The 56,114-nt window shown below is 68.0% G+C and carries 54 protein-coding genes, 1 tRNA gene and 1 pseudogene (1 of these 56 cut by a window edge); 25 read left to right on the top strand and 31 right to left on the bottom strand.

What is annotated here, in order from left to right:
- Positions 1-85 precede the first annotated feature (85 nt).
- From ACLKOY_RS11210 to ACLKOY_RS11200, 3 genes are read left to right on the top strand one after another with little or no spacing between them, the layout of a single operon-like run.
- Positions 86-880 carry a class E sortase gene (locus ACLKOY_RS11210; RefSeq protein ID WP_436453690.1) on the top strand — a complete coding sequence of 265 codons (795 nt, stop codon included), beginning with the start codon at positions 86-88 and terminating at the stop codon, positions 878-880.
- Positions 881-901: 21 nt separating this feature from the next.
- Positions 902-1,057 (top strand): hypothetical protein, encoded by a 156-nt coding sequence (locus ACLKOY_RS11205; RefSeq protein ID WP_042541024.1) that lies wholly within the window; start codon positions 902-904, stop codon positions 1,055-1,057.
- Positions 1,054-1,689 carry an anthranilate synthase component II gene (locus tag ACLKOY_RS11200; protein WP_436453689.1) on the top strand — a complete coding sequence of 212 codons (636 nt, stop codon included), beginning with the start codon at positions 1,054-1,056 and terminating at the stop codon, positions 1,687-1,689. The genes ACLKOY_RS11205 and ACLKOY_RS11200 overlap by 4 nt, the downstream gene beginning before the upstream one ends.
- 79 nt (positions 1,690-1,768) lie before the next feature.
- On the opposite strand, the gene pknB is transcribed toward ACLKOY_RS11200, so the two are convergent.
- The 7 genes from pknB to ACLKOY_RS11165 are packed head-to-tail and all read right to left on the bottom strand — an operon-like array spanning position 1,769 to position 10,665.
- Positions 1,769-3,463, bottom strand: coding sequence for a Stk1 family PASTA domain-containing Ser/Thr kinase (gene pknB, locus ACLKOY_RS11195; RefSeq protein ID WP_140035656.1), 1,695 nt, complete (start codon positions 3,461-3,463; stop codon positions 1,769-1,771).
- Positions 3,464-3,517: 54 nt separating this feature from the next.
- Positions 3,518-5,272: a protein kinase domain-containing protein gene (locus tag ACLKOY_RS11190; RefSeq protein ID WP_436453688.1), complete on the bottom strand. Its 1,755-nt coding sequence runs from the start codon at positions 5,270-5,272 to the stop codon at positions 3,518-3,520.
- Entirely contained in the window at positions 5,269-6,723 is a 1,455-nt protein-coding gene (locus ACLKOY_RS11185) for a peptidoglycan D,D-transpeptidase FtsI family protein (RefSeq protein ID WP_436453687.1), read from the bottom strand. The genes ACLKOY_RS11190 and ACLKOY_RS11185 overlap by 4 nt, the downstream gene beginning before the upstream one ends.
- 1 nt (position 6,724) lies before the next feature.
- The gene (locus tag ACLKOY_RS11180; RefSeq protein ID WP_363573288.1) at positions 6,725-8,110 is read right to left on the bottom strand and encodes an FtsW/RodA/SpoVE family cell cycle protein; all 1,386 of its coding nucleotides are present in this window, start codon (positions 8,108-8,110) and stop codon (positions 6,725-6,727) included.
- On the bottom strand, positions 8,107-9,402 hold the full coding sequence (locus tag ACLKOY_RS11175; protein WP_363573286.1) for a PP2C family serine/threonine-protein phosphatase: 1,296 nt from the start codon (positions 9,400-9,402) through the stop codon (positions 8,107-8,109). Before ACLKOY_RS11175 ends, ACLKOY_RS11180 begins: the two co-directional genes overlap by 4 nt.
- Positions 9,403-9,409: 7 nt before the next feature.
- Positions 9,410-9,940, bottom strand: a complete 531-nt coding sequence (locus tag ACLKOY_RS11170; protein WP_140035661.1) for an FHA domain-containing protein FhaB/FipA — start codon at positions 9,938-9,940, stop codon at positions 9,410-9,412.
- Positions 9,937-10,665: an FhaA domain-containing protein gene (locus ACLKOY_RS11165; protein ID WP_436453686.1), complete on the bottom strand. Its 729-nt coding sequence runs from the start codon at positions 10,663-10,665 to the stop codon at positions 9,937-9,939. The genes ACLKOY_RS11170 and ACLKOY_RS11165 overlap by 4 nt, the downstream gene beginning before the upstream one ends.
- Before the next feature lie 316 nt (positions 10,666-10,981).
- Here ACLKOY_RS11165 and ACLKOY_RS11160 point away from each other — a divergent pair.
- Positions 10,982-11,064, top strand: a tRNA-Leu gene (locus tag ACLKOY_RS11160).
- A gap of 73 nt (positions 11,065-11,137) precedes the next feature.
- Here the strand turns inward: ACLKOY_RS11160 and ACLKOY_RS11155 are convergent.
- Entirely contained in the window at positions 11,138-11,548 is a 411-nt protein-coding gene (locus ACLKOY_RS11155; protein ID WP_436453685.1) for a hypothetical protein, read from the bottom strand.
- Positions 11,549-11,707: 159 nt separating this feature from the next.
- On the opposite strand from ACLKOY_RS11155, the gene ACLKOY_RS11150 reads away from it, so the two are divergent.
- The 4 genes from ACLKOY_RS11150 to ACLKOY_RS11135 all read left to right on the top strand — a co-directional run bounded on the left by ACLKOY_RS11150 (position 11,708) and on the right by ACLKOY_RS11135 (position 17,589).
- Positions 11,708-12,064, top strand: a complete 357-nt coding sequence (locus ACLKOY_RS11150) for a hypothetical protein (protein ID WP_436453684.1) — start codon at positions 11,708-11,710, stop codon at positions 12,062-12,064.
- Positions 12,065-12,207: 143 nt separating this feature from the next.
- Entirely contained in the window at positions 12,208-13,569 is a 1,362-nt protein-coding gene (locus ACLKOY_RS11145) for an LCP family protein (protein ID WP_436453683.1), read from the top strand.
- A 181-nt stretch (positions 13,570-13,750) separates the two neighbouring features.
- Positions 13,751-16,717, top strand: coding sequence for a hypothetical protein (locus ACLKOY_RS11140; RefSeq protein WP_436453682.1), 2,967 nt, complete (start codon positions 13,751-13,753; stop codon positions 16,715-16,717).
- A 74-nt stretch (positions 16,718-16,791) separates the two neighbouring features.
- Positions 16,792-17,589 (top strand): siderophore-interacting protein, encoded by a 798-nt coding sequence (locus tag ACLKOY_RS11135; RefSeq protein WP_436453681.1) that lies wholly within the window; start codon positions 16,792-16,794, stop codon positions 17,587-17,589.
- Positions 17,590-17,602: 13 nt separating this feature from the next.
- Here ACLKOY_RS11135 and ACLKOY_RS11130 read toward each other — a convergent pair whose 3' ends face one another.
- The 3 genes from ACLKOY_RS11130 to ACLKOY_RS11120 form a co-directional block, all read right to left on the bottom strand.
- Entirely contained in the window at positions 17,603-18,592 is a 990-nt protein-coding gene (locus ACLKOY_RS11130; protein ID WP_436453680.1) for an aldo/keto reductase, read from the bottom strand.
- A gap of 67 nt (positions 18,593-18,659) precedes the next feature.
- On the bottom strand, positions 18,660-18,986 hold the full coding sequence (locus ACLKOY_RS11125; RefSeq protein ID WP_436453679.1) for a hypothetical protein: 327 nt from the start codon (positions 18,984-18,986) through the stop codon (positions 18,660-18,662).
- 62 nt (positions 18,987-19,048) lie between these two features.
- The gene (locus tag ACLKOY_RS11120) at positions 19,049-19,369 is read right to left on the bottom strand and encodes a DUF952 domain-containing protein (protein WP_436453678.1); all 321 of its coding nucleotides are present in this window, start codon (positions 19,367-19,369) and stop codon (positions 19,049-19,051) included.
- A gap of 52 nt (positions 19,370-19,421) precedes the next feature.
- On the opposite strand from ACLKOY_RS11120, the gene ACLKOY_RS11115 reads away from it, so the two are divergent.
- The 4 genes from ACLKOY_RS11115 (at position 19,422) to arr (ending at position 21,205) form a co-directional block, all read left to right on the top strand.
- Positions 19,422-19,988 carry a TetR/AcrR family transcriptional regulator gene (locus tag ACLKOY_RS11115; protein ID WP_436453677.1) on the top strand — a complete coding sequence of 189 codons (567 nt, stop codon included), beginning with the start codon at positions 19,422-19,424 and terminating at the stop codon, positions 19,986-19,988.
- A gap of 111 nt (positions 19,989-20,099) precedes the next feature.
- Entirely contained in the window at positions 20,100-20,336 is a 237-nt protein-coding gene (locus ACLKOY_RS11110) for a hypothetical protein (protein WP_436453676.1), read from the top strand.
- Positions 20,337-20,362: 26 nt separating this feature from the next.
- Positions 20,363-20,593 (top strand): hypothetical protein, encoded by a 231-nt coding sequence (locus ACLKOY_RS11105; RefSeq protein WP_436453675.1) that lies wholly within the window; start codon positions 20,363-20,365, stop codon positions 20,591-20,593.
- Between the two features lie 201 nt (positions 20,594-20,794).
- A complete protein-coding gene (arr, locus tag ACLKOY_RS11100; protein ID WP_436453674.1) occupies positions 20,795-21,205 on the top strand; it encodes an NAD(+)--rifampin ADP-ribosyltransferase in 411 nt (136 codons plus the stop codon).
- Positions 21,206-21,463: 258 nt separating this feature from the next.
- Here arr and ACLKOY_RS11095 read toward each other — a convergent pair whose 3' ends face one another.
- The 7 genes from ACLKOY_RS11095 to ACLKOY_RS11065 form a co-directional block, all read right to left on the bottom strand.
- A complete protein-coding gene (locus ACLKOY_RS11095) occupies positions 21,464-22,225 on the bottom strand; it encodes a Pr6Pr family membrane protein (protein ID WP_436453673.1) in 762 nt (253 codons plus the stop codon).
- A 40-nt stretch (positions 22,226-22,265) separates the two neighbouring features.
- Complete coding sequence (locus ACLKOY_RS11090) at positions 22,266-23,225, bottom strand: sugar kinase (protein WP_436453672.1); 960 nt, start codon at positions 23,223-23,225, stop codon at positions 22,266-22,268.
- Positions 23,222-23,875, bottom strand: coding sequence for a bifunctional 4-hydroxy-2-oxoglutarate aldolase/2-dehydro-3-deoxy-phosphogluconate aldolase (locus ACLKOY_RS11085; RefSeq protein ID WP_436453671.1), 654 nt, complete (start codon positions 23,873-23,875; stop codon positions 23,222-23,224). Before ACLKOY_RS11085 ends, ACLKOY_RS11090 begins: the two co-directional genes overlap by 4 nt.
- On the bottom strand, positions 23,865-25,091 hold the full coding sequence (gene manD, locus ACLKOY_RS11080) for a D-mannonate dehydratase ManD (RefSeq protein WP_436453670.1): 1,227 nt from the start codon (positions 25,089-25,091) through the stop codon (positions 23,865-23,867). The genes ACLKOY_RS11085 and manD overlap by 11 nt, the downstream gene beginning before the upstream one ends.
- Before the next feature lie 82 nt (positions 25,092-25,173).
- Positions 25,174-26,565, bottom strand: coding sequence for an MFS transporter (locus ACLKOY_RS11075; protein WP_363573251.1), 1,392 nt, complete (start codon positions 26,563-26,565; stop codon positions 25,174-25,176).
- Positions 26,566-26,620: 55 nt separating this feature from the next.
- Positions 26,621-27,625: an L-idonate 5-dehydrogenase gene (locus ACLKOY_RS11070; RefSeq protein ID WP_436453669.1), complete on the bottom strand. Its 1,005-nt coding sequence runs from the start codon at positions 27,623-27,625 to the stop codon at positions 26,621-26,623.
- Complete coding sequence (locus ACLKOY_RS11065; RefSeq protein ID WP_436453668.1) at positions 27,622-29,154, bottom strand: mannitol dehydrogenase family protein; 1,533 nt, start codon at positions 29,152-29,154, stop codon at positions 27,622-27,624. The genes ACLKOY_RS11070 and ACLKOY_RS11065 overlap by 4 nt, the downstream gene beginning before the upstream one ends.
- Positions 29,155-29,306: 152 nt before the next feature.
- Here ACLKOY_RS11065 and ACLKOY_RS11060 point away from each other — a divergent pair, with 152 nt between their 5' ends.
- Positions 29,307-30,269 carry a LacI family DNA-binding transcriptional regulator gene (locus tag ACLKOY_RS11060; protein WP_436453667.1) on the top strand — a complete coding sequence of 321 codons (963 nt, stop codon included), beginning with the start codon at positions 29,307-29,309 and terminating at the stop codon, positions 30,267-30,269.
- A gap of 142 nt (positions 30,270-30,411) precedes the next feature.
- On the opposite strand, the gene ACLKOY_RS11055 is transcribed toward ACLKOY_RS11060, so the two are convergent.
- The gene (locus ACLKOY_RS11055) at positions 30,412-30,780 is read right to left on the bottom strand and encodes a hypothetical protein (RefSeq protein ID WP_436453666.1); all 369 of its coding nucleotides are present in this window, start codon (positions 30,778-30,780) and stop codon (positions 30,412-30,414) included.
- Between the two features lie 2 nt (positions 30,781-30,782).
- On the opposite strand from ACLKOY_RS11055, the pseudogene ACLKOY_RS11050 reads away from it, so the two are divergent.
- Positions 30,783-31,304, top strand: a pseudogene (locus ACLKOY_RS11050) (MOSC domain-containing protein); the annotation flags it as partial.
- 40 nt (positions 31,305-31,344) lie between these two features.
- Here ACLKOY_RS11050 and ACLKOY_RS11045 read toward each other — a convergent pair.
- Together ACLKOY_RS11045 and ACLKOY_RS11040 are read right to left on the bottom strand one after the other, a co-directional pair.
- Positions 31,345-31,971, bottom strand: a complete 627-nt coding sequence (locus ACLKOY_RS11045) for a response regulator transcription factor (protein WP_436453665.1) — start codon at positions 31,969-31,971, stop codon at positions 31,345-31,347.
- Positions 31,968-33,152 carry a sensor histidine kinase gene (locus tag ACLKOY_RS11040; protein ID WP_436453664.1) on the bottom strand — a complete coding sequence of 395 codons (1,185 nt, stop codon included), beginning with the start codon at positions 33,150-33,152 and terminating at the stop codon, positions 31,968-31,970. The genes ACLKOY_RS11045 and ACLKOY_RS11040 overlap by 4 nt, the downstream gene beginning before the upstream one ends.
- Positions 33,153-33,317: 165 nt before the next feature.
- Between ACLKOY_RS11040 and ACLKOY_RS11035 the strand changes: the two genes are divergently transcribed.
- Together ACLKOY_RS11035 and ACLKOY_RS11030 are read left to right on the top strand one after the other, a co-directional pair.
- The gene (locus ACLKOY_RS11035; RefSeq protein ID WP_436454115.1) at positions 33,318-34,388 is read left to right on the top strand and encodes an ABC transporter permease; all 1,071 of its coding nucleotides are present in this window, start codon (positions 33,318-33,320) and stop codon (positions 34,386-34,388) included.
- Positions 34,385-35,080, top strand: coding sequence for an ABC transporter ATP-binding protein (locus ACLKOY_RS11030; RefSeq protein WP_436453663.1), 696 nt, complete (start codon positions 34,385-34,387; stop codon positions 35,078-35,080). Before ACLKOY_RS11035 ends, ACLKOY_RS11030 begins: the two co-directional genes overlap by 4 nt.
- Positions 35,081-35,087: 7 nt before the next feature.
- On the opposite strand, the gene ACLKOY_RS11025 is transcribed toward ACLKOY_RS11030, so the two are convergent.
- Together ACLKOY_RS11025 and ACLKOY_RS11020 are read right to left on the bottom strand one after the other, a co-directional pair.
- Positions 35,088-36,086: a hypothetical protein gene (locus tag ACLKOY_RS11025; RefSeq protein ID WP_436453662.1), complete on the bottom strand. Its 999-nt coding sequence runs from the start codon at positions 36,084-36,086 to the stop codon at positions 35,088-35,090.
- 9 nt (positions 36,087-36,095) lie between these two features.
- Positions 36,096-37,922 carry a substrate-binding and vWA domain-containing protein gene (locus ACLKOY_RS11020; protein ID WP_436453661.1) on the bottom strand — a complete coding sequence of 609 codons (1,827 nt, stop codon included), beginning with the start codon at positions 37,920-37,922 and terminating at the stop codon, positions 36,096-36,098.
- Between the two features lie 77 nt (positions 37,923-37,999).
- Between ACLKOY_RS11020 and fdhD the strand changes: the two genes are divergently transcribed.
- On the top strand, positions 38,000-38,890 hold the full coding sequence (fdhD, locus tag ACLKOY_RS11015) for a formate dehydrogenase accessory sulfurtransferase FdhD (protein WP_436453660.1): 891 nt from the start codon (positions 38,000-38,002) through the stop codon (positions 38,888-38,890).
- Positions 38,880-41,243, top strand: a complete 2,364-nt coding sequence (locus ACLKOY_RS11010) for an FdhF/YdeP family oxidoreductase (protein WP_436453659.1) — start codon at positions 38,880-38,882, stop codon at positions 41,241-41,243. The genes fdhD and ACLKOY_RS11010 overlap by 11 nt, the downstream gene beginning before the upstream one ends.
- Positions 41,244-41,296: 53 nt before the next feature.
- Here the strand turns inward: ACLKOY_RS11010 and ACLKOY_RS11005 are convergent, their stop codons facing one another.
- From ACLKOY_RS11005 to ACLKOY_RS10995, 3 genes are all read right to left on the bottom strand, one after another.
- Positions 41,297-42,256, bottom strand: coding sequence for a glycoside hydrolase family 43 protein (locus tag ACLKOY_RS11005; protein ID WP_436453658.1), 960 nt, complete (start codon positions 42,254-42,256; stop codon positions 41,297-41,299).
- Positions 42,247-44,085: a glycoside hydrolase family 2 protein gene (locus tag ACLKOY_RS11000; protein WP_436453657.1), complete on the bottom strand. Its 1,839-nt coding sequence runs from the start codon at positions 44,083-44,085 to the stop codon at positions 42,247-42,249. The genes ACLKOY_RS11005 and ACLKOY_RS11000 overlap by 10 nt, the downstream gene beginning before the upstream one ends.
- A gap of 75 nt (positions 44,086-44,160) precedes the next feature.
- Positions 44,161-45,171, bottom strand: a complete 1,011-nt coding sequence (locus tag ACLKOY_RS10995; protein WP_436453656.1) for a LacI family DNA-binding transcriptional regulator — start codon at positions 45,169-45,171, stop codon at positions 44,161-44,163.
- Between the two features lie 141 nt (positions 45,172-45,312).
- On the opposite strand from ACLKOY_RS10995, the gene ACLKOY_RS10990 reads away from it, so the two are divergent.
- From ACLKOY_RS10990 to ACLKOY_RS10970, 5 genes are read left to right on the top strand one after another with little or no spacing between them, the layout of a single operon-like run.
- Complete coding sequence (locus tag ACLKOY_RS10990; RefSeq protein WP_436453655.1) at positions 45,313-46,623, top strand: ABC transporter substrate-binding protein; 1,311 nt, start codon at positions 45,313-45,315, stop codon at positions 46,621-46,623.
- Complete coding sequence (locus tag ACLKOY_RS10985) at positions 46,616-47,590, top strand: carbohydrate ABC transporter permease (RefSeq protein WP_436453654.1); 975 nt, start codon at positions 46,616-46,618, stop codon at positions 47,588-47,590. The genes ACLKOY_RS10990 and ACLKOY_RS10985 overlap by 8 nt, the downstream gene beginning before the upstream one ends.
- Complete coding sequence (locus tag ACLKOY_RS10980; RefSeq protein ID WP_436454114.1) at positions 47,584-48,441, top strand: carbohydrate ABC transporter permease; 858 nt, start codon at positions 47,584-47,586, stop codon at positions 48,439-48,441. The genes ACLKOY_RS10985 and ACLKOY_RS10980 overlap by 7 nt, the downstream gene beginning before the upstream one ends.
- Positions 48,438-49,430 carry a glycoside hydrolase family 43 protein gene (locus ACLKOY_RS10975; RefSeq protein WP_436453653.1) on the top strand — a complete coding sequence of 331 codons (993 nt, stop codon included), beginning with the start codon at positions 48,438-48,440 and terminating at the stop codon, positions 49,428-49,430. The genes ACLKOY_RS10980 and ACLKOY_RS10975 overlap by 4 nt, the downstream gene beginning before the upstream one ends.
- A gap of 17 nt (positions 49,431-49,447) precedes the next feature.
- The gene (locus tag ACLKOY_RS10970; protein ID WP_436453652.1) at positions 49,448-50,308 is read left to right on the top strand and encodes a phytanoyl-CoA dioxygenase family protein; all 861 of its coding nucleotides are present in this window, start codon (positions 49,448-49,450) and stop codon (positions 50,306-50,308) included.
- An 18-nt stretch (positions 50,309-50,326) separates the two neighbouring features.
- On the opposite strand, the gene ACLKOY_RS10965 is transcribed toward ACLKOY_RS10970, so the two are convergent.
- On the bottom strand, positions 50,327-50,776 hold the full coding sequence (locus ACLKOY_RS10965; protein ID WP_140035690.1) for a MarR family winged helix-turn-helix transcriptional regulator: 450 nt from the start codon (positions 50,774-50,776) through the stop codon (positions 50,327-50,329).
- Between the two features lie 113 nt (positions 50,777-50,889).
- Between ACLKOY_RS10965 and ACLKOY_RS10960 the strand changes: the two genes are divergently transcribed.
- Positions 50,890-52,077: an MFS transporter gene (locus ACLKOY_RS10960; RefSeq protein ID WP_436453651.1), complete on the top strand. Its 1,188-nt coding sequence runs from the start codon at positions 50,890-50,892 to the stop codon at positions 52,075-52,077.
- A 56-nt stretch (positions 52,078-52,133) separates the two neighbouring features.
- Here ACLKOY_RS10960 and ACLKOY_RS10955 read toward each other — a convergent pair whose 3' ends face one another.
- Positions 52,134-52,952 (bottom strand): shikimate 5-dehydrogenase, encoded by an 819-nt coding sequence (locus tag ACLKOY_RS10955; RefSeq protein WP_436453650.1) that lies wholly within the window; start codon positions 52,950-52,952, stop codon positions 52,134-52,136.
- 544 nt (positions 52,953-53,496) lie between these two features.
- On the opposite strand from ACLKOY_RS10955, the gene ACLKOY_RS10950 reads away from it, so the two are divergent.
- Positions 53,497-53,703: a cold-shock protein gene (locus ACLKOY_RS10950; RefSeq protein WP_042540947.1), complete on the top strand. Its 207-nt coding sequence runs from the start codon at positions 53,497-53,499 to the stop codon at positions 53,701-53,703.
- A 217-nt stretch (positions 53,704-53,920) separates the two neighbouring features.
- Here the strand turns inward: ACLKOY_RS10950 and ACLKOY_RS10945 are convergent, their stop codons facing one another.
- The 3 genes from ACLKOY_RS10945 to ACLKOY_RS10935 form a co-directional block, all read right to left on the bottom strand.
- A complete protein-coding gene (locus ACLKOY_RS10945) occupies positions 53,921-54,586 on the bottom strand; it encodes an HAD hydrolase-like protein (protein ID WP_436453649.1) in 666 nt (221 codons plus the stop codon).
- Positions 54,587-54,649: 63 nt separating this feature from the next.
- Positions 54,650-55,345 (bottom strand): endonuclease NucS, encoded by a 696-nt coding sequence (gene nucS / locus ACLKOY_RS10940; RefSeq protein WP_042540943.1) that lies wholly within the window; start codon positions 55,343-55,345, stop codon positions 54,650-54,652.
- 9 nt (positions 55,346-55,354) lie between these two features.
- Positions 55,355-56,114: the 3' portion of an MFS transporter gene (locus ACLKOY_RS10935; protein ID WP_436453648.1), read on the bottom strand. Its footprint extends 500 nt past the window's final position; only the last 760 of its 1,260 coding nucleotides appear in the window; the start codon falls outside the window, past its right edge; it ends in the stop codon at positions 55,355-55,357.

Here is a 56,114-nt window from a genome sequence, read left to right as displayed (position 1 = left end):
CCCACAGTGTACCCAAGAGTGTCATATCGCGCGGAAAAGCAAGGCCAGAGGGCTGGTGTCCAGGTCTGGCGGATAAGATCTGGCCATGACTGCATCCGTCGTCTCGGGGGAGCGACGCGCACGCCGCCGTCGCCCCCGATCGCGCGCGACCTTCACGAGCGTCCTCGGCGAGCTGTTGCTCACCGGCGGAGTGCTCGTGCTCCTCTTCGTCGCGTGGCAGATGTGGATCGGCGACATCATCATCGCCGCGCAGAAGAACGACGAGGGCGCGGCCATGTCTCAGACACTTGCTGAGGCCCCGGCACCCGAGCCGCCGCCGCTGGTCGAGGGGGAGGACGGCACGACCTACTACGAGCCCGTGATCCCTGCCGCACCCGCAGACGCGGAGTGGTTCGCACAGATGCAGGTCCCGCGCTTCGGGTCCGAGTACAACGTCGGCATCTACGGCGGCACGAGCCGTGCGCGCACTCTCGACGACCTCGGAATCGGCGTGTACACCGACTCGAAGATGCCCGGCGAGGTCGGCAACTTCGCCATGGCCGGGCACCGCACCACATGGGGCAAGCCCTTCAACCAGCTCGACAAGCTCCAGGTCGGCGATGCGATCGTCATCGAGACCCCCGACGGATGGTTCACCTACCGTTTCCGGACGCTGGAGTACGTGAAGCCCACCCAGACCGACGTGCTGCTCGATGTGCCGCAGATGCCCGGCGTCGAGACCGGCGAGAAGTACATCACACTGACCGCCTGCTCCCCGCTCTACTCACTGGCCGAACGCATCGTGGCCTACGGGCTGTTCGAGAGCTTCCAGCCGCGCTCCGAGGGCCCGCCCGCAGCCCTCACCGACCCACCGCCTCCGCCGGCTGCGCCGTCGATCTAGCCGAACGGAACGAGACACATCATGTATGCCGCCCTCTGGCGCCTGCTGCCCGGTCCGTGGTGGCTGAAGCTCTTCTTCCTGCTCGTGCTCATCGCAGCGGTGCTCTACGGGCTGTTCTGGTTCGTGTTCCCGTGGGTGAGCCCCCTGATCACCCCGGGTGAGGTCGATCTCGAATGACCCGCGTGCTGGTCGTGGACAACCACGACAGCTTCGTGCACACCCTCGTCGGTTATCTCCGTGAGCTCGGCGCCGACGTCACGCTCATCGAGGCGGATGCCACCGACGCCGTGCAGCTCGCGGGTATGCTGCCCGCGTTCGATGCGCTGCTGCTCTCGCCCGGACCGGGCGCTCCGGCCGATGCCGGGGTCTCGATCGACGCCGTGCACCTCGCTGCGCGCATGCGGATGCCGCTCCTCGGGGTCTGCCTCGGGCATCAGGTGATCGGCGCGGCGTTGGGCACCGCCGTGTCGGAGGCGCCCGAGCTGATGCATGGCATGGTGTCGCCGGTCACGCATGACGGTTCGGCGCTCTTCGCCGGGATCCCCTCGCCGTTCGATGCCGGCAGGTATCACTCCCTAGCCCTCGCGGAGTCGGCGCTGCCGTCTGACGTGGTCGTCACCGCACGCACCGACAGCGGCACCGTGATGGCCCTGGCACACACCCGGCTGCCGATTCTCGGGGTGCAGTTCCACCCCGAGAGCGTGCTCACCGAAGGCGGCTACCGTCTGCTCGCGAACTGGCTCGAACTCTGCGGCGACGCAGACGCCGTGGCGCTGTCATCGAACCTGCATCCGCTGTCGGGGGAGTGACGCGCCGCTGACGTGTCGTTCCAGACTCTGTGCGCTCACTCGACGACCGGTGTGCCGGCCCGCGGGAGAGCGAGACGGATCAGTCGGCGGCGACGCAGTAGCGCAGTTCGACGGTCGAGCCGATCGCGACATCGCCCGGCGCGGCCGACATCGACGACACGGTCGGAGGCTCGGTCGGCGTGCAGTCGATCAGCTCGACCGGGCTCGGCGTGAGCCCGATGCGTTCGAGCTCCGCCTGCGCGGCATCCATGGTCCATCCCGTGACGTCCGTGAGGGTCACCCGGCCGCTGGCGACCACGAGATTGACGACGGTCTGCGGCGCGACTTCGCTCTCGGCGGCCTCGCTCGCCTCCATCACCGTCTCTGCTGCCAGGCCCTTGTCGTTGCGCTGGATCACTGTGCCGAGTTCGAGACCCGCTGCCGCGAGAGCATCCTTTGCGGCCGTCAACGACAGACCCTCGAGAATCGGCACCATCACGGTCTCCTTGCCGGATGACACGTAGATGGTGACGGAATCACCCTCGCTGACGGCTGTGCCGCTCTCCGGATCGGTGCGGATCACGTTGCCCTCGACGATGTCGTTGCTCGACTCGAGCACGAGCTTCGACGTCAGATCGAGCTCGCCGAGATCGTCCTGGGCGCGCTCGGATGAGACGTTGACGAGATCAGGCACGACACGAGCGCTCGACGGCACGTCATCCGGGCGCATGCTGAGCGTCCACACCCAGAACAGCACGGATGCCAGGAGCACCGCGAGCAGCGCGACGCCTGCCCAGATCCACGCGACCGGCGGACCGGACTGCGTGCGAGCCATGGTCGTGTCGGTGCTCAGCTGGCGCAGCGATCGGGCGGTCTCCTGCGCGGCGCGCGGACTCGGACCGTACAGCTCGCTGGTGAGCGCGCCGAGTTCCTTGCGGCTGGGCGCGTGACCGGAGACCGCGGAGTCGAGCGCTGCGCGGAAGTGCGCAGCATCCGGGTACCGCTGGTATGGATCCTTAGCGAGTGCCCGCAGAACGATCGGGTCGAGTGCGCCGGGGGAGTCCTCGTTCACCTCGGTCGGAGGCACGGGGGTCTCGCTCACGTGCTGGTAGGCGACCGCGACCGGCGACTCGCCGCGGAACGGCTGACGACCGGTGAGCAGTTCGTAGAGCACCACGCCCGTGGAATACAGGTCTGCCCTGGCGTCGACCGGCTCTCCCTTGGCCTGCTCGGGCGAGAAGTATGCGGCGGTGCCGATGATCTGCGTGGTCTCGGCGACGGTCGACGACGAGTCGGACACGGCTCGGGCGATGCCGAAGTCCATGACCTTGACCTGGCCCTTGTCGGTGACCATGACGTTGCCCGGCTTGATGTCGCGATGCACCACGCCCGCGCGGTGCGAGTAGTCGAGTGCTTCGAGGATGCCGTCGACATAGCGCACGGCGTCTTCGACAGGCACCGGACCCTTGGCGATGATGTCCTTCAGCAGGGTTCCGCTGATCAGCTCCATGATGATGTACGGAGGCTCATCGGTGCTGCTGTCGGTGGTCGAGGGGTCGCCGGCGTCGTAGACGCGGACGATCGACGGGTGCGACATGCGCGACGCCGACTGCGCCTCGAGCCGGAAGCGCGTGCGGAACGCATTGTCACGCGCGAGCTCGGGGTCGAGGATCTTGATCGCCACCGCACGGCCCAGCGTCAGGTCGTACCCGCGGTACACCTTCGCCATGCCGCCGTGCCCGATGAGCTCGTCTACGCGGTAGCGTCCCGCGAGAACTCGTGGCTCTGTCGACACGTACTGACCCCCTGATACGACCTTATGGATGCTCTAGCCTACGGCGCGAGCGGTTTACTCGCCTGAGTCGCCGCCGTCTGTGTCGCCCTCACCGGGATCCGGTGCGGCAGGCAGGATGGGGACGCCCGGCATGGCATCCGACTGCTCGGACGGCATGTCGCTTCCGCAGAACACACGGAACGTGGCGGTGATCGTCTGTCCGGCCGTGCCGGGGATGATCTGCGTAGAGAGCACGCTCGGACCGAAGCTGCGGATGGACTCACCCGAGTTTCCGCCCGAGAAGGTCGCGTTGGTGAGCGTCACCTCGAAGGCCGATCGCGCCGGGGTGCCGGAGGGGCACTCGAAGCTGGGCCAGTTGAGCGTGACGGGCTCGCCCTCGGTGGCGGTGCCGGCGATGGTAGGGGTGCCCGAGGGCTTGCCCACCTTCACCTGCTCCTTGAAGGTCGTCAGCATGATGGTCGTACCCTCGGGGACGTTTCCACCCGGCTGGACCGATTCCACGGTTCCGACCTGATTCGCGCTCGGGGCGATGGTGTTGCCCACCGTGCACTCGGCCTGCAGCCCGGCGTTGACCGCCGCGGCCTGCGCCGCCTCGCACTGCATTCCGACGAGACCGAGAGCGTCGACGTCGACGAGTTCGGGCTCAGGCGTCTCGGTCTCGGTGGGCGTCGGCTTGGGCGTCTGCGAGGCCGTCTCGGACTGGGTCGGCGCGGGCTCCGGGTCACTCGGGTTCATCAGCGCGAACACGGTTCCGCCGAGCACGACCACCAGCAGGGCGATCAGAGCGACGAGCGGCCACGTCCACGGGCTGCGCTTCTTCTTCGTCTTCTCCGCGTCCTCATCGGCCTGCTCGCCGGTGGGCAGCTGAGCCGTGGTGGGGAGGATGCGAGTAGTGCCGTCGTCGCCCGATGCGGTGAGCAGTCGGGTGGCGTCGTCGGAGGCCACGCCACCGGTCGCGATGGCCGGCACCGCGATCGCCGCGGAGTTCAGGTCTCCTCGGCGCAGTGCCTGCGCGGCGCGTGCCACCGTCGCGGACGACGAAGGCCGGTCGGCCGGCTTCTTGGCGATCATCGCCATGACGAGGTTCTGCACCGGGATCGGCACGGTCGGCGGCAGCGGCGGAGGCTGCTCGTTGATCTGCGCCATCGCGATGGCGACCTGCGACTCACCCGTGAAGGGGCGCTTGCCTGCGAGGCACTCGTACGCGACGATGCCGAGCGAGTAGGTGTCGGTCGCCGGCGATGCCGGGTGCCCGGAGGCCTGCTCGGGCGAGAGGTACTGCACGGTGCCCATGACCTGACCGGTCGCCGTCAGCGGCACCTGGTCGGCGATGCGGGCGATGCCGAAGTCGGTGATCTTGACGCGGCCGTCGGGCGTGATCAGCAGGTTGCCCGGCTTGATGTCGCGGTGCACGAGACCGGCCGCATGGGCGGCCTGCAGAGCGGATGCCGTCTGCGCGACGATGTCGAGGGTCTTGTCGGCGCTCAGCGCGCCGTCGCGCTCGAGCACGGTCGAGAGAGCCTCGCCGGGCACGAGCTCCATGACGAGGTAGGCGCTGCCGTTCTCCTCGCCGTAGTCGAAGACGCTCGCGATGCCCTCGTGGTTGACGAGGGCGGCATGGCGCGCCTCAGCGCGGAACCGCTCGAGGAACCCGGGGTCCCCCATGTACTCGTCCTTGAGGATCTTGATGGCCACGGTGCGGCCGATGACGTGATCCGTCGCCTCCCACACCTCGCCCATGCCGCCGATCGCAATACGCGACTGCAGCTCGTAGCGACCACCGAACGACACACCCTGCGTCGGTCTCATCTGCCCAGCACCGCCTCTATGACCTTCTTTGCAATCGGAGCGGCGATGGTGTCGCCGGATCCTGACTGCCCTTGTCCGCCGCCGTCTTCGACGAGGACCGCTACTGCCACTTCCGGGTCGTCCGCCGGTGCGAAACCGGTGAACCACAACGTGTAGGGCTTGTTACCGTTCTCGGTCGTGCCTGTCTTTCCAGCCACATCGACCCCGTCTATTCTTGCACCCTGCGCAGCGCCGTTTGAGACGCTGGCGACCATCGAGGCCGCGACCTGCTCGGCGGTCGTCGCATCGGTGGCCTGGCCGAACTGGGTGTCGTCGTACGCACGGATGACCGAGAGGTCGTTGCCGATCACGGTGTCGACGAGACGGGGGTTCATCACGACGCCGTCGTTCGCGATCCCGGCCGCCACCATCGCGATCTGCAGCGGTGTGGAGGTGACCTGTCCCTGCCCGAATCCGGTGAGCGCGGTCTGCGCGTCGTCGAGCGCCCGCGGGTAGCTCGAGGGCGTGGATTCCAGCGGCGTCGAGAAGCTCTGGTTGAAGCCGAACTTCTCGGCCATCTCGCGGATCGCGTCGTCTCCGAGCTCGACCGCGAGCTCGGCCATCGGGATGTTGCAGCTCAGCCGGATTGCTTCGGCGATGGTGACGGTGTCACCGCTGCCGCACGTGCCGCCCCAGGCGTTGGCGACCGTGTTGCTCGAGCCCGGCAGCGTGTATCGAGCGGGGTTCGGGAGCGTCGAGTCGGGCGTCCAGTTGCCCGACTCATAGGCCGCGGCCGCCACGACGAGCTTGAACGTCGAGCCAGGGGGGTTGAGGTCGCCGGCGATAGCCCGGTTCGAGAGCGGCTTCGTCGGGTCTTCGTCGAGCTGATCGTAGGTCGCGTTCGCGGCATCCGCGTCGTGGGTCGCGAGCAGGTTGGTGTCGAAGCCGGGCGTCGACACCATGGCGAGAATCCGCCCGGTCTTCGGCTCGATGGCGACGACAGCGCCGTTGAGTCCCTGCAGGCCCTCGTAGGCCGCTCGCTGCGCAGCGGTGTCGAGAGTCAGCTCCACACTGAATCCGCTCTGCGGCTGGCCCGAGAGGATCCGCTCGATCTCGGCGAAGAACGCGCTCGAGCCGGTGCCGGAGAGATCGGCGTTCATCGCCCGCTCGATCCCGGTCGCCGACTGCAGAGCGGGGTTGAAGTACCCGGTGACGGGCGCCCACATCGCGGCATCCGTGTAGACGCGCTGGAACTGATAGCGGTCGTCCGAGGGCGTCGAGGAGGCGATCGCCACGTCGTCGACGATGATGGATCCGCGTTGGATCTCGTAGCTGTCGAGCAGCGTGCGCCTGTTGTTCGGGTTCTGCCCGAGGGAATCGGCCTCGACGACCTGGATCCAGCTGGTCGCCGCGAAGAGCGACAGGAACATGAACAGCATCACGATGCTGAGACGGCGGAGCTCTTTCGTCATGTCAACCGATCACCGCCCTGGGTTGGCTGCGGACACCGTCGGAGATGCGCAGCAGGATCGCGACGATGAGCCAGTTGGCCACGAGCGACGAGCCACCGGCGGCGAGGAACGGGGTGGTCAGACCGGTGAGCGGGATCAGCCGGGTCACACCGCCGACCATGATGAACACCTGCAGGGCGATGGTGAACGAGAGGCCGATGGCGAGCAGCTTGCCGAAGTCGTCCTGACCGGCGAGCCCGATGCGCACGCCGCGGCTGACGAACACCATGTAGAGGCAGAGGATGGCGAACAGCCCGATCAGGCCGATCTCCTCACCCAGGCTGGTGATGATGTAGTCGCTGTGCGCGAGGGGGGTCACCTCGGGGCGACCCTGACCCCAGCCGGTGCCGAGCAGGCCGCCGTGCGCGAGGCCGAACAGGCCCTGCATGGGCTGGAATCCCGCGACGTCCGGGTCGACCTTCTCGGAGTCGAAGAGGAACAGCCAGTTCGTGAAGCGGCCCTGCACGTAGCTGAGGATCTGCGTCGCGACCGCGACTCCCGCGGCGACCAGGCCGAGGCCGATCAGCACCCAGCTGGTCTTTCCGGTGGCGACGTAGAGCATCGCGACGAACATGCCGAAGATGAGGGTTCCGGTGCCGAGGTCGCGCTGGATCACGATGATTCCGAGCGAGATCGCCCACACGACGAGCACGGGGCCGAGCTCGCGCATGCGCGGCCAGGTGATGCCGAGGAACTTCGTGCCCACCGAGGTGAGGCTCTCGCGGGTGCGCACCAGGTAGCCGGCGAAGAAGATGGCGAGGCAGATCTTGGCCAGCTCGCCGGGCTGGAAGGCGAACATGCCGCCGAGCGACACCCACACCTGGGCGTTGGCGTCGGGGATGCGCAGGCCGGGCACGAACGGCAGCAGCAGCAGCAGGATGCCGGAGAGGCCGAAGATGTACGTGTAGCGGAACAGCACCCGGTAGTTGCGCAGCAGGATCACGACGGCGATCGCGCCGGCGAGCGAGATCGCGGTCCACGCGAGCTGCTTGGTCGAGTATGCGTTCCACCCGGTCAGCGACTCGGCGATGTCGATGCGGTAGATCATCGCGATGCCGAGTCCGGTGAGCAGGGTGGCGATCGGCAGGATGAAGGGATCGGCTGCGGAGGCCACGGCGCGCAGCACGAAGTGCACCGCGAACGCCAGGACGGCGAGTCCACCGCCGATCGCGAGGATCATCGGGTCGATGATGCCGAGGGCACCGAGCTGCACGAGGGTGAGGGAGGCGCCGCTGATCGCGACGGCGAACAGAAGCAGCCAGAACTCGCGGTTGCGCTGCGTCTGCGGCATCCGCATCTTCTTGAGGGCCTTGATGACGCTCGTGTCGGCCGTGACGTCGGCGGTCATCCGGCATCCTCCGTGGGCGTCGCGGTGGGCGCGGGAGTGGGCAGGGGAGTCTCGCCGGTCACGCGGTCTGCTCCGGCCTGCAGACGCGTGACGATCGCCTCGGCATCGGAGAAGGAACGGGCGGTGATCGTGCGCTCGACGGAATCGCGCTGGTACGGCGGCAGGTTCGCGAGCAGGATGTCGGTGTCGCGCAGTGGCGTCGACAGCGTGATCGGGCCGATGTTCTGCTGCACGCCCTGGTAGATCACGACACTGTCTTCGTCGGCGCCGACGAAGTAGCGGGTCTGGGTCCAGCTGTAGGCCGCGAAAGCGGCGAACGCGAGCATCGCGACGACCACCAGCATGCCGGCGATCCAGCCGAGTCGGCGGCGCTTGGCGCGACGGCGGTCTTCTTCGATGAGCTCCTCGAGGTACTCGGGGGCCGGCTCGAAGTGGCTGGGCTCGTTCGCCGCCTGCCGAACAGGGTGCAGCCAGTTGCCGCGCGGTGCGCGCACGGGCGGCACGGTGATGTTGGCGGGGTTCGACGCCGATCCGACGATCGTCGCGGTGCCCGAGTGCATGGCGTGCTGTCCGCCGACCTCGACGAGGACGATCGTCACGTTGTCGGGAGCACCGCCGTCGAGCGCCTGCTTCAGCAGGTTGTCGGCCGTGCGCCCCGGTGCCATGCCCATGCGCATCGCCTTGAGGATGTGCGCCTCGTCGACGACACCCGAGAGTCCGTCGGAGCACAGCAGCCAGCGGTCGCCCGGCTGGGTGTGCATGACGAACATGTCGAGCTCGGGGTCGGCGTCCATGTCGCTGAGCACGCGCATGAGCACCGAACGACGCGGGTGGTACCGCGCCTCTTCGGGGGTGATGCGACCCGAGTCGACGAGCCGCTGCACGAAGGTGTGGTCGGCCGTGATCTGGGTGACCGCATCGTCGCGGTAGAGGTAGATGCGCGAGTCGCCGATGTGGCCGATGACCGCGTAGTCGTCGACCATGATGATCGCGCTGAGCGTGGTGCCGAGGCCGGCGAGTTCGGGACGGTCCTTGGCGGCGCGGATCAGATCGCCGGCTGCCGTCGTCGCTGCGGCCTGAAGGGAGGCCTGCGCGTCTTCGACCGAGGTGTAGGGCTGGTCGAGCGGCTCGAGCCGGTGGATCGCGATGCTCGAGGCGACGTCGCCGCCCGCGTGGCCGCCCATGCCGTCGGCGACGACGAACAGGTTCGCCCCGGAGTATCCGGAGTCCTGGTTGTTGGAGCGGACCTTCCCGGTGTGGGAGATCGCGGCGCTCGAGCCTTCGAAGACCATGCCGGGGTCAGGCTCGCAGCTCGAAGGTCGTGGCGCCCACCTTGATCGGGGTGCCGAGGGAGAGGCCGACCGGACCGCCGGTCACCCGCTGGCCGGCGACGTACGTGCCGTTGGTCGAGTCGAGGTCCTGAATGGCCCAGCTGTCGCCTCGGAGCAGCAGGCGCGCGTGATGGCTGGAGGTGTAGTCGTCGCGGATCACGAGAGCAGACTCGCTCGAGCGGCCGATCGTCAGCGTCTCGGTGCCGAGGGGGAGTTCGAGTCCCGCCTTCGGTCCGGAGGTGATCACGAGGCGCTTGGCCGTCGCGACCGTCGCGGGGCCCGTGCTGGGCTTCGAAGAGGCGGGGCGAGATGCGGGGGCTGAGGCGGGTGCCTGCGTCGGGGCGGGCATCGCCGCTGCGGCCTCGGCCGGGAGCTTGCGTACCTTCATTCCGAACAGGTCGGCGCGCAGCGAGTAGACGACGCCGAACACGAAGAACCACAGGATCAGCAGGAAGCCGATGCGCAGCAGGAGCAGGACGAGCTCGCTGGGAGTGCTCACGAGATGGCTCCGAACGCGCGGGTCGCGTCGTCGTCGCGCGGCCGCGGCGGACGTGACGGAGTGGCGACGGGAACGATGCGGAACACCAGATCGGTGCGTCCGATGGTGATGGTGGTCTCGGAGGGCAGCGCCGCTTCGCGCACCTTCTGGCCGTCGACCTTGGTGCCGTTGGTCGAGCCGAGGTCACGCATCATGGCTCGCTCGCCGTCCCAGAGGACCTCGACGTGCTTGCGGCTGGATCCGGCATCGGAGATCGTGATGTCGGCATCTGTTCCGCGGCCGACCACTGTGCGCGCGCGGGTGAGCGAATGGCGACGCCCGTCGACGTCGATCACGGCCTGCCAGTTGACGCGGCCTTCGACCGTGCCCGAGCTGACGTTGATCGTGCCGGTGGCGATCTTGTCGTCGCCCTCGAGTGAGATCGAGAGCGGACCCGAGAAGCTGTAGCCCTGGGCCTTCGCGTGTTTCGTGAGAAGTGCATGCAGCTCATCGGTGAGAGCTCCGCCGAGCCCCTGCATCCGCTCGGCGTCGTCGGTGCTGAGGCGCACCACGAAGTTGTTGGGCGCGATGATGCGGTCCCTGCTCACCACAGCCGCTTTGGTGTCCGCCTCGCGCCGAAGGGCCGAAGCGATCTCCACGGGCTGGATGCCGCTGCGGAAGGTCTTCGCGAAGGCGCTGTTCACAGCGCGCTCGAGACCCTTCTCAAAGCTGTCAAGTAGTCCCACTGGGCTCCTCTGGCATACCGACCGGTACGGACATCGTAGCCAGGTGTGCTGGGTGAACGCCGTCCCGAGGCGGGAAAGCGCCGAGAATCCGGGGGAGTGGGGAGGGGAGCGCGGTCTTGAATGGTGTCTCGCGGCGGTCGTGGGTGCGCGGTTCGGGAGGAGAACTGCGCTTGGGGAGGAGGAAAGAGAGGAGATCCTCCTCCCCAAGGGCAGAAGTCCTCCCGAGGGCGCTGAGCCCGACGCGGCCTCGGTTTCTTGGACAGGCGAAACGCGTGATATCTTTGGGAAGTTGAGTTCTTCGGAGCCCGACATACTCGCGCGAGTGGCGGAATGGTAGACGCGCTGGCTTCAGGTGCCAGTGTCCTTATGGACGTGGGGGTTCAAGTCCCCCCTCGCGCACAGCGAGAAGCAGATGTGAAAAGGCCCGGTTCCTCTTGAGGATGCCGGGCCTTTCGCATGCGTCGGGGTTGTGTCAGCCGCGGATCGACCTGCGTGCCGCCTCGAAGCGCACCCAGTCGTGGTCGGATGCCGGTGTCAGCTCCCATTCTTCGACGGGGCCGCTCTCCCATGCGGTCGCGGCCACAGCACCGCCCGCCTCGGTGATGTCCGTCACGACGCCGGCGTCGAGCCGCCCGCCGGTGAGGAGCTTCTCCTGTGACTGCTTCTTCACTCGACCCCACCACTCGGGCTCGGCTGTTGCGGTGAGCACCTCGCCTTTCTTCAGGACGGCGGCGACAGCATCCGCATCCCCGGAGTCGTCGTCGACGACGAGAACGGGCGCCCGCCGCACGCCCAGCGCAGCGATCACCGCCTCGCCGAGGGAGTCGTAGCTGCCGGTGCTCGTGTGGCGGCCGTCGAGTGTGTGCTCGATGTGAAAGCCCATGGATGAAGGCTACTCACCGCCCGAGCAGGACGCGCGAAGCCACCGCTTTATTTTGAATGACTAAAAATAAGGTACGGTGGAGGGACGATGTGGTGCCGGGGTTGCAGCCCCGGCACCCCTGTCCGTGAGACACCACCATCCCTGACTGAGGAGGCTCGAATGAGTCACGAACACGCCCCAGAGTACAGATCTCTGCCCGCCCCGCTGCTGCGTTTCGCACAGCATGAGGCCGTGCAGCGCATCACCACCGCCGACCTGCTCGCCACCCCGCCTCGCGTGACCGAGTCGGGTCGCTTCGTCGGGCGCGTGGACTCGGGCGGCCTGGGCAGCCCGCGCTTCTTCGTCGGCGAGTACCGCGACGGGCGGATGCCGGCTGCGCTCGTGCTCGAATACGGTGCTTCGTCGGCCGACAAGACCGGCTCGGCGCGGGTGTGGAGCCTCGCCGACCACCGTGGAGCAAGCCCGGACTACCGCCTCGTCCACGACGATTCCTCCCGCGGCTACATCACGGCGTGACCCCGAGCTCACAGCACCCTCGCAGGACTCGCCGCCCCCACGTGTCGGTGGTGGCGGCCGAGTCGTGATGGTGTGAACAGGTGAGACCGCCAGCATCCTCCCGCAACGATGATCAGAGCGACGCATCGCCCGAGTCCGGACCCGTGACTCGACCCCGCCGACGGCGTGGTCGGGTGATCGGCTGGATCAGTGCCGCCGTCGTCGTGGCGCTGGTCGCCGTGGGCGCGATCGCCTACGCGCAGCTGCAGGGAAACGTCACCACCGCGCCGATCCGCTCCGACGACGGAGAGACCGAACCCGAGCTCGCGACGGGGGATCTCAACATCCTTCTGCTCGGATCCGACTCGAGGGCACTCGAATCGGAGGGCTTCGGTGAAGACGACGGCAGTGAGCGCAGCGACGCGATGGTCGTCGCGCACATCTCGAGCGACAACACCCGGATCGACGCCGTGCAGCTTCCGCGCGACACCCTCGGCGACCTGCCCGCCTGCGACGACAACGGACGCGGGTCGTATGGCGGCGGCTGGGGGATGCTGAACGCGGCGCTGCAGTACGGACCCGCCTGCTCGGTCGCGGCGGTCGAGCAGCTCACGGGACTGACGATCGATCATTTCGTGCAGATGGACTTCGAGGGTTTCATCGGCATGGTCGATGCGATGGGCGGCATCGACGTGTGCCTGCCCGAGCCCCTGCAGGACGGCCACGCGAGGCTCGATCTGCCGGCCGGTGCGCAGTCGATCAACGGCGACCAGGCGCTCGCCCTCGCCCGCACCCGGCACGCGCTCGCAGAAGAGAGCGACATCGCGCGCCTCGGGCATCAGCAGATGGTGCTCTCGGCGATCGTGCAGAAGGCGACGAAGTCCGACGTGCTGGTGCGCCCCGACCGTCTCTACGCGTTTCTCGACGCCGTCACCTCGTCGATGACCGTCGACCCCGGGCTCGGCGCGCTGACCGACCTGGCCGGCCTCGCCGCGCGGGTCGCGAACGTTCCGCTGAGCAGCGTGACGTTCGTCACCATGCCGACGACCGAGGCTCCTGAGGATCCCAACCGCGTCGTGCCCACAGCGGATGCCGACGTCATCTTCCGCGCGCTGATCGACGACGTGCCGATCGTGCTGACGACCGACGAGGTGCAGCCCGAGGCGCCGGTGCGCACCGCCCCCGTCCAGATCCTCAACGGTGCGGGTGTCAGCGGCCTGGCATCCCGTGTCTCGGAGGACGCGACCGGCTACGGATACACCGTGGCGAGCATCGCCAACGCCGACCCGAGCGAACTGACGACCATCACCGCCGCCGACACCCCCGACGCCCAGCAGACGGCTCAGGCGCTGGCCGCCGAACTCGGGCTCGCGGTGACCGTTCAGATCGGGGACGTCGAAGGGGTGCACCTGCTTCTCGGAGCGGACTACGAAGCGCTTATCGCCCAGCCCCGCGAGACGCCGGTGCCGCCGCGGCCCGTCGACGCCGTGAACCGCAGCGCAGACACCGACCTCTGCGCCGGCTGAGCGGCCCTCGCTCCCGCTCGATCGAGCGGTAAGCCGAAAGAACGGGTCCGACGCCGAGCGTGCCGTGCAGACGGCCCCGATAGCACGCGGAATCGGAACGCGGACCCCCCCCTTGTCGAGCGACCAGCGGTCGATACCATGAGCAGGACTCGCCCCGTTCCCCAGGACAGCGTGGAGCCTCATGAGACATCGTGCATACATCCGGGCCGCCTTCGCGGCGGTGCTCCTCGTCGTGGCAGGTGCGCTCGTCGCGCCGATGACGGCTACAGCGGCAGGCGAGGCGACTCTGTCGCTGTTCAAACGGATCGAGAACCTCGACACGGGTTCGAGCATCGGCGATCGTTCTCTCTGGGACGTGCAGGCCGTCAATGTCGACACCGGCGAGACCTTCCGCGGGCAGGGGCTCAACGGCATCCAGAGCATGAGGATCCCGCCGGGAACCTACGAGATCTCGGAGATCGTGCGGGCAGACACCCCCGGCGGATATCGATTCGTCGAATGGGAGTGCGGCGGCAGCGTGACGACTGAACCTGTGCGGACCATCACTCTGACATCGGATCAGCAGCTCACCTGCACCGTCGAGAACGAGGCGATCGCGCCCACTCTGACCCTCATCAAAGAGGTCGTAGGCGGGAACGCGGACCCGTCGCTCTGGACGCTGCAGGCTCAGGGGCCGACCAACATCCAAGGGCCCGGGAACTCGGATGCCGTGACCGCCCAGCGGGTGCGGATGGGGCAGTACCAGCTGAGCGAGAGCGGCGGTCCCTCCGGCTACACCCCGAGCGAGTGGACGTGCACGGCGACGACTCTCGCGGGCTCATCGACCCCTCTGCCCGTCGACGCGGCGGGACGCATCGACATCGACCTCGACCAGTCGGTGACCTGTACGATCCGCAACACCGGCTCGGTGCCCAGACTCACACTCGTGAAGGAGGTCGAGGGTCCGGCCGGCGTCACCCTCGACGAGCCTGCCGAATGGACGCTCTCTGCGGCGGGACCCACTTCGCTCTCCGGGGCGACCGCCTCGCCCGACGTGAGCAACGTGGCGGTGGTTGCAGGAACGTACACGCTGTCGGAATCCGGGCCTGGCGGGTACACGGCGGGCGAGTGGGAGTGCGTCGACCTCGCGACCGATCCCGACACACCGTTGGCGGTATCGGCCGGTCAGCTGACGATCGAGGGCGACGAGGACGTTCGCTGCACGGTCGTGAACACCTTTGCCGGCGGTTGGCTGACGCTCATCAAGACCGTCGACGGGCCGCAGCCTCCGCAGGCATGGACCCTGACGGCGGATGACGGTGCTGAGCGGATCGAGGGCGTCGTCGGTGCCGCATCCGTCACGAACGAGCCGGTCGCCGCCGGAACTTACGACCTCAGCGAAACCGGACCCACCGACGGCTACACGACAGACGGATGGCAGTGCACCAACTCCACCGGATTCGTGGACGAGGTCACTGTCGCCGAGGGCGAAGAGGTCAGCTGCACGATCGAGAATGTCTCGCAGACCTCGCACCTCACTCTCGTGAAGGAGGTGGTCAACGCCGGTGGCGGAACGCTCACTGCCGGCGACTGGACTCTGAGTGCGACGGGAGCGGTGGACTCATTCTCGGGCGCCAGCGGTTCTCCGGCCGTGAGTTATGCGCCTGCCGACCCCGGTACCTACGAGCTCGGCGAGTCGAGTGCGGAAGCGGATGCCGCGCTCTACGAACCGAGCGAATGGGAATGCGTCGACGAGGAGACCGGTGCGCCGGAGGTCATGCCCACCGCGACCTCGGTCACGATCGACGGCAGCGAGGACTCGGTCGTCTGCACCATCACGAACACGTGGACGCGGTCGACCCTCACCCTGCAGAAGCGCGTGATCGCCGCATTCGGCGAGCCGCCCCTGCCGGATGCGTGGGTGCTCCAGGCATCCTCGGGCGGAACGACGATCGAGGGTCCGGCCGGGTCGTCCGGCGTCACTCGTGTTCCGATCGACGGCGATCAGACCTGGTCGCTCGCCGAGGTGTCGGGTCCTGATGGCTTCGAGCAGCTGGGATGGTCATGCTTCGGCGGCTCGGTCAGCGATGGGCAGATCACGATCCCCGGGGGGCGCGACATGGTGTGCGAAGCACTGAACAACGCCATCACCCCGCGGATCACCCTCGTGAAAGAGATCGACCCCAGCGCAGGCGGAACGGCCTCGGTGAGCGACTTCGTCGTGAAGACGCGCGGGCCGGGCAACGCCGCGTTCGCCGGAGCCAGCGGAACGGATGCCGTCACGGACCTCTTCACCCCGCCGGGGGAGTACGTGTTCAGTGAGGACGGTCCGGCCGGATACGAGGTGACATGGTCGTGTGTCGGGGCCGTGTTCGATGAGTCGACCGAGCGTGCGCTGCTCGCCTACGGTGACGATGCCGTCTGCACAGCTCTCAATGTCGCGATCGCCCCCTCGCTGAGTCTCACGAAGGAGGTCGAGGGCGGTGACGCGGACCCCGAGCTCTGGACATTGAGCGCCGAAGGCCCGACCGACCTCCAAGGAGCGGGCTCGGTCGACCGGACCGAGGTGGTCGCCGGCGTCTACACCCTCTCTGAGGCGTCCGCCGCTGACGAGGCGACCGAGTACGAGGCTGGGGACTGGGTCTGCGAGGGCGACGGATTCCCCGGCACCGGTGGCGTCCGTCAGACGGGCGACGGCACCGCGGAGCTGACCCTGCCGCTCGACGTCTCCGTCGACTGCACGATCGTCAACACGCTGAACGTGACGACCACGCCCACGCCGACTGTGACCGCGACGCCGACGCCGACGGTCACCCCGACGCCGACGCCGACGCCTACGCCGACGGTCACCCCGACTCCGACTCCGACTCCGACGGTGACGCCGTCCCCGACTCCGACGGTGACGCCGTCCCCGACCCCCGCTCCGACGGTGTCTCCGGGTCCAACGGAGTCCCCTGATCCGACCGCGCCCCCTGAACCCGTGGAACCGGTGACGCCCGATCCGGGAGGATCCGGTGGGGGTCTCCCCGGTACCGGTGGCGACGGAACCCTCGCGCTGGTGCTCGGCGGGAGCGCTGCGCTCGTGGTCGCGATCGGGATCACGCTCCTGGTCGCATCGCGTCGCCGCGCAGCGAAGGAGGAGAACGGCGAGAGCGACCTGGTGGATTGACTGAGAACCGTGCCCCTCTCCAGGCCGAGGGCATCAGACTGGAGGGGACTTCGTTCCCACCGTCAGGAGACGCAATGCCGGACCAGCCTCGTCGAACCCCCAGCCAAGCTGTGCTCAGCGTGCAGCGGGTCGAGCAGGTCAGTCCTGACCTCGTGCGCATTACGGCCGGAGGCGACGGATATGAGGCTTTCACCGACAACGTCTTCGCCGACAAGTACGTGAAGATCCTGTTCGCAGATCCGCGCCACGGACTCACTCCTCCTTATGATCTCGCGCAGCTGCGCGAGGAGAGCCCCGAGAAGCTGCCCACCCGGCGCACCTACACGGTGCGCGCGGCGGATGCCGAGCAGCAGCGCCTCGTGATCGACTTCGTCGTGCACGGCGACGAGGGCGTCGCGGGCCCGTGGGCTCGGTCGGCGCAGGTCGGCGACACGCTCGTCGTCAGCGGAGCCGGCGGCGGGTATCTGCCGACGCCGGAAGCGCCGTGGCATCTGCTCATCGGCGACCACACCGCCCTCCCCGCGATCTCATCGGCCGTCGAGGCGATGGACGCGGATGCCGTCGGGCACGTCATCCTCACGGTGGCCGACCCCGCGGACCGCCTCCTGCCCGAGGTGCCGGCCGGCGTGACGGTTCGATGGACCGACACGGATGACGAGCTGCTGGCCGTCGTCGCCGAACTGCCCTGGGGTGCGGGTCACCCCGGCGTCTTCGCGCACGGCGAGCGCGGCACCATCAAGGCCGTTCGTGCCCTGCTGAAGCAGCGCGACGTGCCGAGAGAGTCGCTGTCGATCTCGGCCTACTGGGCACGGGGCCGTGCCGAGGATCAGTTCCAGGCCGAGAAGCGCGAGCCCATCGGCCAGATCGAGTAGCGCTCGCCCGCGGTCAGAACCCCTCCGGCTCGCGAGGCGTATATGCGCCGGTGAGCGCTTCGAGCTCGGCGGGTTCGAGGTGGATGCTGACGGCCGCGACGGCATCCTCGATGTGACCCGCCTTCGTGGCGCCGACGATCGGCGCCGTGACCGCGTTCTGCTGAGCGACCCACGCGAGAGCGATCTGCGCGCGGGAGACTCCTCGCGCCTCGGCGACGCGAGCGACCGCCTCGACGATGGCGCGGTTCGACTCCTCCTCGCGGCGATACAGCGTCGCTCCGAAGGCATCCGTCGCGGTGCGCGCCGTCTTCTCGTCCCAGTCGCGTGTGAGCCTGCCGCGCGCGAGCGGCGACCAGGGCAGCACCCCGACTCCGGAATCGAGGCAGAACGGGTGCATCTCGCGCTCCTCCTCGCGCTGCAGCAGGTTGTATTGGTCCTGCATCGACACGAACGGCGTCCATCCGTTCTGCGCCGCAACGTGCTGAGCCTTCGCGAACTGCCAAGCCCACATCGACGACGCACCGATATATCGGGCCTTGCCGGAGCGGACGACGTCGTGCAGAGCCTGCATCGTCTCCTCGATCGGCGTCTGCGGATCCCATCGATGGATCTGGTAAAGGTCGACGTGGTCGGTGCCGAGGCGCCTCAGGCTCGCGTCGATGCCCGAGAGGATGTGGGCGCGACTGAGCCCGGCCTGGTTCGCGCCCGGTCCCATGCGCCCGTGCACCTTGGTCGCGATCACGATCTCGTCACGACGGGCGAAGTCGCCGAGCGCCCGACCGACGAACTCCTCGCTCGTGCCGTCGGAGTATACGTCAGCGGTGTCGAAGGTCGTGATCCCGGCTTCGAGCGCTTGCCTGATCAGCGGACGGCTGGCCTCTTCGTCGAGGGACCACCCGTGCGCGCCGCGATCCGGGGCACCGAAGCTCATGCATCCGAGAACCACCTGGGAGATCCGGAGTCCGGAGCGACCGAGCCTCACGCTGTCTGCTGTGTCGAGCATCCGAATACTCCCTCGTGTCGTGGCCTGCGATCGATGCTCTCACGGTGCGGAGCGGTCGGCGCGTCGTTCAGCTGAATCTGAACAGCACGAGGACGAGCACGAAGAAGATCGCCTGCCCGAGGAACGGCGCCCAGAGCAGGATGAGGACCGCGAATCCGCCCTTGACCAGATCGCCTCGCCTGACGAACGCTGCCAGACCCATGGCGACGGCAAGCAGAACTGATGCGATGCCCGGAACCTCGAGGGGGAGCCGCTGGATCGTCCACAGCATCCCCGGAAAGAGAGTCGAGAGGGCGGTGGCTGCGGCAGTCAGCCCGATCACCAGGATGATGACCTCTGCAGTGATCTCGATGCGCTTGTCTCGGCGCTCAGTGACCGTCATCTCAGTGTCCACAGCGGCGAGCCTAGAGACGGATGCTGGGAGCTGACGGCGACGCTCGAGCGCGGTGCTGTCGCTCAGCGCGTGATCGGCGTCTCCGAGGCGATCACCGCACTCGTCATCGGTAGAGCGCCGAGGATGTGCGCGTGACCGTCGACCCACTCGACGGCGATGCCCTCGGCAGCCAGGCCCTCGGGGCGGATCGCGATGTCGAGGAGCGGGAGGGCGAGGTCGCCGAACCGGGCGGCGACCACGGCCTCGAGCCGATCGGCGGTCGTGGCGTGGATGAACCCCGCGTCGTCGAGATGGACACCGCGGGTCGAGACGACGTACTCCCCGAATGCGCGGCTCATCTCCCAGTCGTCTTGGATGGCGATGTGGTGGATCAGGTCGGACACGACGGACTCCTTTAATGAAACGGTCTCGTAGCATTATTGCTAGAGTCATCCTATGACGGGAAAACGAGGTCGGCCTTCCGCCGCGGAGGTGACAGCTCGAGACGAGCGAGTGGTCGACGTCGTGGTCGCTGTGCTGAGTGACGAGGGCTTCGAGGCGCTGACCTTCGATCGTGTCGCCGCTGACGCGCATGTCGCGAAGCGCACACTGTACGGAGTCTTCGGCGACCGCGCCGGCCTCGTGCGGGCGGCGGTCCTTCGACAGCACGCCTATCTCGGTGAGGCAGGAGACGCGGGCGACGACCTTCGGTCAGCATCCCGGGCGATCCTGGCGCACCTGCTCGGAGACGAGGCGATCGGCATCCACCGTGCGATCATCGCCGCTGCTGCCCGGCATCCGTCTCTCGCTGTGGAGTTCTATGAAGAGGGGCCCGGGCGCGCTCAGGTCTTCCTCGCGTCGCACCTGCCGGCGGATGCAACGGTGACGGCGGGGATCCTCTTCACCGCGCTCCTCGGCGAACTCCACCGACGTCGGCTGCTCGGCCTCGCCGGACTTCCGACTCCGGATGAGATCGATGCGCAGGTCGACGGTGTGCTGTGCGCCCTCGGCCTGTCCGGTTGACCCTGACCAGACGGGGGGAATCTTCCCCGCCCAGAGGTCGGCTGTCAACCGCCCTGCGCTCGCCGCGGATCAGGCGGATCATGATGACTCGGACGAATCAAGGAGGGCACCATGTCGAACATCGACGCATTCGCCAACAGCTTCCCGCCGAACATGCCGGGGGTTCCCCCGGTCGACCACTTCGTGGATGAGACGTTCCCCACCGACACCTCGCAGCCGGAGACGCAGGGCGACGAACCGCTCGACGCCGAGCTCGGCGAGGACGGACAGGGCGATCTCGCCCCGGAGGACGAAGGCATGTCGCACAGCGGCGACGCACCGACCGATCTGCGGGACGGCACGGAGTGAGCCACGGCCAGGAGTCTGGCCGGGATGTGAGCGACGCAGAACCCTCCGAAGAGGGGATCGCGGCGCTCATCGAGGAGCGGAATGCCGACGACCCTGAGCAGATCGGGGAGATTCCCGCCGGCAACGCCGGGGCGGACTCCGGTGGGTCGGGCCCGGTGCGGGTCGATCCGTCATCGGAATCATCCGTGCAGGACGAGTCGGTCCACAACGACGAGCCGGGTGTCGGTACGCGTCGCTCGGGTGACTCAGGGGACTGAGGGGACTCGGGCCACCGCGCCGTCGGGAGGCTGAGGCAACCGCGCCGTCGGGAGGGGAACTGCGCTTCGGGCGGAGGGAATTCGAGGATTCATCCTCCCCAGGCGCAGTTCTCCTCCGGGGGCGCAGTTCTCCTCCCGAGGCGTAGTGCCACCAAGCGCAGCGCCCTTCCCCGGCATCCGCGGCAGTCGTACACTGTGCCGGTGAGCGACGCACTGGATGACGGGCCCTTCTTCCACGGCACCAAGGCGGATCTGCGTCCGGGTGAGTTTCTGACGGCGGGGTTCGCCTCGAACTACCGCCCCGAGATCGTGATGAATCACATCTACTTCACCGCCGTGGCCGATGGTGCGGGTCTCGCCGCAGAGCTCGCACCGGGTGATCGCGAGCCGCGTGTGTACGAGGTCGAGCCGACCGGCGACTTCGAGAACGACCCGAATGTGACCGACAAGAGGTTCCCCGGAAATCCGACTCGCTCCTATCGCAGCGCTGCGCCGTTGAGGGTCGTCCGCGAAGTGCTCGACTGGACTCGCCTGTCAGCCGAGGCGCTCGCCACCTGGCGGGAGAGGCTCGCCGCACTCCACGCCGACGACAGTGCCGAGATCATCAACTGACTCGCGGGCCTCGCACATCTGCAGGACTGAAGCACGGATGCAGGGCAGGAGCTCGAGTTCGGTCCTGCTTCCGTGCCGTGGTCCTGCAGACGGACCGGGGGTCGCCTGTGACCGGGCCTGGACCCCAGGCGCCGTCGGGAGGAGATCTGCGCTTCGGGCGGAGGGAATGCGAGGATTCATCCTCCCCAGGCGCAGTTCTCCTCCCGAGGCGCAGTGCCGGTGCTGCGCGCAGCCTCCCCAGGCGCCGCGAGGACCGGATCAGCGCCGGGCGATCCGCCGGGCGAGTGAGCCGAGCGCGCGGTCGATGATGACGAACACGTAGCCGACGGCGACGAGGGCGATCGTGAGGGCGATGATCCACTGCGTGACGCCGGCGATCCCGAGCGCGTCGACATCCATGAAGGGGTACGGATACGTCTGGCCGGGCGTGAACTCTCCGCCGAGCGCTCCGTAGGCGAATGCCCACGTCAGATACGCGTAGGGGATGAGCGTCCACAGCGGCGGGTCGATCCACCGGAACGACCCCTTCGGCACGAAGACCAGCCAGTCGATGATCAGCAGCACCGGCGTGATGATGTGGATCAGGTTGTCGGTGAGGGAGAAGATCTCGGCGTCGCCGTCGGCGAACCTCGTGGGCACGAGCACGATCAGATAGATCAGCATCGTGACGGTGATCGCGAACATCACCGCTCCGCTGCCGCGGGCGCTGGGTGTCGAGGTGCCGAGCGGGCCGCTCTGACGCAGGTCTCGGACGGTGCGGACGATGAGGAGCAGCACCCAGGCGAGGCAGATCAGATTGCTGACCATCGTGTAGAACAGCACGGTCGTCCATGACGGATCGCCGGTCAGGAGGTTGGCGTGCCGGATGACACCGGTGAGGATGACCGCCAGCGTGATGAGTCGGTAGACGAGAGCGACCGGTCGAGAGTTCACCGCAGCGTGCGAGAACAGCGATCCGCGCGCGGGCTCTGAGTCGGGTAGGCCGGAAGCCGTGGACGGAGAGATGACGGCTTTGGACATCCTTCGAGGCTACGCGTTCTCGGGCGGCGGCAACGCCGATTCAGCGCCGCACCGGGTCGGAATCGCCGTCGAGGAACCGCTCGAGATCGCGCAGGGTCGGAGCTGCCTCCCAGTCGCCGGGAACCAGGCAGGCCATCGCGCCGCAGGCGTTCGCTCGCCGGAGGACCGCGTCGACATCGTGTCCGTCGAGCAGCGCACTGAGATAGCCGGCGACGAAGGCGTCACCCGCCCCCACGGTGTCGACCGGGTCGATCGTGAATCCCGGCGCGCCGTTCACGGAACCAGCCGCGTAGACCGACGCTCCGTCGGGCCCCTGCTTCAGCACGGTCGTCGCACACCCGGCATCCTGCAGTCGTGCCGCAGCCTCGACCGGTGAGGTCCCCGGATACAGGATGGCGAACTCCTCGGCGCCGCCGAAGACGACGTCGGCGCGTTCGGCGAGATCGCGCAGCACCGGCCCCGCGATCCCGGGTGAGGCGAGCGCCGAGCGGTAGTTGATGTCGAAGCTCACCATGGTTCCGGCCGCCCGCGCCCTGTCGATCGCGCCATGCACGGTCGCCCTGGCCGTCTCGGACAGCAGGGGAGTGATGCCGGTGATGTGCAGCAGGGAGGCGTCTTCGACCCATCCGTCCGGCAGGTCCTCGGGCCGCAGCCTGGATCCGGCCGACCCCGCGCGGTAGTAGTGCACGGCGGTGGATGCCGCAGAAGGGCGTTCCTTCACCATCAGGCCGGTCGCGGCATCCGGGTCGACGATCGCTTGCGCGTCGACGCCGTCTCCGCGGATCTCCCGCGTGACGCGCTCGCCGAGGGAGTCGTCGCCCACGCGTCCCAGCCACGACGTCGGGATGCCGAGCCGGGAGAGGCCGATCGCGACGTTGCTCTCGGCGCCGCCGATGCCGAACGCCAGGGAGTTCGCATGCCGCAGCGAGCCGATCTCGCTCGTGCGCACGAGCGCCATGGTCTCGCCGAGCGTGACGACCGACGGCGACGGCGAGCTCACGCGGCGTCCCGGGCGCACACCTCGACGAACGCGGCTGTCCGCTCGCGCAGTGCGGCGATATCGCCGCCGTTGAACGCGTCGCCGAGCAGCGGTCCGCCCACGCTCACCGCGACCGCACCCGCACGCAGCCAGGCTTCGGCTCCCGCGAGATCGACGCCACCGGATGGCACCGCGACGAGGTCGGGGAAGGGGCCGCGCAGGTCCTTGAGGTACGAGGGCCCCACCTGGCCGGCCGGGAACACCTTGACCGCCGACGCACCCGCAGACCATGAGGCGAACAGCTCGGTCGGCGTGAGTCCGCCCGGAACGATCGGCACACCGGCATCCGTCGCCTGCGCGACGAAGTCGGTCGAGGTGATCGGGGTCACGATGTACGCCGCACCCACCTCGATCGCGCGCGCCAGGTCTCCGCTGCTCGTGACGGTGCCGATTCCGAGGTCGATCGCGTCACCGAACCGCGCGAGCAGCTCGGGGAAGTGCTCGAAGGTGCCGGGAGTGGTCAGCGTGAGCTCGACGCTGCGGATGCCGGCGTCGACGAGCACGTCGAGCACGGCGTCGTAGTCCTCTGCACGCTTCGCGCGCGCGACGACGATCAGGCGCGAGTCCACCGTGCGCTGAGGCAGGGCGACCCGGCGAATCTCACCAGTCATGGACGGTCCCGTCGAGCAGGCGGTTCACCGGCAGATAGGCCTTGGTGTAGTCGTGGCCGGCCGCGGCATCCTCATCGAGATCCACACCGAGACCGGGCTTGTCGCCGGGGTGCAAAAAGCCCTTGTCGAACGTGAAGGAGGTCTGGAACACCTCGAGCGTCTGCTCGTTGTGGGGCATGTACTCCTGGATGCCGAAGTTGTGGATCGCCAGGTCGAGGTGCAGAGCGGCGGCCATGCCGACCGGCGAGATGTCGGTCGGACCGTGGATGCCGGACTTGATGCCGTAGATCGCCGCGAAGTCGAGCAGCTTCTTCATGGCCGTGATGCCACCGGTGTGGGTGACCGCCGAGCGCACGTAGTCGATCAGACGCTCGGTGATGAGGGTCTGGTAGTCGAAGACCGAGTTGAAGACCTCGCCGATCGCGAGAGGTGTGGTCGAGTGCTGGCGCACGAGGCGCAGCGCGGTCTGGTCTTCACCCGGGGTGCAGTCCTCGAGCCAGAACAGGTCGTAGGGCTCGATGTCCTTCGCGAAGCGTGCGGCCTCGATCGGCGACATCCGGTGGTGTCCGTCGTGGAGAATGCGCAGGTCGGTGCCGAAGTCCTCGCGGATCTGCGAGAAGATCCCGGGCATGTGGTTGAGGTAGTTGCGGGTGTCCCAGGTCTCCTCGCTGGGGCGGTCGCCCGAGCGCTTGGCGGGCTCGTAGTCGTAGCGCACGCCGGGGCCGGCGTTCGAGACGCCGTAGATCTGGCCGAGGCCGGGCACGCCGGTCTGCACGCGCACGGCGGTGTAGCCGAGCTCTTCGTAGCCGGTGATCGCATTCTTGAGCGCCGCATAGTCGGTGCCGGAGGCGTGCGCGTAGACGCGGACTCCCTCACGGCTGGCGCCGCCGAGCAGCTGGTACAGCGGCATCCCGGCCTTCTTGGCCTTGATGTCCCACAGGGCCATGTCGACCGCGGCGATCGCCGCCATGGTCACAGGGCCGCGACGCCAGTACGGGCCGCGGTAGAGGTACTGCCAGGTGTCTTCGATGCGGTCTTCGTCTCGGCCGACGAGCATCGAGGCGACGTGGTCGGAGAGGTACGAGGCGACGGCGAGCTCGCGTCCGTTGAGCGTGGCGTCGCCCAGACCGACGATGCCGTCGGAGGTCGTGATCTTGAGCGTGACGAAGTTGCGTCCGGGGCTGGTGATGTTGACGTCGACGATCTCGATGGTCATGTCGTTCTCCTGAAGATGCGGGGCGAGGTGCGGGGTGCGGACGTTCGGGCGTCCGCACCCCTGGTCGTGATGAGCGGCTGGGTCAGATCGCGTCGCGCGGATCCGTCAGGTCGCGACCGGCGACCTCCGGCATCCAGATCGAGGCGATGAGGGCGCTCAGGGTGAAGATGAAGAGCATGATGATGATCGGGATGAACGAGCCGGTGACGGCCGACACCCACGCGGCGGCGATGACGGGACCCGCGCCGGTCGCGATGATGGCGGCGATCTCGCGTGCCATGGCCGTGAACGTGTAGCGGTTGCGCGAGCCGAAGAGCTCGGGCAGCGTGAGGTTCTCGAGCGACGCGAAGCTCATCACCGCGAGGTTGTGCAGCACGACGTAGCCGATGAAGACCTGCACCGTGACACCGCTGCTGATCATGAGCATCGTCGGGACGATGACGATGAGCGCGACGATCGACCAGACCATGTACATGCGCTTGCGGCCGAAGCGGTCGCCGAGCCAGCCCGACAGCGGCACCGTGATGAAGGCGACGAGCGACGAGACGATCACGGCGTTGACGCCGATCGAGCGGTCGAGCAGCAGCACGACGGTGATGTAGCTGATCAGGTACGTCTGGATCATGCCCGAGTTGCCGGCCTGGCCGAAGCGCAGCAGGAGGGCGATCGAGAACGCCTTCCACGGCTTGCGGTTCATCGCCTCGAGCGTGCGGATGTCGTTGGTCTCGGTGGCGAGCTGGATCGTCTCCTCGCGGGAGAGGGCCTTGCCGTCGACGACGTCGTCGCGCTCCTCGAAGACCGGGGTCTCCTTGAGGTTGAAACGCACCCAGATCGCGAAGAGCATGATGATCGCGCTGCCGATGAACGGGATGCGCCATGCCCAGTCGATGACCTCCTGCTCGCTGTAGGCGACGAGCAGGATCGCCCAGATGCCCGAGGCGAGCAGGGTTCCGCAGTTGGTGCCGAGCGCGACGAGCGAGGCGATGATGCCCCGGCGCTTGGCCGGCGCGTACTCGGCGAGCATGACACCGGCGCCTGAGATCTCGGCTCCGGCTCCGAAGCCCTGCGCGATGCGCAGCAGCACGAGGAGGATCGGCGCGAGGACGCCCACCTGGTTGTACGTCGGCAGGAAGCCGATCAGGGTGGTCGCGAGACCCATCAGGAGGATCGTGTAGAACAGCACCTTCGTGCGGCCGGTCTTGTCACCGAGACGCGCGAAGAAGAACGCACCGACCGGGCGGGCGACGTAGCCGACGCCGTAGGTGGCCATCGCGGCGACCACCGCGACCGCCGGGTTCTCGGAGGAGAAGAACAGATCGGCGAAGACCAGTGCGGCTGCCAGCGAGTAGAGCTGGTAGTCCATGAACTCCAGCGCGGTGCCGAGCCATCCGGAGATGGCGGCGCGGACGAGGTCTTTGACCGACCTCTTCTCGGCGGGATCGGCGGCCGTGGCCGTCGTCTGCGGTTCTGACATGGGAGGTACTCCTTCGGACCAGGAACAGGGTGGGGGTGTCGGGTGTCGGGTGTCGCTAGAGGGAGAGCAGGACCTTGGCCGAGGCGGACGAGTCGCGAGCGAGCTCGAAGGCCTGGACGGCGTCGGATGCCGGGAGGACGTGAGAGATGACGGAGTCGAGGGCGTCGGACTCGGCCAGCAGGGCGACCGCGTCGTCGATCTCGGTGGAGAATCGGAAGGCGCCGCGGATCGTGAGCTCCTTGGCGAGCATCGGGGCGAGGTTCACGCCGATGTCGGCGTTCGGGAGCATGCCGACCTGCACGATCGTTCCGGCGCGGCGAGCGGCGCGGACAGCTGAGGAGAGCGCGACTCCGACGCCCGAGCATTCGAAGACGACGTCGTACGACTCGTTCTCGATCGTGTCGCGGCCGACGAGCGAGACCTCGGTCGCGCCGAGGGACTTCGCCCGCTCGAGGGGCTCTTCGCGCACATCGCTGGCGCCGATGACGGATGCTCCGGCCTTGACCGCAGCGGCCACGACGAGGAGGCCGATGGGCCCGGCGCCGATCACGAGCACCCGCTTGCCGGTGATGTCGCCGGCGAGGTTCACGGCGTGGATGGCGACGGCCAGCGGCTCGGCGAGGGCTGCGCGCTCGAGGGGCAGCGAGGCCGGAAGCACCCGGATCATCTGCTCTTCGACGATCAGCATCTCGGATGCTCCGCCCTGGCGGTGGGGGTTCGCCGCGGCGCTGCCGAAGTAGTCGCCGCCGGGGCGCAGGTGCGGGCGATCCTCGAGACCGGGCACCTCAGGGCCGTAGCGCGCGGGGTGCACGGTGACGGGGGTTCCCGGCGCGAGGCGACCGGACGGATCGAGGTCGACGACACCCGACAGCTCGTGACCGGGGGTCAGTGGCTGCTGGATCGTGTACTCGCCGTTGGCGCCGTGGAAGTAGTAGTGCAGGTCGGATCCGCAGATGCCGACGTAGTTCACGCGAAGGCGCACCTCGCCGTCGCCGGGTGTCGGAACCTCGCGGTCCTCCCAGCGGATGTCCTCTTTGCCGTGGATGGCGAGAGCCTTCATGGCTGCATCTCCTCTGCCCTGGTGAGTGCTGATGTGCTTGTCCGGGATGCCGAGACGGCATCCCAGATCGCGGCGTCGACGCCGCGTCGCTGGATGGTGTCGACGAGTTCGCCGACGCGGGCGATGAACGCATCCTGCGATCCGAGTTCATCACCGAACAGGTGCAGCTCGCCGATCACGCGCTGCGCGAGCTCCCGACCGTTGCGGGCGCTCGCCGCGTATCCGGCCAGTCGTTCGCGGGAGCCGTCGGTCATCGCGGCGGCGTGCGGGCCGGGGTCGAAGCCCGGCAGGGGCGCGATGCACGACAGGTATCCGGCGACCGTCAGAGCGATCAGGTGCGGCATCTCGCCGTTGCCGAGGGCGAGCAGGGCGGGCTCGGGGATGCGCTGTCGCAGCTTGACCGAGCCGTCGGTGCCGACCTGGCTCGTCCGGTGGCCCAGGGCGCTGTTGGCCCAGCGCTCGAAGAGCTCGCTCTCGTAGGCGCGGATGTCGACGCCGGAGGGCACCTCGATCGAGGGCTCGTACTCGTCGCGGAGCACGGCACGAGCCGCACTCTCGATGCCGTCGAGGCCGATCGCCTCGGGAATCGTGCCGACTCCGCTGAGCGCGCCGAGGTAGGCGATGAGCGAGTGCGTGCCGTTGAGCAGCCGCACCTTCATCTGCTCGTAGCGTGCGACCTCGTCGGTGAAGACCGCGCCGCCGGCTTCCCAGGCGGGGCGGCCGCCGGCGAAACGGTCTTCGATCGCCCACATCGTGAAGGGCTCTGCCGGCACGGGGATGTCGTCGGTGGCGCCGAGCAGGGCGCTCACGCGGGTGCGCAGCTCGGCAGTGGTCGACGGCACGATGCGGTCGACCATGCTCGAGGGGAACGACACGGAGCGATCGAGGAAGGCCAGCGCGTCGCTGCCTTCGGAGCCGGGCAGCTCGTGCAGGAACTCGCGCACCAGCTTCTCGGTGTGCTTGCCGTTGGCCGACAGGTTGTCGCAGCTGAGGATCGAGATCGGGGCCCCGCCTGCGGCAGCGCGGGCCTGCAGCCCGCGGGCGAGCTGGCCGATCGTCGAGCGAGCGGCGCCGCCACGCAGGTCGGCGCGCACCGTGTCGTCGTCGAGATCGAGGCGCTGGGTGGCGGGGGAGTAGCTGTAGCCGTTCTCGGTGACGGTGAGGGTCACGATGCGGATGCCGGGGTCGGCGATCTGCGCGATCACGCGCTCGGGCTGCTCGGCGCCGACGAACGCATCGGTGTGCACGCCGGGGATGGTGAGTGAGGTGCTGCCGGGCGAGATGGTCGCGACCGAGTAGAGCATGTTCTGCGCATGCATCGCGTCGACGATCGAGCGCGAGCGGGATGCGACGCCGATGATGCCCCAGTCGCCGCCGGCGGACTGGAGTGCCGCCGCGGTGTAGACCGCCTGGTGCGCGCGGTGGAAGCTGCCGAGTCCGAGGTGCAGGATGCCTGCGTCGGTCGGGGCGACGAGGGGGGAGGCTGTCGCAGAGGTCGTGCGGCGCAGGGCCGGTGCTGGGATGCTCACGCGGTGGCTCCTTCGCTCGGGGCCGCGCACCGCTGAGGGTGATCGGCGTTGATCGTCATGCAAATCAGTGTGCATCTTTTGTACAAACTTGTCAACACGTTTTACATGGGGATGCGGGATCGTAGAATTGCTGCGACGGTCGGGAGGTGAAGATGGCAGCGACGCTGACAGACGTGGCGCGACGTGCAGGAGTGTCCATCGCGACCGCCTCCCGCGCGTTCGGAGAGCCGGATCGTCTCGCGCCGAACACCCTCGGTCGCGTGCTCGAAGCCGCGGGCGAACTCGGCTACGCGACCTCGCAGTCCGCCACCGCGACCCGCACCTTCGGGGTCGTCGTGCCCGACGTCTCGAACCCTGTCTACGCGACACTGCTCAAGGCGATCCAGGGGCAGGCGTGGCACGGGCGCCACCGCATCGTGCTGTTCGACGCCGATGAAGACCTGCGCCGTGAGCGCGAGCAGATCGAGCAGGCCCGCAAGCTCGACGGGATGCTGCTGTGCTCGCCGCGCCTGCCCGACGCCGATGTGCTCGAGCTGGTCGGCGACACGCCCTACGTCGTGGTCAACCGCCAGATCGACGGCGCCCCCTGCGTGCTGATGGACACCGAGCACGGGCCCGCTCAGGCGATCGAGCACCTCGCCGCGCTCGGGCACACGCACATCGCCTACGCCGCCGGCCCCCGCGGATCGTGGGCCGACGTCCGTCGGGCCGACACCGTCGCCCGCGCGTGCGAACGCCACGGCATCCGTCTCACCGGACTCAGCCACCACGCCGCATCCATCCAGGGCGGCCGCGCTGCCGCCGCCCCGGCGGCGGCGAGCGGTGCCACGGCCGTCATCGCCTACAACGACCTCGTCGCCCTCGGACTCGAGGCCGGACTGCTCGAGCTCGGCAAGCGCTGCCCCGCAGACATCAGCATCGTGGGCATCGACGACATCGACCTGGCCGGCGCGGTCACGCCCGCGCTCACGACGGTGCGGATGCCGATCGAACGCAGCGGTGCGCTCGCCGTGGATCTGCTGCTGCAGGCGATGAGCGGCACGGCGATCGACGACGTCGTGACGCTGGGCTCGCAGCTGATCGTGCGCGCGTCGACGGCGGCTCCTTCCGCCTGAGCCCTGAGCGGCCGACAGCTCCGGCCCCGGCAGAGTCCGATTTCGCGAATCGGAACGACGGGGGCGCTGTGTGCGGGGTGGGTGAGCATCAAGCGTTCCGCGGACTCGGGCGACACGTGTCACGCGATTGCTAAAGGCCTGGTCAGGCGGTATGTCTGGCCGCGCGTCGGGCGGCGAACCACGCGAATGCACGCTCCCACGACGCGTCACGAACGAAGACGAGGTCCATGGCGATCATCGCAATCGAGAACGGCCATAGCCCGAGGAAGAGACCGATGCCCAAGTGCATGCCCATGATGACGATGAGAGCCGCGTAGCGGGTCGGCTTCCACAGCAGCAGCACCGGGAAGAGCAGCTGCACCCAGATGGAGAGCCAGGATCCCACGAGTACCAACGGGGTGATTTGCCCGGCGAGGTCGCTCAGCGACGGAAAGACGCGAAAGACGTCGAGCTGGAACGCGTAGTAGAGGGCGCTGCCCTGCAGCCATTCATCGCCCATGAGCTTGAACATGCGTCGTCTCGGTCAGCAGTGATGACGAGCACCGCTTCTCCAAGCCCCGCCGTGAGGCGATCACCCTCGTCGCCGGCCTGGGGGTGGAGGGGGACGCGCATTTCGGCGCAACGGTGCAGCATCTCTCCCGGGTTCGACGCGACCCCACGCAGCCCAATCTCCGCCAGGTTCATCTCATGCACCGAGAACTGTTCGGTGAGGTCGACGCGGATGTCTCTCCGGGTGAACTGGGCGAGAACATCACCACCGAGGGGATCGATCTGCTCGCCCTCACCCGAGGAACGCTGCTGCGGCTGGGAGCGGACGCTGTGGTCGAGGTGACGGGGCTGAGGAACCCGTGTCTGCAGATCGATCGTTTCGAGTCTGGTCTGCTGAAGCAGGTCGTCGGGACCGACTCCGAAGGTCGCACGGTGCGCAAGGCGGGAGTGATGGGTGTCGTGCTCGCCGGCGGTGTCGTGAAGCCCGGCGATCTGGTCGTCGCGGAGATCCCTTCCGGAGTCGGTGAACCACTCGCTCCCGTGTGAGCACTCGATCCGGCCCGGATCTCCCGGGACGCTCCAGGCCTCAGCGGAGAATGCCCTTCCGGCGGGCCTCCGAGACCGCGGCGGTGCGTGAGCTGACGTCGAGCTTCGAGAAGATGTGCGCGAGATGCGACTTCACGGTCGTCTCGCTGACGAAGAGCTGTTCTGCCACCTCGCTGTTCGATCGCCCGGCGGCGACGAGCTCGAGCACCTCGATCTCGCGACTGCTGAGGCTGACGCGGGGCGCGCGCATGCGGTCGAGCAGGCGGGAGGCGATCACCGGCGCGAGCGCGCTCTCTCCGGCTGCCGCCGCGCGCACGGCGGCGGTCAGCTCATGCGGTGGGGCGTCTTTCAGCAGGTAGCCGCTCGCGCCGGCCTCGACGGCGCCGAGGATGTCGGCATCAGAGTCGTAATTCGTGAGAACGAGCACATAGGGCGGAGCCTCGAGCGCACGGATGCGGCGAGTCGCGTCCACACCCGTGGATGGGGACTGAGAACCGAACTGCAGGTCCATCAGCACCACGTCCGGGTTCTCGCGCTCGGCGCAGGCGACGGCCTCCTCCGGTGTGCCTGCCTCGGCGACCACTTCGAGATCCGCTTCGAGACTGAACAGGGCGGTGAGGCCTGCGCGGACGATGGGGTGATCGTCGGCGATGACGAGCCGGATCATGCGAACTCCGTCAGCGGGAGGTCGACCGTGAGTGTCGTTCCTCGTCCCGATGCGGTGTCGATCTCGAGCCGTCCGCCCAGCTGCTGCACTCGCTCGGCGGTCGCGCGCAGGCCGAAGGAGTCGGACTTCTCGGCTGCACCCGGTGGAGGGCGCTCGGCATCGAATCCTTCTCCGTCATCCTCGACGGTGAAGTGGAGGTGGTCGTCCTCGATGCCGATCGTGACCGTCGCCGTCTTCGCGTGAGCGTGCTGGATGACATTGGCGATGGCCCCCTGCGTGATGCGCAGCAGCGCCGTCTGCAGATGCATGGGCAGGACGACCGTGTCGGACACCCGCACCTGCACGTCGAGTCCCTGCGTCGCCCACTGCGTGCGGGCCAGTCGACGCAGCGCCCCACCGAGCGTCTGATCGTCGAGCTGGGGAGGCGTCAGCTCGCGGATGAACCGCCGCGCCTCGACGAGGTTCGCGGCGGCCGTCTCACGCGCGAGCCGGATGTGCTCGATCCCCGGTCGCGTGGCATCGGCACGTTCCGCGGCATGCAGCAGCATCTGGATGCTGGAGAGTCCCTGCGCGAGCGTGTCGTGGATCTCGCGGGCGAGCCGGGCGCGTTCTGCGAGAACACCCGATTCATGCTCCCGCGCGGCGAGCTGTCCGCGGGTCGCGAGCAGCTCACTGACCAGCGCTTCGCGCTGCTGGGCCTCCCTCGCTAAAGCCTGGTATCCGAGACCGATCAGGAGAGCGACGCCGGCGCCGACGAACGGGCCGACGACGCCACCGACGCTCCACCCGCCGCGGATGCCGAGTGCGCATACCGCGACGATCGTCGACGCGAGTATCGCGGCCGATCCCACCCAGCGCCCCAGCAGGTGGAGGAACAGGAAGAACAGAGGGAAGACGAGGTAGGCGGCATCGGCGCTCACCCAGAGCAGGCCCAGCCACTCCACCGAGAGCATGGCCAACCAGATCAGCGCCACCAGCCGCCGACCGTGCGAGAGGCGAGTGAGCAGCAGCCCCGACGCGTACGTGACGCCGACGATCAGGGCCAGCACGATCGCCGCGACGCTCGCATCCGAGGGATCGAGCACGGCACGGGCGATGACGACCGCCGTCAGGGCGAAGAAGAGAACGTGGAGGCCGGTCCGCAGACCCACGAACACCGGGGTCAGAGCAGTATGCGCCATGGCTCGAACTCTACGCCGCCGGGTCCAGCGGCGGCATCGTCCGAAAGGACGATCGAGGCGTACTCATCCTGGCCGGGGAACGCTCTCCGAGTGGCCGATGACCACGACGGCGCCGACGACGAGAGTGGAATGGTCGCCGCATCGGAGACAGGAAAGGCAACCGTCATGTTCGTCGCGTTACGCGATCTTCGCTTCGCCAAGGGGCGATTCATCCTCATCGGCTCCGTCGTCGCCCTCATCACCCTTCTCGTGGGGTTCCTCAGTGGACTGACCGGGGGCCTCGCCATCCAGAACGTCTCTGGCGTGCTGGCGCTCCCCGCAGACCGCATCGTGTTCTCCGCCCCCGAAGGAGGAGACGGTGTGGCCAGCTTCGCGGACTCCACGATCACCGATCAGCAGGCGATGGACTGGGCGGCGACGGCCGACGTCACAGATGCACGCCCCCTCGGCATCAGCCAGTCCCGCGCCGAGACCGACGACACCCGCGCCGCGATCGCGGTGTTCGGTGTCGAGCCCGGTTTCGTCGCCGGTGCGCCCTCCGGCGACGGTCAGCTGAGTCTCTCGGTGCCCGCTGCGGATGCGCTCGACGCGAAGGTCGGAGATCAGATCGAGATCGCCGGCGTCGCCTACGACGTCGAAACGATCGAGGGAGACGCCTGGTACAGCCACACGCCGGTCGTGCAGATGACCCTGCGCGATTGGCAGGCGTACTCGGCATCCACGGGGAACCCCGACGCCTACGCCACGGTCCTCGCCGTCTCCGGCACCCCCGACTGGGATGCCGCGGATGCCGTGAACGACACGATCTCTGAGACGACCCTCGGATCGCTGACGGCCCTGAGCGCCTTCCGCTCCGAGATCGGGTCGCTCCTGCTCATGGTGGCGATGCTGTTCGGCATCTCGGGACTCGTCATCGGGGCCTTCTTCACCGTGTGGACCATGCAGCGCAAGGGCGATGTCGCCGTCCTCAAGGCGCTCGGCGCGAGCACGCGATCCCTGATCCGCGACGCGCTGGGGCAGGCACTGATCGTTCTGCTGGTGGGCATCGGCATCGGACTGGCGCTGGTCACCGGCCTCGGCCTGGTCGCAGGCGCCGCCCTTCCGTTCCTGCTGAGCCCTCTCACTACCATCCTTCCCGGCGCCATCATGATCGCCCTCGGCCTCGCAGGCGCCGCCTTCGCCCTGCGATCCGTCACCTCCGCCGACCCCCTCACCGCACTCGGGAGCAACCGATGATCCGCCTGAACGACATCACTCTGACCTTCCCCGATGGTGAGTCCCGCGTGACCGCCGTGGACGGCGTGTCCCTCACCGCCCACCCCGGAACAGTCACCGGCATCACGGGCCCCAGCGGCTCCGGCAAGTCCAGTCTGCTCGCCGTCGCCGGCACCCTGCTGCGGCCGGATTCCGGAGAGATCCTCATCGATGGGAGCGACGTCACAGCGCTCAGCCCGGCCGAGGCGACGCGTCTGCGGCGGGAGCGGATCGGGATCGTCTTCCAACAGCCCAACCTCCTCCCGGCGTTGACTGCCCGTGAGCAGCTGAGCGTCATGAACGAGCTCGGTGCCGCGCACAGCCGACGCAATCGCGCCAAGGCGGCCGCCCGCGCGGAGGAGCTGCTCGCCGCGGTCGGCCTCGCCGAGCACGGTCACAAGAGGCCGCACCAGCTCTCCGGCGGCCAGCGTCAGCGCGTCAACATCGCTCGAGCCCTGATGAACGATCCGAGCGTGCTCCTGGTCGACGAGCCGACGAGTGCCCTCGATCAGGAACGCGGCGCCGCCATCATCGATCTCATCCTGCGGCTCACGGATGAACTGAACACCTCGACGCTGCTCGTCACCCACGACCTCGTGCACCTCCCGCGCATGCACGGGGTGCTGCACCTCGTGGACGGTCGTGTCGTCGACAACGCCGTCGCGAGGCGCTGAGAGCTGACTACTCGCCGGAGCTCTGCTTGAACTGACGCTCCCAGTCGCGCAGCTCGCTGCGACCGATGAGCGAGTCGAGCGAGACCTGGAACAGCAATCCCTTGCGGGCGTTGACCTGCTTGATGTTGTCGACGATCTGCGTGCTCACGGCCGACAGGGCTTCGCGCACCTCGCCGATCCGCTCATCCGGTGCATCCCACAGGTCGGGCCGCGTGAGCAGGTCGAGCAGGTAGTCGCGGTCGAGCGCTGCGACGAGGCGAGCCAGCTTGTCGGAGTACTCGGCCTCGGCGAGCACGCTCTGATCCTCGCCCGCCTTGGCGTCGAGACGTATGAACAGCTGCTCGACGTGCGAGGCGAGCGCGTCGATACCTGCAGCCGTCTCGGCGGCGACCGGACTGCCCGGCACCGCCGCATAGTCGGCGCGCAGCTCGCGCAGGCGATTCACCCGAAGGCGGATGCCGACGGGCACCGGATCCGTCGAGACCGAAGTCGCGCGGCGACGGCGACGGGCGATCAGGCCGATGGCGGTCACGGCAGCAGCGATGAGAACGACGCCACCGATCACCAGCGGGATCGCGGGACCGGCGACCTCGGAGCCACCACCGGGCGAAGTCGGCGTCTCGGCAGAGATCTCGGTCACGGTCTCGACGAGCTGGTCCTGCAGGCTTCCACCCGAAGACTCGTTCTCGTTCGCGATGCGCAACGCATCATCGCCGATCGTCGCCGACGCGGCCTGCAGGTCATCACCGATCGCGACGATCACGGTCTGCTGACTCGCGCCCGCAGTGAGCTGTTCGAGGATGTACGTGTTGTACGGGGTATCCGTCGCAGCATTCGCCGGCAGCACGACCACCGCGATCGACCCGTCGCCGGGGACGACGCTCGCAAGCGCATCCGTCAGCGCCGCTCCCCCTGACACGTCGGGGTCGACATAGATGTTCTGACCGGATATGCCCTCAACGGCATCCTCGATCCAGGGATTGTTCGACGAGGAGAGATACGGCATCGCGAGGCCTCAGAAGTTGTTGATCACGGAAGCGAAGACGAGGTCGATGCGCTCGGCATCCGAGGCGTCGAACAGCTGCCCGCCCGTCACGTCCGCGATTCGCTGCAGAGCCGAGGTATCTGCGCCCTCTCCATACGCGATCGGGAATATACGGACCGGAGCGTCGTCACCGCCCTCCTTCGTGCTCTTGCCGATCTTCGCGATGAGCGAGTCGAGCGAGGTGCTCGAGTCGGTGTCCTCGCCGTCCGAAAGCACCACGATCGCGTTGATGCGACCGGGCTCGGCCCGCTCGCTCATCGCCTCGTACGCGAGCAGGATCGAATCGTAGAGGGGAGTGCCGTTGCGCTGCGCGTAGCGCAGGTCGTCGAGCGACGAGTCGAGCTTCTCGCCGTCCGCGCCGAGTGCGCTCACGTCGCGGAGCACCTGGATGCCCTCGCCCTCGTCCGAAGAGATGCCGGTCGTGAACGCCCACACGCCGATCTCATCAGTCGAGCGGAAGTGGTTGAGCGTCGACTGCGCACCCTCGATCGCGCCGTCGAGACGCGAGCGACCGTCGCCGATCGGGTCGTCCATCGAACCGGAGATGTCGATGAGCTCGAGCACCGACGAAGGCTTGCGCACCTGCGTCCACTGGTCGATCGCCGTCGAGATCACGTCGACCTCGGGCTTCGGCAGCGTCACAGCGGGCTGTGCGGGGTCGACTCCGTACTTCGGGGTGAACAGGTCGCCCAGGGGCACCGATTCGTCGAGCGGGCGGAATCCGTAGTCGGGCAGGATCTTCTGCGCCGCGGTGGTCTGCACGAACTCGGCGAACGCCTCACCGGCGGCACGCTGCTCGGCGGTCACCCAGTCGGCTCCGAGCACCGTGATCGGGTTGTCCGACCACATGGAGCCACCCTCGGGGTAGACGGCGACGAGCTTGGTCTTCGGCGGCGTCAGGGTCTCGCCCGGCTGCACCGTGTGCGAGTCGGGATTGCCCTGGTTGTAGTTGAGCAGCGAGGTCTCCTCCAGCGCGACGGCCGAGACGTAGGCCGAGCCGTTCGAGCCGTTCTGCGTCTCGTCGTAGAGGGTCGAGAGCACGTTGCCGGTCGTGTCGCCGTAGTGGATGACGCACTCCTCGAACACCCGCGAGAAGTCGGCCGAGGCCTCGACGTCGGCCGAGGTGAGGCCCTCGAGCTTGCCGGTCGCCTCGTACGACTGCATCAGGATGGTCGAGAGCCCTGTGGTCGACGTGTTCGGGTTGGTCTTCGAGATCTTGAAGGCACCCCAGATGTCCTTGCCGACGCTGCCCCACCCGGCCGGGTCCTGGCAGAGGGCCTCGAGGTCGGTGATGCTGATAGGCGTATTCGGCCAGCCGAGGGCGTTGGCCATCGGCTCGGGCATGCCGAACACCACGGGCGTGCGAGTGAACGACTTCGGCTCGCCCACGAGGCTGGGTGACGCCGCGGCGGCGACACGATCGGTCCAGACCGTCGATGCCGGAGACCACAGTGTCGGCCACAGGGACTGGTCGTCGGTCGGCCAGTCCTCGCCCGAGGTGAGGAATCGCGTCGCGTTGCCGGACGAGACGTTGGTGGGGCGCACGGTCGCGCATGTCTCGAGCCCCTCGTGCTCGGGCGAGTCCTTGAACTCCTTCGCCAGCTCGTCGAGCATGTTGACCTTCTCCGACGACGTGGCGACGGCGATGTGCGTGCAGCCGTCGTCAGGGAACCCCTGTCCTCCGTCACCGTTCGTGCCCTCGTCGCTACCGCCGGTGCAGGCGGTCAATGCCAGGGCGATGATTGCCGCCATGGCGAGGGCTGCGGGTGTCCGACGTGCGTTGCGAGGCGCGCTCATGGGCTTAGGGTACCCAGGTATCGGCCTCACGATGATGGATCGATCGGATCCCGTGACCGCGGAGTACGCTCGCTGGTGTGGGGCGGATCACGACGCGGAGACCGATTCTGAAGCTCACCCTCGGCGAGGGTGCGAGCCGTCGCGCCGACACGCTCGCCGTCGAGGAGCCCCTCGAGATTCGGGTCGCAGGCTCGCCGCTCGCGGTCACGATGCGCACTCCGGGGCACGACGTCGAGCTGGCGGCGGGGTTCCTCGTGTCGGAGGGGATCATCGCCGAGACCGCCGAGTTCCATTCCGCGATCCACTGCGGCGGCCCGGGCACCGGAGGCCAGGAGAACACCTACAACGTGCTCGACATCAGCCTCGCTCACGGCGTCGCGCTTCCCGACCCCGATGCCGCGCGGCGCTTCTACACGACCAGTTCGTGCGGCGTCTGCGGCAAGGCCAGCATCGACGCGGTGCGCACAGTGTCGCGGCATCCGGTCTCCGACGACGACGTGCAGGTGGATGCCGAGCAGATCGCCGCCTTCCCCGATCGTCTGCGCGCAGAGCAGGCGGCGTTCGACAAGACGGGCGGCCTGCACGCCGCTGCTCTCTTCGACGCCGACACGGGCGAGATGCTCGTGCTGCGCGAAGATGTCGGGCGCCACAACGCGGTCGACAAGGTCGTCGGCTGGGCGCTGCTGAACGACCGGCTGCCGTTGCACCGGCAGATCCTGCAGGTCTCCGGCAGAGCGAGCTTCGAACTGGTGCAGAAGGCCGCGATGGCCGGCATCCCTCTGCTCAGTGCCGTCTCGGCGCCCTCGTCTCTGGCGGCGGAGCTCGCCGAGGAGTCGGGCGTGACGCTCATCGGATTCGTCCGGGGACGTTCGATGAACATCTACACGCACGCGCATCGGGTGCGCATCGGAGCCGACTCGCTCGGCCCCTCTGCGCACTCCGAAGAAGGGGCACACCATGCTCGATAGCCAGGAAACCGCGGGAAACGCAGGAGCTGCCGGAACCGCCTTCGGGCTGATGCCGGACGAGCCGCGCCAGGGCGGCTACGGCCCTCGCACCGATCGGCCCTGGTCGCGCAAGCCGTACGGCCACCCCGCCGCCGGGTGGGGGGCGGCGGTGTCGGTGGGGCGTGTGGTGCTGGATCAGCGCGTACCGATCGCCGGTCCCCTGGCGATGCTGCAGATGAACCACCCGGTCTCGGGCTACGACTGCCCCGGATGCGCGTGGCCCGACGACACCGGCAATCTCAAGCTCGACATCTGCGAGAACGGCATCAAGCACGTCACCTGGGAGATGACGCGCAAGCGGGTGGATCGTCGGTTCTTCGCCGAGCACACCGTCACGGAGCTCGCGACCTGGCCCGACTTCGACCTCGAAGATCAGGGGCGCCTGACTGAGCCGATGGTGTACGACGCGGCCTCCGACCACTACGTGCCGATCACGTGGGACGACGCGTTCGCGCTGGTGGGCGACGAGCTGCAGGCGCTCGACAGCCCCGACGAGGCGTCGTTCTACACCTCTGGACGGCTCAGCAACGAGGCCACGTTCCTCTACCAGCTGATGGTGCGCGAGTACGGCACCAACAACCTGCCCGACTGCTCGAACATGTGTCATGAGGCGTCCGGCCGCGCGCTCAAAGCCTCGATCGCCACGGGCAAGGGCACGGTCGACCTGCACGACTGGGACGACTGCGACGCTCTCTTCGTGCTGGGCGTGAACGCGGCATCCAACGCTCCGCGCATGCTCACGGCGCTGTCGGATGCCGTGAAGCGCGGCGCCCAGGTCGTGCACGTCAACCCGCTCATCGAGGCTGCCGCCACCCGCACCATCGTGCCGCACGACTTCGTCGACATGGCGCGTTTCAAGTCGACGGGCACGAGCACCATGAACCTTCAGGTGCGCCCTGGAGGCGACCTCGCTCTCATCAGGGGCATGTCGAAGGTCGTCTTCGAGGCCGCCGCCACCGACCCGTCGGTGCTCGACACCGGGTTCCTCGCGTCGCTCACGAACGGCGCCGACGCCTATCGTGAGCTGGTCGAGGCCACCTCGTGGGACGACCTGGTCACGCAGTCTGGGCTGAGCGAAGAGCAGATCCGTGCGGCCGCCGCGGTCTATCTCGCCTCCGAACGCACGATCATCAGCTGGTGCCTCGGCGTGAGCCAGCACGAGCACGGCGTCGACACCGTGCGCGAGATCGTCAACCTGCTGCTGCTCCGAGGCAACATCGGGCGCAAGGGCGCCGGCTCCTCACCCATCCGCGGGCACAGCAACGTGCAGGGCAACCGCACCTGCGGAATCGACCACCACCCCACGGATGCCTGGCTCGACCGTCTCGCCGAGGCGTGCCGCATCGATCCGCCGCGGCATCCGGGACTCGACACCGTGCGGACGATCGAGGCCATGCATGACGGACGCGTGAAGGTGTTCGTCGGCATGGGTGGCAACTTCGTGCTCGCGGCTCCCGACACCCCGTTCACGGCGCAGGGGCTCGAGAAGTGCCGCCTGACGGTGCAGGTGAGCACCAAGCTCAACCGCAGTCACCTCGTGCACGGCGAGAAGGCGCTGATCCTGCCCTGCCTCGGCCGCACCGAGCGCGACCAGCAGGCTCAGGGTCCGCAGGGCATCACGGTCGAGGACGCGATGAGCATGGTGCACCTCTCGATGGGGCGCAAGCAGCCGGCATCCGCGTATCTGAGGTCGGAGCCGGCGATCATCGCAGGGATCGCGAAGGCGACGCTGCCCCACACGGCCACTCCCTGGGACTGGTACGTCGGCGACTACGACAACATCCGCGACGTGATGGCGAAGGTGCTGCCCGGGTTCGAGGGGTTCAACGACCTGATCCGTGACAGGCACGGCTTCCGCATCCCGCAGCCGGCGCGAGACCGCGTGTTCGAGACCCCGTCGGGGCGCGCCGAGTTCTCGCACGCGCCGCTGCCGAACGTCATCCCCGAGTCGGCCGAGACCCTGGTGCTGCAGACCATGCGCTCGCATGACCAGTGGAACACGACGATCTACTCGAACGACGACCGCTATCGGGGCGTGAAGAACCTGCGCGAGCTCGTGTTCCTGCACGAAGACGACATGCGCGACCGGGGACTCGTCGAGGGCGACCTCGTCGACATCGTGTCGACCTCGAAAGACGGATCGACGCGGATGCTGAGAGCGTTCCGCGCCGTGCCGTATGACCTGCCTCGCGGCAGCGCCGCCGGCTACATGCCCGAGATGAACGTGCTGATCGGCCGCAAGGACTTCAGCGCGCAGAGCGATCAGCCGCTCATGAAGAGCATCCAGGTGACGGTCTCGCGCACGGGGTCGTGAGCGGGGCCGCGCTCGACGCGGGCTGATCCCGGTCCGGTGAGTCCTGCCGTGGGTCAGGCGCCGCAGTCGGGGGTGGTCGCGAGCAGCGCCGGCTCCTCGGACCTGAAGTCGATCGACGCGACGTGCATCTGTCGCTCGGAGTGATCCGCATTCCATCCATGGAACGCGATGCGGTCGCCCCCGTCGGGCCCGACGACGAGCGAGTTGTGGCCAGGGCCGATCAGCGAGGCACCCGACGAGAGAAGGGGAGGCGCCGTCGGCGGTGAGGCGACCCACGGGCCGAGCGGACTCGCTGAGGACGCCCAGGACACTGCGTAGCCGGGGCCCGTCCATGCGCCGCCGGAGAACGTCATCCAGTACCTGCCCTGCCTGCGCACCACCGCCGGACCTTCGAGCGTGTGCCAGTCGAAGGTCCCGCCGTACATCGGGCGTTCTCGTTCGTAGATCTGCCAATCGGCGTAGGGCTCGAGCACGGCCCGCGCGTCGGCGAGCTGCGCCGGCCCGGGCAGGCGGGCGACAGCGAGATGCGTGCCGGGTCGCTCCGCATCGAGCACGTCACGCGCGAAGTACAGGTACCACTGTCCGTCCGCGTCTTGGAACGGGTGCGGATCGATCGCGAAGGTCTCGTGAGGGGTGAGATCGACACCCAGATCGTGGAATGGACCCGTCGGCTCGGCCGCGCGGGCGACGCGCAGGTGATGACCGCTGATGCCGTGCCCGACGGAGTAGTACATCCACCACGAGCCGTCGCGGAAGCAGACCTCCGGCGCCCAGTACTCGTCTCCCATCTCGGAGTCGAGCCGCATCAGTGCCAGACCGGCACTGCGCCACGTCTCGAGATCGTGCGAGAGCAGGACCTCGAAGACGCTCTCGGTCGACGTCGCCGTCGGGTTGGTCCCGTACGCCGCGTAGGTGTCGTCGGGCAGACGCAGCACGAAGGGGTCGGCGAAGTAGCCGGGATGCACGGGGCGATGCTCGGCACCGCCGGCCCGCCGCCGGACGCTCACTCCCACGGCTGGGATCCTCTCGGACCGACCATGATCGCGCGCAGCTCATCCACGGGCAGCTTGGGGACCCGGTCGGCGCCGACGAGTCCGTTGGTCTCCTGCAGGGTGTCGGTGAGCTGCGTGTAGCAGTACCCGGCGAGGGCGGTGCTGTCGTGGATGCCGGCCATCAGCGAGCTCAGTCGGTCACGGAAGTCGCTGTCGGAGCTGGCGCTCGTGTAGCCCCAGGCATGGTCGGTGCGGTGCACGTCGAAAGAGATGCCGCCGAACTCCGTGAGCATCACCGGCGCGTCTTCGACGTCGCCTGTGAGCACGAGACGTCTGCCCGCGGGCCCGACACCGGTGATCATCTCGTCGACGGCGGCGCGGTCCTTGTATCGCGCGCCCATCACCTCGCCGTCGCCCTCGTAGTCGTGGATGGCCACGATGTCGGTGTCGGCCTGCTCCCACCCGTCGTTCGACACGACAGGGCGAGTCGGGTCGAGAGCTTTCGTCAGGTGCACGAGCGCCAGAGCGTGGTGCAGCATGCGGCTGTCGTGCGCGATGTGCTGCACGCCCCAGCTCTCGTTCAGCGGCACCCAGGTGACGATGGAGGGATGCGAGACGTCGCGGTGGACGACCTCCAGCCACTCGCGCACCGTGCGCTCGACGGCCGTCGGTGTGAAGGAGAAGACGGCGGGCGCCTCTGCCCAGATCATCAGCCCGAGCCGGTCGGCCCAGAAGAGGAACCGCGGATCCTCGAACTTCTGGTGCACCCGGGCGGCGTTGAACCCGAGTTCCTTGATGAGCTCGACCTCTTCGCGCAGGGCGTGCGCCGACGGGGCGGCGAGATGGGTGTCCGGCCAGTATCCCTGACTGAGGACGGACCGGACGAACCGCGGCTTGTCGTTGAGCAGGAAGCAGCGCCGATCGACGCTTGTCGAACGAAGCCCGAGATACGACGACACGGCGTCCAGGGGTGCCCCGTCATCCGATGTCCGGATGACGGCGTCGATGAGCCGCGGGTTCTCCGGCGACCACACCAGCTCTTCGTAGGCTTGTCCGTTCGCCTGGCTCGGAACCGGGATGTCGATCTCGATCTCGGATTCGCGAGCGAGGGTCGAGGCGCGTGCCAGCAGGGTGTCACCATGACGCAGTTCGACGTCGACCACGCACCCGGATGCCGGCGTGGTGGTGAGACCGATGCGCGCGTGCACGCGTCCTGACGGCAGATCCGCGCGCCAGTGGATCCACTCGATCGCCGGGCCGGCGGGTACGGATTCGAGCCAGACGGGCTGCCAGATTCCGCTCGTCCGGTGGTACCAGATCGCATGGGGCTCGTCACGCCAGTCCTGCTTGCCGCGGGGCTGGGCGACATCCGTCGCCCGGTCCTCGACCCGCACCACGACATGGCCCCCGCCGTCTCTCTCGAGAGCGTCGGTGATGTCGACCGCGAACGGAGTGTGCCCGCCCTCATGTGAGCCGACTCTCTGCCCGTCGACCCAGACGATGGCGCGGTAGTCGACTGCCCCGAAGCGGAGGATCAGTCGGCGCCCGTCACGATGGCCGGCGGCCAGCACCTCGTCGTGCGTGAGGGCGCGGTGGTACCACAGCGCCGTGTGCGGACGGGGGTCGCCGATTCCCGACGCCGACGACTCGGGCGGGAAGGGCACCACGATCGAAGCGTCGAAAGAGGGTTTCGCGAACCACTGCTCGCGGATGCCGCGGTCGTCGTCGTCGACGGCGAAGCCCCATCGGCCGGTCAGGTCGCTCCACTCGCTCCGGACCAGCTGAGGGCGCGGGTAGGTTCCGTCCCCCTGGCTCGCGATGGGCGGGAGTGGCGGATCGATTCTCAGCATGCAGTCCAGCATGCATGATTTGTGCAGCGCTGTAAACAACGCGGAATCCGAGTCCGCGTGCGAAACGCTTCCCGATCATCGAGGGGACGGCGCGCTCTCGCGGACGGCCAGCCGGTAGCCGACCAGCTCGTGGCGTCCGGCCTCGGAGAACCCGGAGATTCGCTCGATGAGCATCTCGACGGCGCGGCGGGCGAGCTCGTGCAGATCGGGAGCGATCGTGGTGAGGCTCGGGAAGGTCACCCGGCTCAGCTCGATGTCGTCCCAGCCGGTGACGGCGACGTCGTCGGGAATGCGGCGGCCGCGCTCGTGCAGCGCGCGCAGGGCGCCGATCGCGGCGAGGTCGTCGCGGCATACGAGCCCGTCGAAGTCGGCTCCGGCGTCGAGCGCGCCCCCGACGCCCTCGACCGCTCCGGACGGCGAGATCTCTCGGCTGGGGAAGAGGAGGAGGGGGTCGGGTCGCAGGCCCGCATCCTCCAGGGCCTGTTGATAGCCCGCGATGCGCTGCAGGGAGGTCGACGACATCTCCTGCGTCTCGTGGCCGGCGAAGCCGATCCGCCGTCTCCCCAGCGACACCAGGTGCGCCGTGGCGGTGCGAGCGGCTTCGAAGTTGTCGATCATGACGCGATCCACGGGGAGGGGTGCTGCCCCCTCTCCGAGGATCACCATCGGCAGATCGCTGCGGTGGCGCGAGATCTCGGCCGACGACATCGCGGAAGGCTGGAACAGGATGCCGTCGACCATCCCCGACTCGGAGCTGGTGAGCACGGCCCGCTCGCCCTCGAGCGTTCCGTCGGTCTCCTCGAGCAGCACCCGGTACCCTGCCTCACCGGCCGCTGCCGAGACCGCACGGGAGAGCTCGGCGAAGTAGGGGAGGGCGACGTTCGCGAAAGCGAGTGCCAGCAGGCCAGTCCGGCCGGTCGCGAGGCGTCTGCCCATGAGGTTGGGTCGGTAGCCCAGCTCGTCGATCGCGCGCTGCACGCGTTCGCGCGTCGATGCGCTCACGTGCTCGTATCCGCGCACCACATTCGACACGGTCTTCATCGAGACGCCGGCGAGCTCCGCGACATCCTGCAAGCGCACACCCATGCGGTCTCCAATTGGTCGCTACGTCGTCAACCGCGATACTACCTTGACAACAAAATTCCAGCGCTGTAAATTGCGAGCACGGCTGGGGTATCCGGTCATCCCGCTCCGGTGCGCCGGGGTCACTCAAAGGAGAGCAATCACATGAACAGTCCATGGGCTCGCCGAGCGATAGGTGCAGGCATCGCACTCGCCATCGGCATCACAGCGTCAGGGTGCGCGGCGTCCGCCGGCACCGGCGGAGGCGGCGTCTCCGGCGACGGGGAGTACACCGGCCCCGATGTCGAGATCACCTTCTGGCACGGCTGGACGGGTGGCGCAGCCCCCAAGATCGTCCCCGAGCTCATCAAGGAGTTCAACGCGGAGCACGACAACATCACGGTGAAAGCCGTGCCGCAGGAGTGGGCGGACATCACCGCGAAGATGCCGCTCGCCATCAAGGCGGGCAAAGGGCCGGACGTCGCCGTGCTGCACGGAGACGACCTGGCCACGTACGCGGCGCAGAACCTGCTGCTCGACTCCGGCGAGATCATCGATGGACTCGGATACACGGCGGAGGACTTCCCTCCGACCGTCTTCGACAAGGGCAACTACCAGGACACCCAGTACGCCGTGCCGTGGAGCGTGACGCCGCTGGGCCTGTTCACCAACAAGTCGGTGCTCGCTGAGGCCGGTATCACCGAGATCCCGACCGACGAGGCCTCCTACCTCGCCGCACTCGAGGCGCTGAAGGGCGCTGGGGTGCAGGGCGAGTGGGTCGACGGCTACGTCTTCACCGGCACGTTCGAGTTCCAGAGTCTGATCTGGCAGTTCGGCGGCGACCTCTACAACGAGGATGTCACGGAGGCCACGTTCAACTCGGAGGCCGGCGTGAAGGCCCTCACCTGGATGACCGACATGGTCGACAAGGGGTACAGCCCCGCGAACGTGGCACAGGACGGCAACATCAAGGCGCTCATCGCCGGCGACACCGCGTTTAACTGGAACGGCGTCTGGCAGACGACGAACACCGCCTTCGACGATCTCGACTGGGCACCGTCACCCGTTCCGCAGATCGGTGACGAGAAGGCCGTCTGGTCGAGCTCGACCCACTGGGTCTTCCCGGCCAACAAGGGCCAGGACACGAACGAGACGGCCGCCGCATCGGTCTTCGTGAAGTGGATGAACGACAACTCCCTCGGATGGGCCGAGACCGGTGAGCTGCCTGCCGCGAACTCGGTGCGTGAGGACCCCGAGCTGCTGTCGACGTACCCCAACCTCGCTCCGTTCATGGAGCAGCTGGAGTACGCCCACTACGAGACCGTTTCGCCGGGCATCTCGGAGGTCAACGCGCAGATCACCCTCGCGCTGAATGAGGCCCTCACTGGCAAGAAGGATCCGAAGACGGCACTCGACGACGCCGCGGCCAAGGCCGACCAGATCCTCGAACAGAACCGGGCCAAGTACGGTGACTGAGACAGCCACCCTCGTCGCCCCCCAGCGCGTCAGCGCTGGGGGGCGACCCCCGCGCACACCTGCGGGTTCCGCATCCTCCCGGCGCAAGACGCTCACCGCGTATCTGTTCCTGGCGCCGTTCCTCGTGCTCTTCCTGACGTTCGTCGCCGGCCCGGGAATCTTCGGCATCTGGATGAGCCTGACCAACTGGAGCCCGTTCCGCGACGTGCAGGAGTTCGTCGGATTCCAGAACTACATCGATCTGTTCACCCCGGGCAACGTGCTCTCCAGCGACTTCTGGAAGTCGATGAGCGTCACCGGGATCTTCATCGTGATCAGCGTGCCGTTCCTCGTCGTCATCCCCCTCCTCGTGGCGATCCTGCTGAACCAGCGGATCCGAGCGGCCACGACGTTCCGGACGATCTTCTTCGCGCCCTACGTGCTGGGTGTCGCGGTCATCGGCGTGATCTGGGGCTACATCTTCGACACGCAGTCCGGGATCCTGAACCACCTGCTCGGCCTGATCGGACTCCCGTCAGACATCCCGTGGACGGTCGATGTCCCCTGGGTCTGGGTCTCGATCGTCGGCGTGACCGTCTGGTGGACCATGGGCCTCAACACGATCATCTTCCTCGCGGGCCTCAAGGGCATCAGCGGCGATCTCTATGAGGCGGCCGCGCTCGACGGCGCCGGGGCGATGAGGAAGTTCTCGAGCGTCACCCTCCCGGGACTCCACCCGGTGATGACCTTCATCACCACGACCACGATCCTCGCGTCGGCGAACATGTTCGGCCAGTCGTATCTCCTCACGAAGGGCGGTCCCGGCACCGAAACGCGGACGGTGATCATGTACATCGCCGACCAGGGGCTCTCGCAGAACAACATGGCCCCGGCTGCCGCCATGAGCTACATCCTGTTCCTCGCGCTCGCCATCGTCAGTGTGATCAACTTCCGGCTGCAGCGCGAACGAGTCGAGAAGGCATCGTGACCACAACACTCACCCGTCGCCCCTCCGCCCGCCGCACCTGGGGGCGGGTCGCCCTGTATGCCGCCCTCATCGCACTGGCTCTCGTGATCGTCCTTCCGCTTCTCTGGATGCTGATCACGTCGTTCAAGACCGACGCCGACGCCATCAGGTCGCCGTTCTCCCTGCCGGATCCGTTCTCGATCGAGGCCTACCAGAGCCTGCTCGGGTCGGGAGAGCAGCCGATCTTCCTCTGGCTGTGGAACAGCTTCGCCGCTGCCACCCTGCAGACGGTCCTGATCCTCGTGACGGCGTCGATGGGCGCGTATGCGCTGGCTCGGCTCGAGTTCGCGGGCAAGAGGATCATCTTCGGCGTCATCATCGCGACGCTCCTGGTTCCCCCGGTGGTCTTCCTGATCCCCAACTATCTGATCGTCCAGAACCTCGGCTGGCTCGACACGATCTGGGCCATCACGGTGCCCGGCGCCGCCGGCGCCTTCGGCATCTTCTTCCTGCGACAGTTCTTCGTCGGTCTCCCGCCCGAGATCGAGGAGGCCGCCCGCATCGACGGCGCCGGTGACATCCGCATCTTCGTGCAGGTGGTGCTTCCGCTCGCTCGCCCCGCGCTGGCGACGCTGGCGGTGCTGTCGTTCCTCGGCAACTGGAACGACTTCCTCTGGCCCGTGTATGTGCTGCTCAGCCCCGAGAACCTCACGTTGCAGCCGGGACTGAGCCAGCTGCAGGGCGCATACTCGACGCACTTCGCGATCGTCATGGCGGGAGCCGTGATCGCATCCGTGCCCGTACTGATCCTCTTCGCGATCGCGCAGAGACAGATCGTCGAGTCCGTCGCGGGATCGGCGGTCAAGGGGTGACCGTCGTCGCGAAGAAGCTCGGCTCCGCCGTCGCCGCAGGCGTCATGCTCGCTCTGAGCGTCGGTGTCGTCGGATGCTCCGTGCCGGCCGAGCCCGAGATGAGCGTGGACCGAGCGCCGTTGCTCATCGACCAGGATTTCGCCGACCCGGATGTGGTCGAAGGCGACGGCGGCTACGTCGCCTTCGCCACCGAGAACCAGGGCGCGAACGTGCAATTCGCCACCTCGTCGGACCTGGCGTCATGGGACGTCTCGACCGATGACGCGCTGCCCGTGCTTCCGGCGTGGGCGAGCGCGGGGCGGACCTGGGCGCCCGACGTCTCGCAACGAGCGGACGGGAGCTTCGTGATGTACTTCTCGGCGGAGCACGCCGCCTCGGGGAGGCAGTGCATAGGATCCGCGACATCCGACTCGCTCACGGGCCCCTACGTCGCCGTCGGCGCCGAGCCGATGATCTGTCCGCTCGAGGAGGGCGGGGCGATCGACCCCGCCGCCTTCGTCGACGAGGACGGGTCGCGGTTCCTGCTCTGGAAGAACGACGGCAACTGCTGCGAGCTCGACACGTGGATCCAGATCGCGCCCGTCTCCGCCGACGGCACCCAGCTGGCGGGACCGGCGACCCGATTGGTCATGCAGACCGAGGCCTGGGAAGGGCATCTGGTGGAGGCGCCCGTGCTGGTCAAGCGCGACGACACCTACGTGCTGCTCTACTCGGCGAACGACTACGGCTCCGAGGACTACGCGGTCGGGGCCGCGACGGCAGCTTCACTGCTCGGACCGTTCGAGAAGCTGCCGGAGCCCGTGCTCTCCACCTCGTCGACAGACGACCGCTATCTCGGGCCGGGAGGGCAGGACATCGTCTCCACACCCGACGGCGACGTGCTCGTGTTCCACGGCTGGGACGACCTCTTCATCTACCGGGGTCTCGCCGCCCTTCCTCTCGACTGGGAGGGCGCAACGCCCTCCGTCCGACTCTCGACCACCGACTGACACCGAAGGTACGCACTATGGAAGAACGCACGCGGGCGAATCCGCGCACCCCGGACGTGACGACTCTCGACTCGGACACGGCGGCGACGGTACTCGCGCTCTATGGGGCAGGCGTCGATGCGCGCAAAGGGCTTTTCACCAGCGAATGGGCCGACCGCCTGCGGGAGGACATCGGGGCGGCCTACCAGGAGGCACTCGGTCGACCGGGCGGAGCAGTGGGGCGGGGAACGAATCGCCACTACGTCGAGATCCACCCGGAGCAGATGCGGGGGTGGCTTGATCTCGTAGATCACCCCTGGGTCCGCGCTGTCTGCACCGCAGTCCTCGGGCCCGACTACGAGCTCGTCGAGCTGGGGTTCGACGTTCCCAACTCCGGCGCGAAGGATCAGCCCTGGCACCGGGACTTCCCCATGCCCTCGGAGACCGCCGACGGCGGTCGGCTGACTTCGCTGGCGTTCAACGTCACCGCAGTCGACACGGAGCAGGACATGGGGCCGTTCGAGATCGCGCCGACGACGCAGTGGGACCTTCCGATCGACTTCGAGCACGAGATGTTCCCTGCGGAGTCCCTGTATCCGCGGTTCGAGGGCCTCGCCGTGAGGAAGTATCCTCAGCGCGGGGATGTCTCTGTGCGGTCCGCTCTCACGATTCATCGAGGCACGGCGAACTTCTCGGCGAAGGCCCGCCCGGTGCTCGTGCTCGGTGTCGATGCCGCCGGCGCGGGCAACGCTGAGCACCATGACATGGCGGTCACGCGACGCTTCTACGACTCGTTGCCGCAGCGGATCCAGCGCCATCTGGTCTGCCCCGTCGTCGAAGAGCTCACACCCATCACGCAGCGACACTCGATCGAAGGTCTGATGATGGGCGACGCGTGACCTCGGTCCTTCGGGACCTCAGGCGTCGACGGTCACAGCCTGCAGCGCGTGCACGACGGGCGCGAGCTCTGGCTGCGTGACCGCCTCGCCGAGAGCTCTTTCGAGCGTCTCGTCGTGGATCGGATGCGCCTGCTCGTAGAGCGCCTGCCCCGCGGCGGTGAGCTCGGTGTAGATGCCGCGGCGGTCGTCGGCGCAGAGGATGCGGGTGAGCAGCCCGCGGTCTTCCAGGCGCGTCACGAGCCTCGTCGTCGCGCTCGGGCTCAGTGCCGTCGCGCGGGCGAGCTGCTGCATCCGCATGTGCCAGCCGTCCTGGCGGCTGAGCGCGTCGAGCACCGTGTACTCGACGACCGAGAGGCCGACCGAGGCGCCGAGCGCCTTCTCGAGATCGGCCTCGATGATGCCGTGCAGGGCAGCGAGCGTGCGCCAGCCGCGCGCGCGGATCTCGACAGCGTCGTCTGAGATGCCCACAGTGACCTCCGAAGTAGTTGCTTGCGCTGGATAGTTGCGTGTGCAATGATTATCCGTCGGACGCAATATCCCGCGTCTGCAACTACTTTAGCAGAGGACCACGGAGCGCACCCATGCCACTCGGACTCATCGCACTCGCCATCGGCGCCTTCGGGATCGGACTCACCGAGTTCGTGATCATGGGGCTGCTGCCCGAGGTCGCCACCGACTTCGCCGTCACCGAGGCCACAGCCGGCTGGCTCATCTCGGGCTACGCGCTGAGCGTCGTCGTCGGCGCCCTCGGCCTCACCGCGGCGACCACGCGCCTGCCGCGCAAACCCGTGCTGCTCGGCCTCGTCGTGCTGTTCATCGTGGGCAACGCGATCACGGCCCTCGCCCCCGACTACACGGTCGCCATGATCGGCCGCATCATCGCCGCCCTGTGCCACGGCGCGTTCTTCGGCATCGGATCGGTCGTCGCGGCCGAGCTCGTCGCCCCCGAGAAGAAGGCCCGGGCGATCGCGATCATGTTCACCGGCCTCACGGCCGCCAATGTGTTTGGCGTGCCCTTCGGCACTTTCATCGGTCAGCAGTTCGGGTGGCGTTCGACGTTCTGGGTGATCTCGGCCATCGGTGTCATCGCCTTCGCGGGCATCGCTCTGCTCGTCACCGCACCGAAGTCCACCGGTGCGCAGGTGAGCCTGCGCAGCGAGCTCCGCGCCTTCCGCTCGGGTCAGGTGTGGCTCTCGCTCATCGTCACAGCTCTCGCGTTCGGCGGCATGTTCGGCGCCTTCACCTACATCGCGTACACGCTCACCGACGTCACCGGATTCGCCGACACGGCCGTGCCGTGGCTGCTCGTGCTCTTCGGCGTCGGGCTCGTGGCGGGCAACTGGGTCGGCGGGCGCCTGGCCGACCGTTCGATCGACCGCACCCTGCTCCTCTTCATCTCGGCCCTGGTGGTCGTGCTCGTGCTGTTCGGGTTCTTCGCCTGGTCGCAGCCCGTCACGACGGCGATCCTCGTACTGATGGGCGCGTTCGGATTCGGCACGGTGCCCGCGCTGCAGAGCCGCGTCATGCACTACGCCGGCGGAGCGCCGACACTCGCCTCCGGCGCCAACATCGGCGCGTTCAACGTCGGCAACGCCCTCGGTGCCTGGGCCGGCGGCCTCGGTATCTCCGCAGGACTCGGCTACACCTCGCCCATCTGGATCGGCGCCGCGATCACGGCATCCGCTCTGGTCGTCATGGTGATCGCCGTCGTCACGGCCCGGCGGTCGTCACCCGTCGCCACCGGCACCCTGCAGACCGTCGCCGCCTGACCTCATTCGCCCAGTTCAACGGCTGAGGCGCCCCTCGTGTTGTGCGGGCGCGGTGATCACTGCGCCCGCATGAACTCCTCGGCCGCCGCGACCTGTTCGGGGGTCGGGCGGATGCCGGTGTAGAGCACGAACTGCTCGAGCGCCTGCAGAGTCGCGACTTCGGCGCCGGTGATGACGGTCTTGTCGGCTGCGCGCCCCGCCGAGATCAGCGGCGTCTCGGCGGGCAGGGCGACGACGTCGAACACGACGGATGCCGTCGCGATCTGCTCCTCGGTGAACGACAGGGCATGCTCGTCGGCCCCGCCCGCCATGCCGATCGGCGTGATGTTCACGATGATGTCGGCGGTCACCGCATCCGCGTCCGCCGTCCACGCGAATCCGTAGAGGTCGGCCAGCCCTCGACCGCGCTCTTCGTTGCGCGCAGCGATCGTGACCCGCGAGAATCCGGCGTCACGGAAGGCGGCGGCCGTGGCCTTGGCCATTCCGCCCGAGCCGCGCAGCAGCACGGAGGCCGCAGGGTCGAGGGAGTTGCGCTCGATCAGCTGGGCGATCGCGCTGTAGTCGGTGTTGTATGCCGTGAGCACCCCGTCGTCGTTCACGATCGTGTTCACCGAGTCGATCGCTGTCGCAGAGGGGTCCATGCGGTCGACGAGTGCGATGACGTCCTCCTTGAAGGGCATCGAGATCGCACAGCCGCGAATGCCGAGACCCCGCACGCCGGCGATCGCCTGGCTGAGGTCGGTCGGCGCGAACGCCTTGTAGATCCAGTTGAGGCCCAGCTCCTCGTAGAGGAAGTTGTGGAATCGCGTGCCGTTGTTGCTCGGGCGTGCAGACAGCGAGATGCACAGGGTCATGTCCTTGTTCAGCATGGTCACCGCACCAGGCTACTCGCGAGACGGCGCGGCTTCGGCGTCGGTCGATGTCAGGCGGGGCCGTACCCCATAGCGGGATCCTGCGACCTCCCCTAGTGTGAAAGAGCATGCACAGGGGATTGATCGCCTTCGTCTTCCCCAGAGACGGACTGCCTTCCCCAGAGGCAAAGGCGATTCGTGCATGCGATTGGGCCCTCTCGAGTAGTTCTGTCCCCAACGGATTGCTCGAGAGGGCCGCTATCGTTTGTGATCTCCTCACAAGTTTTTGATTTTGTCCCCCAAATGGGGGACAAACGCGTGTCGGAGGGGTTAGGGTGGAATCTGACGCACCCTCCGGTCGTCTTCGGCCCTCATCGCTCCCCCCGCGGTGAGGGCCACACCATTTTCTGGGCGCGTTCGTCGGCGCCGTCGTGTGACCGCGAATGACGGCTCATGCAACATTTGGGTTACGGGCTGACCTCGGGACTTCCGCTCAGCGCGTGCTCCACTAGCGTGGAGCACGTCGGGGCATCCTGCGTCGGCTTCTTTCCAGCAGAACAGGCAGTACATGAGCACCCAGGGCACGGTTAAGTGGTTCAACTCGGAGAAGGGCTTCGGCTTCATCTCCCCCGACGACGGCGGCGCTGACGTTTTCGCGCACTACTCCGCCATCGAGTCATCCGGCTACCGCTCTCTTGAAGAGAACCAGCGAGTCGAGTTCGACGTGGCGCAGGGCCCCAAGGGCCTGCAGGCTGAGAACATCCGTCCGCTCTGAGAGCGGACGTCATAGGACTCCCCGACCGGAGGCACGCACTCGTTGCGACCTTCGGCGGGGAGTTCTGTGCTTCGTGGGGTGATTTCGACGGTTTCCACCCTCGCGCGGCGGGCACCGGTCTGCCTCTCGGGAGGAGGACTGCCTCTCGGGAGGAGAACCGCGCGCCGAGGTTCCTCCCCACGGGGAGTCCTCCTCCCCACGGCGGCGGGCCCCAGGGTCAGTTCAGCAGAAGCGCGCGCAGCTCGTCGGCGGATGCTGCGCGGAACGCAGCCTCGTCACCCTCATGCGAGTCGCTGAAGCCCCACTCGACGAAGATCACCGGGACGCCGTTCGCGTTGCCGCCCTCGACATCGTGGTGACGGTCGCCGATGAGCACGGGGCGTGAGATGTCGGCGCCACGGTCGGCCAGACGGCGCAGCGCCTCGGCCACGATGTCGGTCTTCGACGCGAGGGTCGACTCGTCCGGCGTCGCGCCGACGGTCGTGAGGAAGTACGGGCGGAGTTCGAAGAAGTCGATGATCGCGTCGACCTGGATCTCGGGCTTCGAGCTCGCGGTCGCCTGCGGGACGCCGGCGGCGTGCAGGTCGCGGATGATCTCGGGTACGCCCGGGTAGGTCCTGACGTCGGTCGTGTATCCGTCGGCCTTGCCGAGCGTGCGGTAGAACGCCACGGCCTCGGCGGACTGCTCCGGAGTCATCCCCGCCTGCGCCTGGAAGGACTGGAACATCGGCGGCCCGATCCAGTGCACCAGCTGCTCGCGCGTGGGAGCGGGGTGACCGAAGTGCGTGAGGGCGACGTTCAGGCGGCGGAGGATGCCGACCGACGCGTCGGCGAGGGTGCCGTCGACGTCCCAGAGCACGCACGAATAGGGGGAAGAAGCCATGTCTTCCAGCCTATGGGCAGTGCGCGAAGCGACCGAACGCCGTGAACATCTGTGCAGCTCGCGTCAGAAGAGGCGGGGGATGCCGGACTCGATGCCCTTCATGTCGTCGTAGTCGAGCACGAGGCAGCGGATGCCGCGGTCTTCGGCCAGCACACGCGCCTGCGGCTTGATCTCCTGTGCGGCGAAGACGCCCTGCACGGGGGCGAGGTGCGGATCGCGGCCGAGGAGCTCGAGGTAGCGGGTGAGCTGCTCGACGCCGTCGATGTCGCCGCGGCGCTTGATCTCGACCGCGATGGCCGCGCCGTCGGCATCCCGCACGAGGAGATCGACGGGGCCGATCGCCGTCGGGTATTCGCGGCGCACCAGGGTCGCGCCGTCGGAGATGCGGTCGACCTGCTCGGCGAGAAGGCGCTGCAGGTCGGCTTCGACGCCGTCCTTCTGCAGCCCGGGGTCGACGCCGAGGTCGTGGTTGGTGTCGTGCAGGATCTCGTAGATCTGCACGCGAAGCGCGTCACCGGTCTTCTTGTGCGTGACGCGCCAGACCTCGGTGACGCCGGCGATCGACTCCTCTTCACCTGGCTCCTCGGATGCGAGAGAACAGGGCGGGCTCATCCAGTTCAGCGGTTTGTAGCTGCCGCCGTCGGAGTGCACGAGCAGACTCCCGTCTCCCTTGTGCACGAGCAGACGCGTGGCAAGCGGGAGGTGGGCATTGAGCCGGCCCGTGTAATCCACGGAGCAGCGGGCGATGACGAGACGCACCCGTCGAGCCTACTTCGTCGTGCGCACTCCTTCTGCGGTCACGGGCGCTTCGGACATCTCGTCTGTGCGCAGGGGCCGGGCGGCACCGGAGAACAGGCCCGACAGCACGACCAGGCCGACCAGGATGTACAGCGTGTTGAGCAGACCGATGTGCTCGCTGATGAAGCCCAGCACGGGCGGGCCGCCGAGGAACGAGATGTAGCCGATCGTCGCCGCGGCGCTGACACGGGCGGCCGCCTTGGCCGGGTCGTCTGCCGCGGCCGACATTCCGAGCGGGAAGCCGAGCGATGCGCCGACGCCCCACAGCGCCGCACCCACGAAGACCAGCGGGAGGCTCGGCGCCAGGATGAACAGCAGGATGCCGGATGCCGCCGCCACCGAGAGGATGCGCAGCACCGCGACGCGCCCGAACCGGTCGACCAGAGGTCCGCCGAACACCCGCACCACGGTCATCGCGACCGAGAAGGTCGCGAGCGCGGCAGCGCCCAGTGCGGTTCCGCCGCCGTGGTCCTCAGCGACGCCGAGGGCCAGCCAGTCGTTGGCGCCGCCTTCCGCGAACGACATGCCGAGCATCACCACGCCGATCGCGTAGGTGCGCGGTTCGCGCCAGGCCGACATCGCGACGTGCATGCGCTCTCGCCAGTGCACCTTCTCGCCGTCGTCCGTCGTCGGGTCGAGCGCTTCGGCACGACGGGGGACGCTGGCGATGCTGATGACGCCGATGGTGGCGATCGCGATCGCGACGACGAGAGTGTGCGTGAAGACGTTG

The sequence above is a fragment of the Microbacterium sp. K2 genome (assembly GCF_051365005.1).
GTDB classification, from domain to species: Bacteria; Actinomycetota; Actinomycetes; order Actinomycetales; family Microbacteriaceae; genus Microbacterium; species Microbacterium foliorum_B.
This window is presented reverse-complemented; position numbering and strand designations above follow the sequence as displayed.

Bases quoted from the DNA above. Each gene is read 5' to 3' on its own strand.
- ACLKOY_RS11210 (WP_436453690.1), top strand. From the start codon at position 86: ATGACTGCATCCGTCGTCTCGGGGGAGCGACGCGCACGCCGCCGTCGC.
- ACLKOY_RS11205 (WP_042541024.1), top strand. From the start codon at position 902: ATGTATGCCGCCCTCTGGCGCCTGCTGCCCGGTCCGTGGTGGCTGAAG.
- ACLKOY_RS11200 (WP_436453689.1), top strand. From the start codon at position 1,054: ATGACCCGCGTGCTGGTCGTGGACAACCACGACAGCTTCGTGCACACC.
- ACLKOY_RS11190 (WP_436453688.1), bottom strand. From the start codon at position 5,272: ATGAGACCGACGCAGGGTGTGTCGTTCGGTGGTCGCTACGAGCTGCAG.
- ACLKOY_RS11185 (WP_436453687.1), bottom strand. From the start codon at position 6,723: ATGACGAAAGAGCTCCGCCGTCTCAGCATCGTGATGCTGTTCATGTTC.
- ACLKOY_RS11180 (WP_363573288.1), bottom strand. From the start codon at position 8,110: ATGACCGCCGACGTCACGGCCGACACGAGCGTCATCAAGGCCCTCAAG.
- ACLKOY_RS11175 (WP_363573286.1), bottom strand. From the start codon at position 9,402: ATGGTCTTCGAAGGCTCGAGCGCCGCGATCTCCCACACCGGGAAGGTC.
- ACLKOY_RS11155 (WP_436453685.1), bottom strand. From the start codon at position 11,548: ATGGGCTTTCACATCGAGCACACACTCGACGGCCGCCACACGAGCACC.
- ACLKOY_RS11150 (WP_436453684.1), top strand. From the start codon at position 11,708: ATGAGTCACGAACACGCCCCAGAGTACAGATCTCTGCCCGCCCCGCTG.
- ACLKOY_RS11140 (WP_436453682.1), top strand. From the start codon at position 13,751: ATGAGACATCGTGCATACATCCGGGCCGCCTTCGCGGCGGTGCTCCTC.
- ACLKOY_RS11135 (WP_436453681.1), top strand. From the start codon at position 16,792: ATGCCGGACCAGCCTCGTCGAACCCCCAGCCAAGCTGTGCTCAGCGTG.
- ACLKOY_RS11130 (WP_436453680.1), bottom strand. From the start codon at position 18,592: ATGCTCGACACAGCAGACAGCGTGAGGCTCGGTCGCTCCGGACTCCGG.
- ACLKOY_RS11115 (WP_436453677.1), top strand. From the start codon at position 19,422: ATGACGGGAAAACGAGGTCGGCCTTCCGCCGCGGAGGTGACAGCTCGA.
- ACLKOY_RS11110 (WP_436453676.1), top strand. From the start codon at position 20,100: ATGTCGAACATCGACGCATTCGCCAACAGCTTCCCGCCGAACATGCCG.
- ACLKOY_RS11095 (WP_436453673.1), bottom strand. From the start codon at position 22,225: ATGTCCAAAGCCGTCATCTCTCCGTCCACGGCTTCCGGCCTACCCGAC.
- ACLKOY_RS11085 (WP_436453671.1), bottom strand. From the start codon at position 23,875: ATGACTGGTGAGATTCGCCGGGTCGCCCTGCCTCAGCGCACGGTGGAC.
- manD (WP_436453670.1), bottom strand. From the start codon at position 25,091: ATGACCATCGAGATCGTCGACGTCAACATCACCAGCCCCGGACGCAAC.
- ACLKOY_RS11075 (WP_363573251.1), bottom strand. From the start codon at position 26,565: ATGTCAGAACCGCAGACGACGGCCACGGCCGCCGATCCCGCCGAGAAG.
- ACLKOY_RS11070 (WP_436453669.1), bottom strand. From the start codon at position 27,625: ATGAAGGCTCTCGCCATCCACGGCAAAGAGGACATCCGCTGGGAGGAC.
- ACLKOY_RS11060 (WP_436453667.1), top strand. From the start codon at position 29,307: ATGGCAGCGACGCTGACAGACGTGGCGCGACGTGCAGGAGTGTCCATC.
- ACLKOY_RS11055 (WP_436453666.1), bottom strand. From the start codon at position 30,780: ATGTTCAAGCTCATGGGCGATGAATGGCTGCAGGGCAGCGCCCTCTAC.
- ACLKOY_RS11045 (WP_436453665.1), bottom strand. From the start codon at position 31,971: ATGATCCGGCTCGTCATCGCCGACGATCACCCCATCGTCCGCGCAGGC.
- ACLKOY_RS11040 (WP_436453664.1), bottom strand. From the start codon at position 33,152: ATGGCGCATACTGCTCTGACCCCGGTGTTCGTGGGTCTGCGGACCGGC.
- ACLKOY_RS11035 (WP_436454115.1), top strand. From the start codon at position 33,318: ATGTTCGTCGCGTTACGCGATCTTCGCTTCGCCAAGGGGCGATTCATC.
- ACLKOY_RS11030 (WP_436453663.1), top strand. From the start codon at position 34,385: ATGATCCGCCTGAACGACATCACTCTGACCTTCCCCGATGGTGAGTCC.
- ACLKOY_RS11025 (WP_436453662.1), bottom strand. From the start codon at position 36,086: ATGCCGTATCTCTCCTCGTCGAACAATCCCTGGATCGAGGATGCCGTT.
- ACLKOY_RS11020 (WP_436453661.1), bottom strand. From the start codon at position 37,922: ATGAGCGCGCCTCGCAACGCACGTCGGACACCCGCAGCCCTCGCCATG.
- ACLKOY_RS11010 (WP_436453659.1), top strand. From the start codon at position 38,880: ATGCTCGATAGCCAGGAAACCGCGGGAAACGCAGGAGCTGCCGGAACC.
- ACLKOY_RS11000 (WP_436453657.1), bottom strand. From the start codon at position 44,085: ATGCTGAGAATCGATCCGCCACTCCCGCCCATCGCGAGCCAGGGGGAC.
- ACLKOY_RS10995 (WP_436453656.1), bottom strand. From the start codon at position 45,171: ATGGGTGTGCGCTTGCAGGATGTCGCGGAGCTCGCCGGCGTCTCGATG.
- ACLKOY_RS10990 (WP_436453655.1), top strand. From the start codon at position 45,313: ATGAACAGTCCATGGGCTCGCCGAGCGATAGGTGCAGGCATCGCACTC.
- ACLKOY_RS10970 (WP_436453652.1), top strand. From the start codon at position 49,448: ATGGAAGAACGCACGCGGGCGAATCCGCGCACCCCGGACGTGACGACT.
- ACLKOY_RS10960 (WP_436453651.1), top strand. From the start codon at position 50,890: ATGCCACTCGGACTCATCGCACTCGCCATCGGCGCCTTCGGGATCGGA.
- ACLKOY_RS10950 (WP_042540947.1), top strand. From the start codon at position 53,497: ATGAGCACCCAGGGCACGGTTAAGTGGTTCAACTCGGAGAAGGGCTTC.
- ACLKOY_RS10945 (WP_436453649.1), bottom strand. From the start codon at position 54,586: ATGGCTTCTTCCCCCTATTCGTGCGTGCTCTGGGACGTCGACGGCACC.